Origin of the sequence: Aeromicrobium sp. 50.2.37, from assembly GCF_024655735.1 — a bacterium.
Taxonomy (GTDB): Bacteria; Actinomycetota; Actinomycetes; order Propionibacteriales; family Nocardioidaceae; genus Aeromicrobium.
Map to the genome: position 1 here is coordinate 56,014 of NZ_JANLGG010000006.1, position 57,009 is coordinate 113,022.

Below are 57,009 nucleotides of genomic sequence, written 5' to 3' on the forward strand. Positions count from 1 at the left end.
GGTCGTGGTGGCGAGTCCTGGGATCGCTTTGGACGTGCGGGAGCTGCGCGAGCGGATGTCGGACGACCTGCCGCGCTACGCGCTTCCGCGCTACGTCGACGTCGTGTCCGAGCTGCCGAAGACGCCGTCGGAACGCGTCGCCAAGGGCGCTGTGCGCGAGCGAGGTCTCAGCGCGGGAGCGGTCGACCTCGAGCCGCGGCGGACCTGACCGTCCGGCGGCTCAGCCGCGGCGTCGATCCAGTGCCTCGCGTGCAGGTCGGCTGAGCGGTGCCTTGCTCCGGGCCTCGCGGTCCCAGACGACGTACCGCATGGACGAGTAGGCGCAGCCGATGCCCTCGGAGTCGGCGATCACCGCATGGAGTCCGAACGACGTCCTCCCGACGAGCCAGGTAGCGACGCTGACGAGCACGGGCGACGTCTCCAGGACGATCTCGTGGCGATACGTCACGTGAGTCTCGGCCACGACGAAGTCAGGTGCCGCGGACCCCCACAGCGAGTCGAGGAAGGCCACCGCGGCCTCCTCGAAGGCCACGGGATAGTGGACCGCGGTCATGTGTCCGAGCTCGTCGATGCTCGACTCCGGCACGGTGTAGCTGCACGTCCACCACGACTCCACGTCGTCGGGGAAGGTGAAGCGGGTGGACGGTGTGGTGGGTGGCATGCGCGGATCGTAGGTGGGGTCCCGCAGGGCTCGCGATGCATCGCGACGAGTCGTGCCCACCTGGGTGATGGGGGACGATGCGGTCGCGATCCCCCAGACGGGCGTCAACGGGAACGGCGCGGGTCGCGCGGTCGCTCGTCGCGTTCTAATCGATCCCAGGGAGTGGATCACTCCCATCGATCGCACCGGAGGTGGACCGTGCAGTTCCTCGAGGATGCGCCCGTGCTGGTGGTCGGAGCCGGACTTGCCGGCCTGACCGCGGCATGGCGCTTGCGGCTGGCAGGCCGGGAGGTCGTCGTCCTGGAGGCGGCGGACAGGATCGGCGGCCGGACCATCCAGTCCACCGCGCAGTGGGCCGAAGGTCAGTACGCCGAGCTCGGCGGAGAGCTGGTCGACGCCGGCTACCACGCCTTCCGAGGTCTGTGCGCCGAGCTGGGCGTCGAGCTCTTCGAACCTCAGGTCTACGGCGTGCGCGAGCCGGAGGACCTGTCGGTCATGGAGGCGTACCTGCGCGTCGGCACCTTCGTCGTCGACGGCCGGGTCCTCGACGAGCGCGACCGCTCGGCGGTCGGTGCCGAGCTGCGCACCGCCGCCCGTGAGTCCGCTCCGCACGCGGGCGAGATCGTGGAGCAGTGGATACGACGCGCCTCGCTCTCGAGCGACGCCGCCGGCGTGACTAGGGCCGTCGCGCGGATGCTCACCCAGCTCGACCCTTGGGACTGCGACGTCCACTACGTCCTGGGTCCGCAGTCAGGCCAGTTCCAGCGGGTCCGCGGTGGAACGCAGTCGTTGACGAGCGCACTCGCCAAGGACCTCGACGTCCGACTCGGCGATGCAGTCGTCCGCATCGAGCGTGGCCGCACCGTCAGGGTGACGACGGCATCCGGCGTGGAGCACGTCGGCTCTGACGTCGTGTGTGCCGTCGGACCCTTCGCCGTGTCCACGATCGGCTTCGACCCGCCGCTCTCGGACGAGCGCGTCATGACGGCGACCTCCCTGCTTCCGGCGATGGGCGGCAAGGTCGTCGCTCAGTACGAGGAGGGAGACGCAGTTCGCGAGGCTTTCAGCAGGCTCGTGTACACCGACGGTGTCATCAACGCAGCGTGGGTGACCTCCCCTGAGGTGGCGAGCGGACCCGCCATCGTGACGTCCTTCTTCTCGGGCGCCGAGCGCAACCTGATGACCAGGCCCGACGCCGCGTTCGGCACGCTCGACGAGCTGGTCGAGCGCGTCTGCGGCGCCCAGCTCACCAGGACCCAGGGCGACATCAAGAACTGGTGGGCCGATCCGCTCCACCTCGGCGTGACCGTCGCTCCGGCCGAAGGAGCTCGGGGGACCGTCGCCGGGATCCTCGGCGGGGAGGAGCTCGTGTCGCACTTCGCCGGCGACTACACGGATGCGCCGATGTCAGGGACCTTGGAGGGCGCGGTCCGATCGGGGCTCCGTGTCGCCGAGGAGGTCCTGAGGGGCTCGCCCTCGTTCCACACCGACCACGTGACGGAAAGGCTGTCGATCTCATGACCACGGCGATCATCGGTGCTGGGCTCGCAGGAGTCTTCGCAGCGCGACGACTTCGCGAAGCCGGCGAGGACGTGTACGTCCTCGAGGCCACCGAGTACCTCGGCGGGCGCACACGCGGCGACCGGGAGGCGTTGAAGCACGGTGCCATCGGCGATCTTGGCGCCTCGTGGCTGGACCGGGGCCAGGACCGTCTGTTGAGCTTCTGCCTCGAGAACGACATCAAGCTCGGGGCGCAGGTGGCGATGTACCCGAAGGGACCCGGCCCTCGGTACAGCGGAGCATCGATCCTGCTCGGCAACGTCGTGGTCGGCGGTGCGCCTTTGGCCACCGACGCACGACAGCGCCTCGCCGCCCAGGTGCAGGACGCACTCGACTCGCAGCCGCCAGGCCTGGCCGAAACCGTCCTCGCCTGGGCGCGCCGCGTGGGGCTGCCGCCAGACGCCTTCGACGCCTACACGATGCAGACCGGCTTCAACCCGGTCCAGCGACCGGGGATGACCTCCTCCTGGCACGTGCACCCCGGCGACATCGGCCGAATCTGCTGGTTGCTGGACGGGAGCACCGACGTGCTGGCGCACCGGGCGGCGGAGGGTCTCGACATCTCCTACCGCGAGCCGGTGCGGCTGGTCTCCCGTGGCCCGGGTGGTTACCGACTCCTCACGGACCGCGGTGAGCACCGCGCGGACGACGTGATCATCACGTCCTCGGTCAACGCCACGCGGCGCATCGGGTTCGACCCGGTGCTGCCGTCCTGGAAGCTCGAGGCGCTCCTGCAGTCGCCCATGACGCAAGGTGGCAAGGTGATCGGCCAGTACGAGGACGGCCGCCGCATCATCGACGCCGCTGGGCCGTCTACCTTGACCGACACGGACGCCGCGATGTTCTGGTACAAGCCCACCGGGCAGGACACCGTCACCGTCCTCGGCTGCATGCCCGACTCCGGCAACGGTCTGCTGGACGACGAGGCGGCGGCGCTGACGCTGCTGGACTCGCAGGTCGAGGCCGCGGCTGGATTCACGCCGAAGCGCATCGCAGGACTGGTGCACAACTGGACGAGCCAGGAGTTCTTCGGGGGCGTGGTCAGCTCGCAGACCGGCGGCGCGGCGCGTCGGGAGGTCATGGCGGCCTCGGTCGGCGGCCTGCACTTCGCGGGAGAGGCGACCGGAACGCGTTGGGCCACGGCGATGGAGGGGGCGGTGCGGTCGGGTGAGCGCGCTGCGGACACCGTGCTGGGCAAGCGACGCGCCCTGCGAGGTGTCGTGGCTCCCGCCGTGGCCCTGGGCTGAGTCCCGGTCCGCCTCGTGCCGGTGATGCGGGTCGGCGTCGGCGCGCTGCTCGAGGCGACCCACCGATGACGGTGTGGTGCTCCGGGCTCCGGGAGGGCCGGCCACTCTCGGCGGCCCCGCCCGGAGGACGTCAGGCCCCGGGGGGAAGCACGTGCGCGAGTGCGTCGGCCGTGGCTTCGATGTCCGACCGCGTGTGTGCCGTGCTGAGGAAGACCTTTCCCGACGGCATGAAGAGGTTCGCCCGCCCGAGCATCCCCTCGAGGATCGACGGCCACGAGCCGCCCGTGCCATGCAAGCCGGTGCAGTCGGCCGCCGGGACGTACTGCAGCAACGACCCGATGCGACGGAAGGTCCCGGCACCGGGTCGAGCGCGCAGGACGCCGCCGACCAGGTCGTCGAAGCACCTGCCGTTGCGCTCCAGGGTCTTGTGGACCGTGCCGTCGGACAGCGCGTCCATCGTGGCCTCGACGGCGGCCAGGGCGACCGGGTTGCCGTTGAAGGTGCCGGCGTGCACCACTCCGCGCGAGACCTGGTCGACGAGCTCGGCCCTGCCCACCACGGCGCTCTGCGTGAAGCCACCGGCCATCGCCTTGCCGAACACCGAGAGGTCGGGGCTCACGCCGTATCGCTCCGCGGCCCCGCCGCGAGCGATGCGGAAGCCCGCGATGACCTCGTCGAAGACGAGCACGACACCGTGGCGGTCGCAGGACGTGCGCAGCGTGGTCAGGAACTCCTGCGACGGCGTCTGCACGCCGGCGTTGCTCATCACCGGATCGACGAGCACCGCGGCGATGTCGCGCTCGGCCGCCTCGGCGAGGAGCTGCTGCGTCAGTGCGACGTCGTTGAAGCGGCCGACCACCAGGTCGTCGAGCACGCTGCGTGACTGGCCTCTTCCACCGGGCAGCGCCGTTGCGCCCACCTCCTCCGACGACATGCCGGCGTACACCGTGTCGTGCCAGCCGTGGTAGCTCGTGGCGAACTTGAGCACGCGATGTCGTCCGGTGGCCGCTCGCGCGAGACGCAGCGCCACCTGGACCGCCTCGGTGCCGGTGTTGCTCCAGAGGAGGCGTTCGCCGTGGGGCACCGCGTCGAGAACCGCTTCCGCCGCGAGGTACTCCAGCGCATGACCCGTGCCGACGACCTGCATCCGCCGGCCGACGTCCACCGCTGGACCCAGGACTCGGGGGTCGCCATGGCCCAGGAGAAGGGGCCCCCACGCCATCACGTAGTCCGTGTACCGGTCGCCGTCCAGGTCCCACACGTAGGCTCCGCGTGCCTCCTGCACGTACAGCGGGTGCGGACGCATGGCTGCTCTCAGACCCGATGCGACGCCTCCTCCGACGCTCGCGCGAGAGCGCTCGAACGCGAGGCGTGATGACTCCAGGCCCATCGTCGTCCCTCGCCTCAGTACCGGATGACCGAGCGGATGCCGCGGCCACGCCGCATCTCGGCGAACCCCTCGTTGACGTCGTCGAGCGAGATCACGCCGGTCACGAGCGAGTCCAGGTCGATCCGGTCGTGCATGTAGTGATCCACGAGCAGTGGGAAGTCGACGTCGGGACGGCTGGAGCCGTAGTTCGAGCCGATGAGTGACAGCTCCTGGTCCGACATCACGAACGGATCGATCGTGATCGTCACGCCGTCGGGGACCTGCCCCGCGACGACGGCGGTGCCGCCGCGGGCGAGAGCGCCGTACGCCGCCTCGATCGTGCGAGGGAGGCCGATCGCCTCGATGGAGACGCTCACGCCCCGCCCGCCGGTGAGTCGGGCCACGGCACCGGGAAGGTCCTCATCGACACTGTTGACCGTGTCGGTCGCACCGAAGGTGCGAGCCTGGTCGAGCTTGGCTGCCGAGACGTCGACGGCGATGATCTGTCGGGCGCCGACGAGTCGTGCGCCCTGGATCGCGTTGAGCCCGACACCTCCGCAGCCGATCACCAGGACGGAGTCGTGGGGCTGGACGCGGGCGGTGTTGACGCTGGCTCCCACACCCGTGGCGACCGCGCAGCCGACCAAGGCGGCCTGCTCGAAGGGTGCGTCCTGGCGGACGGCAATGGCGGCCGACTCCGGCACCATCGTGTACTCGCCGAACGTGCCCAGTCCGGCGAAGCTCAACACGTCCTCCTCGCCGGCGGTCACCCGTGAGCGGCCGTCGAACGACAGGTGGTTGGCAGACGTCTCGCTGGCCTTGTCGCACAGCACCGGACGCCCGGTGATGCAGTAGGCGCACCGTCGACACGACGGCGTCCAGGACAGCACCACGTGGTCGCCCGGCTGCACCGACGTGACGCCTTCGCCCACGCGCTCGACGACACCGGCACCCTCGTGTCCCAGGATCATCGGCGCCGGCGCCTCCCACTCGCCCACCATCACGTGGAGGTCGCTGTGGCACAGGCCGCTCGAACGGAGCCGGACGAGGACGTCGCCGGGCGGAGGCGTCGACGGGAGGGTCACGGTCTCCACGACGAGCGGCTCGTTCGGAGCTCGGTAGACGGCGGCGCGGAAGTCGATGGTCATGAGTCCTCCTCGGACGTGGTCCGGGCGGCCCTGCTTCGAGCCGTGGCAGCGCCTTCCCCCGGGTGGAGGCTCACGCCGTCGTTCCCGTCCTGCGGACCGGGGCCTTCATCCCGGTCGTCGCCTCCTGGTGCGCGTGCAGGGCGCGGTACGCGCGGAAGTACACGAAGCCCTGTGTTCCCCACGTCGCGAGGGCGGCTGCATAGAAGTACGTACGGTCCTGGTCGTCGAACGGCAGGGGGAAGAAGTCGTACGTCAGGGCGATCGTCGTTGCAGCTGCGGTGACGACGACCGTCGAGACGGCCAGCGCCGTCGCGCCGATGCTCCAGAGCCGTCGTGCGAGGTACAGCAGGAAGACCGTGGTCAGCAGGTTCATGACCAGGAAGAACGTGGCCGGCCCGGCATGGAACGCGCCGTCGGCGAACTGGCGCAAGTAGAGGCCTCCCGCTGTCGCGAGCCCGAACGCGCCGATCTCGACCGCTCGCGGCGGCTTGTACCGGTGAGTGACGGCCATGAGACCCAGCACGAGGATCAACGTGATGCCGAACGACCGTGAGAACGCGTCGAGGAAGTACGCGAGCTTGTACAGGACGCTGTCGTCGCGCGCACCCAGCAGCGACCAGAGGAGGAAGTTCGTGCCGGACGTGGCCACGATCATCCACTCCAGGCCGAGCAGGTGGTTCCCGTAGGTGCGAAGGAACCGGAGTCCGTAGACGAACCCGACGCCGATCATCCAGACGTCGGCCAGGAGGAAGAGGACGACCTTCATCGCACGGCCTCCACGGGGGACTTCTGCGGGAGCAGGGCCGCGACGCGCTCGGCAGCACGCTGTCCCGTCAGCACGGCACCGTTCATGCAACCGGCCCATTCGCCCGCAGTCTCGGTCCCGGCCCAGTGGACGCGACCGTGCGTCTCGGTCAGTGCGGGTCCGTACGTGGTCGTTGCGTAGGGCGCGACAGCGGGGTTGGGCCCGCCTGGGGCGAACGACTCCGCCGACCAGCAGTGATCCACGTAGTCGATCGGGTTGCGGGCGCGCTCCCCGAAGAGGTCGACGAGCTGGTCGATCACACGGTCGTGACGGGTCCGCGCGTCGAGCGCGTCGAAGACTCGGGGGTCGCAGAACGCCATCAGGATCCCGGGACCGGACGCCTTCGGGGAGACGTCGAAGGTGATGAACACGGCACCGGTGTCGGTGACGGCTTCGCCGGAGCAGCCGTCGTGCCGCCAGAAGGGAGTGTCGTAGGCGACGAACGCCTTGCTGAGGTTGCCCAGCCGCCACGTCCGCGAGAGGCCCTCCATCCTCTCGGGGAGCGGCGGGTCGAACTCGATGGCGGCGCGGTGCGAGGGGGCCGTGGTCACGATCGCGTACGAGGCCCGGATCGTCTCCGACACCGAGGACACGCTGACCCCGTCCTGGTGCTGCGTGATCCGGTCGACCGGCCGCCCCAGCACGACGTCCGAGCCGAGGCGCTCGGCGACACGGAGGGCGATCTCCTGGGTGGTCTCGACGTAGCGGTGCTGCTGCTGACCGCCCTCGACGTCGAGCATGTGGTCGACGCCGCCGGCCGCACGGATGTACCGCAGGGCGTGCAGCATCGAGACGTCACCTGGGGGGCTGCCCCACTGGACCTTGCTGACGATGGCCATCAGGGCTCGCGTGGCCGACAAGGCGTGCTTCTTGTCGAGCCACTCGCCGAAGGAGACCGAGTCGAGCTCGCGAGCACGCGGCGAGGACCAGGCAGCCTCGACGTCGATCGAGTCGACCAGCGTGTTCAACGCCGCCTGGATGCGTGCCATGTCGAGCAGCGCGGCGGGAGAGACCTTGGGGATGGTGTTCCCGTAGGTGCGACGCCTGCCGCTCATCCAGAGCACGTTCTTGCCTTCGGCGAACTGCTCCGTGGTGGTGCATCCGACGCGTTCGGCAAGACTGCGGACTGCTGTGTGGCGCGGGGAGACCCAGGTGGCTCCGAAGTCGACCTTCACGCCGGCGACCTCGCCGGAGAGCGAGCGCCCCCCGACGCGGTCGCGACCCTCGAGCACGCGGACGGTCCGGCCCAGGGACACGAGGCGCTCGGCCGCGCTCAGGCCGGCGAACCCGGCACCGACGACGACGACGTCGACGTCGACGTCGTTGCTGCTGTCAGGCGATCTCGACATGGCTTCCTCCTTCGCCCACGCTGTTCGCGTGCTGCGCTATGTACTGCGTGATCGGGTCGGTGAGTGCCTCGGGGAGGTGATGTCCCATCCCGGGGATGACGACGTGCTGCGCGGTGCGGATCGCGGTGACGGTGGCGGTCCCTCCGCTGGGGGCGACCATGAGGTCCCGGTCTCCGTTGATGACCAACGTCGGAGCCTCGATCCGGGCGAGCCGCGCTGTCCGGTCGCCCGACGCGTGGATGGCCTGGATCTGCCGAGCAACGCCTGCGGCGGGGTCCCCAGCGGCGCGGTCCCACGCTTGGGCGGCGATCGCGGCCTCGACCGCGTCGTCGATGGGGTACCCGGTACCGGCGATGTGCCGGGTGATCCTCAAGTGGGCGCGAACCGCGTCCGTCCGGTTCCTCGCGGCGGGTCCGGCCAGGAGGCGCATCGTGGACAGAGCCGGCTGCCCGACCTTGCGGTCGCCGGTCGTCGAGTAGATGGAGGTCAGGGAGAGGACCCTCGTCGGGTTCGACGCCGCGACGGTCTGCGCGATCATGCCACCCATGGACCGGCCGACGACGTGAGCCGCCGGGATGCGGAGGTGGTTTAGCAGCGCGACGCAGTCGCGGGCCATCGCAACCAAGGAGTAGGCGTCGTCCCTCGGCTTCGCCAGGAGCTGGCGCCAGAGTGCCGGCGGGGGAGTGCGGTCGAACGTCGAGCGACCGACGTCCCGGTTGTCCATCCGGATGACGCGGAACCCGAGTGAGACGAGGGAGCGCACGAAGCCATCGCCCCAGGAGGTGAGGTCCTCGCCGAGTCCGGCGACGAGGAGAACGGCCGGGTCGTGCGCGTCGCCGCTGTCACGGAAGCAGATCTCGATGCCGGAGGAGAGCCGGGCGACCTGGTCCGGGTCGTGCTCACGCATGGTGGAGCCGGCCGGTCTGCTCGGAGGCGTCCCGGCGCGAGGTGCCGAAGTGCAGGTGCTCGTCCGCGACGGGGCCGCGCAGAGCCTTGGCGTCCTCGGTGTAGGCCATGGCCATGCGCCAGGGGGCGGTGACACCCTGCTGAGGCAGGATCCGTTCGGCACGCCTCGCGTACCCGGCCTGGAGATCCATGACGGGTCGGCGTTCCATGCCGTCCTCGGGGACGGGGACGACCTGGTCGGATCCGTGACGGTCCATGTGGCGCACCAGATCGATGAAGTAGCGACATATCAGGCTGACCTTCAACGTCCAGGACGACGTGGTGTAGCCGATGGCCATCGCCCAGTTGGGGATGCCGCTCAGGAGCATCCCTCGGTAGGCGACCGACTGGCCGACGTCGACCTTCGCGCCGTCGACGACGATCGGCATCCCGTCGAAGAGCCTCATGTTCAGACCGGTCGCCGTGACGATGACGTCGGCGGGGATCTCCTCGCCGGACTCGAGGACGACGCCCTCGGCGCTGAACCGATGGATGGCCCCGGTGGCGACGGACGCCGTGCCCTCCCTGATGGACGCGAAGAAGTCGCCGTCCGGCGCCAGGCACAGGCGCTGGTCCCAGGGGTCGTACGGGGGATTGAAGTGCTTGTCCACGTCGAAGTGCTTGGGAAGGCGCTTGACGTTCTCGTGGCGGATCAGTGCGCGGCCCGCCTTCGGGAACGTGCGCAGCCCCTTGACGACCGCTCGATCGATCCAGATGTTCTTGAAGCGCGTCGCCGCGTAGCCGCGTCGCGGGCCCAGCAGTCGGGTGAGCCGCAGGGCCATCGTGTCCGTGCGGGGGAGGGCCATCACGTAGGTCGGGGTCCGCTGCAGCATGGTGACGTGCGCGGCGGCGCCCGGACCGGAGACCAGCGAGGGAACGAGAGTGATGGCGGTCGCGCCGCTGCCGATGACGACGACCTTCTTGCCGGCGTAGTCGAGCGAATCGGGCCAGTGCTGCGGGTGGACGATCTCGCCCTGGAAGTCCTCCCGGCCCGCGAAGTCGGGGGCGAAGCCCTGGTCGTAGCGGTAGTACCCGGTCGCGGCGAAGACCCACCGCGTCCGGATCGTCGTGGTCCTGGTCCCGCCGTCTGCGTCGGTGGCCTCGACCGTCAGGGTCCACCGCGCGTCGTCGGAGGACCACTCCGCCTCGACGACACGGTGCCGCAGACGGATCGCGCGCGCGAGGTCGTTCTCGGCGACCGTCTCCCGGAGGTACTCACGGATCAGGGGCGCGTCGGCGATCGCCGCCTCGTGCCGCCAGGGCTTGAACTCGTACCCGAAGGTGTGCAGGTCGGAGTCGGAGCGGATGCCGGGGTAGCGGAAGAGGTCCCATGTGCCTCCGATGCTGTCGCGCGCCTCGAGGACGACCAGCGACTTGGCAGGAAGCTCTCGACCGAAGTAGGTCGCCGCACCGATGCCGGAGATCCCGGCGCCGATGATGACGATGTCGAATTCCTCCGTGGCTTCCAGCACCTGGGCAGTCATGATCGGCAGCTCCTGGTCGTCGTGGTGGGTGAGATCTCACCCTCGCCGGGGACGTGGACGTGGAACAACGACAGGAGGCACTGGCTTGGTCGCGCCGTGGTGCACGGTGCACCGTCTCGCCCTCGAGGTCGCGTCGGGGCGATCGGCGTGGGCGCACACTGTGTCCATGCAGGAGTTGTGGCCGGAGCCGAGCCCGCAGGTGGCCGAGGTGATCCGTGCGGTGTGCCAACGCCTCCTGCTCGAGTCGGACGCGCTGGTGGAGGCGCTGCACGGGCCGGCGTTGCTGGCACAGAACGACCCCGCGCTCCTCGCCGACCCCTCGCTGGTCGAGGAGGACAGGCTCATGGACCGGTCCGACCTCCTGCAGTGGTTGACCTCGAACGTCCAGCGTCCGGGACGGCGCGTGGAGCCCTACGTCGGTCCGAGGGCGGCGGCCTACATCAGCGATCTGGTCTCGCGGGGCATCGCGCCGGACTTCGTGGAGGGGTGGCGAGCCGGCCTGGGCATCGGCTGGCGCCGCTGGTTGGAGGAGTGCGCAGCTCACTGCGCAGACCGTGAGCTGCTCGTGGAGGTGCTCGACGTGTCCGGCACGTCCCTCGTGCAGTACGCGATGGACTCGATCTCCGCCCTGCGGGAGGCCAACCTCGGTGCGGCGAAGGGTCATGCGGATGCCGAGGCGATCTCTCTCATCCAGATGATCGCCAACGGCGCCCCGCTCGCCGACGACTTCGCGGAGTCGCGCCTCAACTACCGGATGGCGAGGTGGCACCTCGGATTGGTGATGTGGGTCGATGAGCAGGACCAGGTGGACACGTTGGAGGCGACCGTCACATCGTTGCGGTCCGGCCTCCAGCACCGCGGTTTCCTGGTGGCGAGGGCCAGCGCCACGTCGCGGTGGGTGTGGGTCTCGGAGACCGAGGCTCCCGACGTCCGCCGCGTGGCCACGCTCCTCCCGTCCTCCGGCCCGGTCCGCGTGTCCGCAGGCCGGACGGGGAGGAGTCTCGACGGCTTCCGGTCCAGCCACCTGGACGCGCTGGCCGGGCAGTCGCTCCTCATGCGTCTCGGGTCGCGGCAGGCCTTCACGGAGTACGCCGACGTCGAGCTGATCGACAGCCTCACCCGGGACCGTGACAGTGCACGCCGCTTCGTCAGGAACACGCTCGGGCCGCTCGCGGACGCCGACGACGAGCTCCAGCGTTCGCTCCTCGTCTACCTGCAGTCGGGGTTCAACACGACCCGAGCGGCGGCTCGGCTCTACGCCCACCGCAACACCGTGGAGCGCCGCGTGACCCGCGCGAACGAGCTGTCGCGGGTGAAGGTCGAGGACAATCCGACGTACGTGGCCGCGGCACTGATGGTTCTCGACCTCGCCCCGGACCTGCTCGGTACGTGACGGCGCGGGGCGCTCGGACACGCCGTCGATCGTGCGCCACGCGGAGGGGAGGCCCGGTCGGTAGGCCCCGTGGGACTCGAACCCACAACCCGCGGATTAAAAGTCCGCTGCTCTGCCAGTTGAGCTAGAGGCCCGGGACATGGGGACTTTAATCCGGAGAACCTTCCGGAGAATGGCCCATGTTCCTGCGGACCATCGTAGTCAGTGACCCTGTCGCTGCTGTCACTCCACGGGAGAACCCTCGGGAGAACGCGCGTGTGATTCACGGTCCGACCTGACAAGGTCGGACCGTGCTCGGTCGACCCTCGATGCGCAACCATGCACGGCGGAGCTCGGCCGGTGAGTCAGCCGGTCGTCGCCGGTGGGCTGATGGCCGCCTTCACCTCTGGCATCTCCGCGATCCGCAGGCTGCGGACGAACGACCTACGAGTCGGCTGGTGACCTCCCACGGAGCCGAGAGAACCTCCGCTGTCGAAGCCTGGGTCGTCCGGAGGTACTCGAGCGAGTCAGCGCCTACGACGACCTCGCCCATTCCCCAGCCGCGCCCGTGGAGGTGGGCGGGGAGTCCGGCGATCCCCTCGGCGAGGACTGCGAACCGCCATAGGCCGCCGTAAGAGGCGTGTTCGGAGATCTTGCCGGCGATGTCGACGGTCTGGCGGGTGATGGTGGTCAGGGCCGACTCCAGCAGCACCTCCTGGCCATCGCGGAGGTGGTCGCTGAGACGTCCCATGGCGATACGCAGGGTCCCCTCGTCGGACATCTCGACCTCGAGGAACTGCTCGTAGAGGCGACGTTCCGGGTCGATCGTGCGATCGGACCGGAGGTTGGTGGTCATCGCCGCACCGTCTTGACGACGTTGGAACTCGGCGGCGCCGCTAACCGATGGCGGGAACTCGCCCGGGAGCTGCGCGGCAGTCGCGCCGGCGCGGACAAGGCCGCTCAAGCTCGAGTGGGCCTCGGGTCCGTCCGTGACGTCAAGCAGCATCTCTCGGCGTGGAGTGACCGGCACCGCGAGGACGTAGAGGTGAGCGTTGCGACGGATGTCGGCGGGGACCGGGTCGCGACGCGCGTACGCTCTGACCGCGTCACGAACCTCGTCCTCACCGGCTGCGAGTTGGGCGTGCAAGCGCCGCACCTCGACGTCGGAGAGACGGACTCGCTTCTTGTCGCCGCGACCGAGGTAGGCGCCGTCGACCATGTGCGGTGCCGACGCGGATGCTGGTATGTGCACGAGCACGTAGCCGCGCGTGGGATCGCTGGACGACTGGATGACGGTGGTCGTCACGAAGAGCGGGGCGTCCACAGTCGAGCCGGCGACCTGTTCGATCCGCTCGGGCAGGCCTTCAAGGACGACCGGCGCCAGGACCGGCGGTCCATCGGGAACCTCGTCCACGCCGATGACGAGAGTGCCGGAGTCGATGGCGAACTGGGCCAGGTCGCGAGCGAGCTCTTTGTTTGCGGCACGTCCTGCTTCGACCTCGCGCTTGAGGTCGAGGTAGTGCGACTCTTCAAGACGACCATCGGCGATCGCGGTCGAGAGCTCATCCTCGGACGCGGGCACCCATCGGAGTCGGCCTGGGAGTTCAGTCATGGTGCCATCGTCCCGCAGACGTGCGTCAAGACGGCGGAACTGATCCGCGCTGCCGATGGCGAAGCCGCCGCACCCGGAGCGCGACGGAGTGTCGTCGTCCGGTGGGTGCGGCGGCTTCGGATCGTGGGTGCGTCAGAAGTCGAGATCCCGCGGCTTCCTCTTCTCGTTGCGCTCGCGCTGGCGAACGGGGTTGAGGCGCTGACGCGTGATCCCGTAGTGGTTCGCCACCGAGGAGCGGCCGGAAACTTGGAGCGCTTCCGTCACCCCGAAGTAGGTCTCGGTGTACGTGGACCTCCAGGTGCTAACGGAGGAGGCGGTGGTGTCCGGCTGCTTGAGGCCGAGAACTTCTCGCTGGCGGTCGAGGATGCCACTCGCGCTGGCAGCCTGCGCCGCGTAGGTCACGGACTTCCGAGGCCTGTAGGTGAGGGGTGCGGACGGGTCGTCGACTGGAAGATCGGTGACGAACTCGCGCAGGAGGTGTGCTTGGAAGTCGTCCAAGCGCAGGACGCGCTCGGCCACCCCGACCTCCAACCCTGGGGCCCAGAGCATCGGCTCCTCACCAAGTACTGCGTCGGAGCGTCGCATCATGGTGGTCTCCCCAGGGACCATGCCGGCGTCGCACTGGGAGTAGACGGCGGCGGCTCGGCGTCCGTGCTTGCCGCCGACCTCCGACAGGATGAGCGCCCACACGCGGTGCAGGACGATCTCGTCGTCGACGTTCGGGCGGCTGAGGCCAGCGCTTCGAGGCTTGAGGGCTGGCACTTCGGCGCACACCGACTCAGCGATCGCCTTGGTGAAGTCGCCGCGTGAGCCGACCAGCACGCTCGCGAGCAGAAGGTTGCGGGCGCGGTGGGCGACGTCAGCGTCTTCGCGGGCGAGGTACTGGTTGACCTGTGTTCGGGGCAGGTGCGCGACGGCACCGATGAGGGCGGAGGCGTTGTCGACGATCTGACGGTTCGTGATCCACCCGATCTCGACGGCCCGGCGCTTGAGCTGGTCGAGGGTGTCGTGCACGGTCTTGCGGGAGTGCTCCGGGATGATGCCGAGCTTCTGATCGAGGTCGAGCAGGTCGGTCACCGAGCTCTTGAAGTCGTAGGCGTTCAGGTCGGCCTTGGCGGGGGTCTTCTTCATGGTTCTCTTCCGTCCGGTTGGTGGCACCGGTGTTGATGCCGTGCGGGACGGTGAGTCGCGAAGAGGATTAAGCAATCGCGCACATGGTGAGAAACGAAAGACGCCCGCACTCGCCCTCGCGGGCGGGTGCGGGCGTCGATCTTGACGGGTCAGTCGTTGCGCCACGCGGCGAACGTGAGGGCGTTGCGAAGGCAAGCGGCACCGATGAAGTCGAACTCCTGAGAGTCCTTGCTCAGAGTCGCGGCGCGACCGTGCTTTGGAAGGCGTCGCTTGAACCAGGCGTTGTAGCTCTCGGCGTTGTTGCGGGCATTGGCGACGTCGGCGAACTCATTCGCCTGGGAGCGGCTGATGGGTCGCAGGTCGGTGAGCGCCGCAGCCATCAAGTCGCGTGGCCGGTCGGGCTTCTGGGCGGGGTGGGTCGGTTCCGGACTCCACTCGGTGGAGTACGTCAGGTCACCGTTCGGGCACGGCAGGATCCAGGTGTCCTCCGAGGCGTAGATCTTGCCTTCGCGGTCGGAACCGAGGTTCCGGCGGCGCGACGACAGGCAAGTCGCGGTCGCAACCTTGACCAGGTGCTGGCCGTCGGACTCGACCGAGTGGAGTGCGCCGTCGTCCGTGTAGAGGAGGTGGTCGCACCCGTCGGCGTGCGTCACCGAGCCGACAAAGCGCGGTGCAGACCGGATGACCTCGAAGTGCGGTCTGTGTCCCGCTGCGCGCGAACCGGTCACGTACTTGGCCGAGGTGCTGCGGTAGAGGCTGATGCCGAGGGGGAGCGCCTGGCGCTTGTCGAAGAGCTCCTTCAGCTCGCTCTGACGGATGTGCCGTCCGAAGGCCTTCTCGGCGGTGCCGAGGGTGATTCGTTGGTCTGGCGTCAGGTCGGCGATGCGGACCTGGGTGCGGTCCTCGCTCTCGAGGTTCGCGACGAAGACATCGGCGGCACGTCGAAGCTCCGCGTCGGTTGCACTCGAGACGGTCAGGATCGCTTCGGGAGCTGGTGCGGCGCTGGAGTCGCCGCGGTTGATGGCCACGGACTTGTTGATCACGCGGATCCCGTGTCGTCCGAGCATGTGGTCCAGGAGGCGCCCGGTGAACACGCGGTCGTACAGGAGCGTGTGCACGCCGGCGCCGGCCCGTGTCGCGACGGAGCCGACTAGGTCGAGCGCGGCCCACTGCTCGGCGCCGGCGGCGCATCCGGTGCCGAGCACGATCCAACCGTGCTCGGTTGCAGTGTGCAGAGAGACCATGTTGTAGCCGTGCCGGTGGCTCTTCTTGTCGTGCGCCAGGGCTGTTCCGCCGGAGATCCGAGGCTGAGAGACGGCGCGGCTACCTCGCGTGATGATCTCTCCCGTTGCGGGGTCGACCCACTGCTCGACGTCGCTCCAACGGGTGACGACGGTGCCGTCCCCGATGACCGTGTTCTCCGGCCGGGGATGCGTCCAGTCGACCTCGCTGTCGTCGAGCAGGTGACCCTGCGTCTTGGCCTGCGCGATGGCGATCTCCTGGAGCTTCGGCTGAAGGAACTCCTCCCAGCGTTGGACGGTCTCGAATCCGGGACGGCCGTAGTTGGGGTTCGCGATGACGGACCTCGTGAAGTGCCGCACCTGCTCCCGGTCGGGACACTTCGGCGGGAACCGGAGCCCCTTGGTCTCGGCCTCAGTCAGGTCCTGCCAGGTGTCTTCCAGGCGCCGCCACACGAGGTCGTCGTCGAGGGTGGCAATCGCGCTTGCGAGGCTGCCAGTGATGCGAGCTGCCCACGCAGTGAACAGCAGGATCGAGGTGGGGTACTTCTGGCGGACGCCAGCGTTGCCCTTGCGGAGCTTGCCGCGGTACTCGTCGATCGCGTCGGCGAGTCGGTACAGGCCGGGCCACTCGAGCAGGTCCTGGAGCTCGTTGAGCTCGGACTGCTTGCTGCTGCCGGTGATGGGGTTGGTGGACTGCGTGGTCATGACAGGTTCCTTCAGGTCTAGTGCCAGCCGGTCGGCTCGCACGCCTGTCCGTCCTCCTCGTGTCGCAGAACGCAATTGGTGCACAACTCGTTCGACCTCGATCCGCGTTCTGCGGTCGTTTCCCGGGCGTTCCCACGTGGTTGGAATCGTTGATCTGACCGGTGCAGCGGGTCTACGGTCCTGATCCACAGGAGGCTCCATGTGCTCTCACCAGACTGACCAAGCCCTCGACATGGCAATGGAGTCGCTGTGCGCGGCTGTCATCGAGGCGTGGACGGCGTCGGGCGACTTCGGGGAACAGACCGTGGCCCGCTGTGGTGAGAGCTGGCGTCGGTTCATCACGCGCCAGGTCCGCCTCGGACGGCGCGACCCGGCGTCGTTCACGGTCGTGGAGTGCAGGGAGTTCGTCCACGCATTCACCGCCGCAGGTAGACCGCCCGAGGTCCACACCATGCACGCGCGCCGCACTGCAGTCCGGATGGGATTCCGCACGCTGCGCCAACTTGGCTACGACGTTGCGGACCCGACCCTTGACCTCGCGCTGCCCCCGCGCAGCGCCACCGCAGCCCGGCCCCTGACCGACCTCGAGGTCGACCTGTGCCGCAGCGCCGCTCGTCTCGGCGAGGCCGGCGGATCCTCGCTGCAGAGGGCCACCGTCTGGGCGCTCGGAGAGACGACAGCAATCTCGAGCGAGATCTCCGCAGTCCGCATCCGCGACGTCGACGACCCGCACGACCCGAGATGGGTCCACCTGCCCGGCACCCGGCGCCACGACGCTCGCCAAGGCGAGTTGACCGACTGGGGAGCCACGATCATCCGGCGACAGCTGGAGCAGCACCGCCAAGCAGGAACGCCTTCATCCGCCCCGCTCGCCTACCGGGGCGCGGCGCAAGGAGGGACCCCGAAGGCGCAGGCCTCCATGGTGAATGCCATCGGCGCCGTCCTGAAGTTCGCCGGCCTCGCTGACGAGGCCGATGTCCGGCCCGCATCTCTGCGCAACTGGGCAGGCCGCCGAATGCACGACGGCGGCATGCCCATTGAACGCGTCGCCAGACGGATGGGAAGCCGCAGCCTCGACGCGGCCGCCGAGGACATCGGACTGAACTGGCGTCCAACGTGAGTCCGCGCGGCAGCGACATCAACACCATTGCAAGGGTGCGAGCCATCTGCGGCTCTCGAACCCTCGTTCAGCTCGGTGCCCGACTGGCCTGGACGAGCGAGGTCGGCCGACCGCCGGTGCACCCGCCCTACGTCGTCCTTGCCTTCGGGGTGATGGCGCGGCTGGCACGCTCAGCCGTCCGGGTCGAGCGCGACCTCGCAGAACCCGCCATCTGGGGCTTTGCGCGACACCTCCTCGCTGAGACTGCAGCCGGGTCGGGTCTCGACCTGCCTCCGCCGGCAACAGCGCCACCCCGGTGGGACCACTGGAGGTGGGCGCGTGACAAGCACTTCGCCACCGACGAAGGCCTCGGTCAGCTCGGCCGCGAGTTCCCAGCGGTGGCAGCGGACCTGGCTCGGGAGATCGGACTGTTCCGTCCGGGTACGCCAGGCTCCTTCACCCACCCCGACACCACACAGTGCATCTACGGTGACGGCACCCTGGTGCGACCGCTGTACGCACCCCCGATCAGTCACACCGTCACCGACGACGATGGCACCTCGCGCGTGCTCTACCCCGACCCCCGCACCGGCGAGCTCTACCCCGAGCCCACCCGCCGGTTCGACCCCGACCTCCAGCCCCACCACGGCCGACTCGGACCAGTCCTCACCCACGGCTACGTCGCCTGGCACGCGCGCGGCCCCGCGCCCTACCAACGGGTCGTCCTCGCAGCCGACCACATCGCCGCACCAGGACAGGAGGCGGCAACCTCGGTCAGGCTCGCCGGCGACGTCCACCGCCACCTCGGCAACGGCATCAAGGCCGCCGTCTACGACGGCGCCATGCATGGCGTCCACATCGAACAGATGATGCGCCGCTACGGGTGGCTCGTGCTCGCCAAGACGCCCAACGCCATCACGCAAGGACCGACCACGCTCGTCAACATCGGGGGTAAACGCATGCGGTCCTACCCGCTCGGCGTCGTCAGCCACGACACCCGAGCCGGTGCCTGCCACCACCAGCTCGCAGCAGTCGACGGCGCCGTCGTCGAGCTCGGCTTTGATGAGACTGGCGACCCCGTCGTCACCGCCGCCCTCGAACGAGGACCCGTCAAGCGGTCGCGGCGCGCCGGCGGCCAGTACTACTTCAACGTCGCCTACAAGGTCCCGTGTCCGCACGGCTCGTTCGTCACCTGGCAGTCGCCGCACGCCACCCGCTCCTCGGACACCACTCGTCCGCACAACCTGCGCATCATCCACGAGGGGGACCCGGACTTCGCGCGGCTCTACGGCCTACGCAACGACGCCGAGAGCTTCCACTCCAACCTCAAGCGCACCCTCATCGTCGACCGCCAGATGAGTCTCGGCTGGCGCCGGGGCCTACTCGACATCTACTGCTTCGCGCTACTCAATAACGCCCTCACCGAACAGAGATCCCGACAGGCGCGCACCGCGCCGACCGGTCGACACGGCCGCCGGTCCCGCCTGGGAGTGGGCCGATGACCACAGGTGGACCCGGCGACACGGGGTCGGACGCGCAGGGCGCCGACGGCCTTGGTCCAGCAAGGGACGAGGACGACGGAACCGCGCTTCTCGACCTCGTCCGTCCCGTCTGGTCGCAACGGCGCACTGCCGAAGCGCTCGGCCTGCAGAACCATGCCGTGCTCCGCTTCGCCGCCGAGGACCGGACGGTTCTGGGTCTGCCGCTATCCGACTCGGACGACTTGGTCTTCCCGGTCTGGCAGTTCCGCCGTCGGGCTGGGGCGGTCGCAGTCCTGCCAGGGCTGCTGCCGGTGCTCGACGAGCTCGGCGAGGTGGACCAGTGGGCGGTCGCGGTGTGGCTCCGGATCGAGTCGCCGGAGATCGGATGCACCGCGCTCGAGCTGGTGAAGTCAGACCCTGACAGCGAGGCGCTGTTGGCGCTAGCGCGGAGTGTGGCTAGCGAGTGGTCCGACGGTCGACCAAGCCAGACCCGGTCCATCCGGCGGGTCCTCGCTGGCCACCTGTCCTTCGACGACATCGACCCTGAGGTGCAAGCAGGGGTGCGTCGTGAGTGGACGCGACGCATGGACGCGCGTCGGAGCGGCCTCAACCTCGAGGCTGAGTTCCGAGCACAGGGTCGGGCGTGGACAGAGCTCGACGAGACCGGGCAACTCGTGCGGCGGGAACCTGGGCCAGACGCTTCGGACTGACGGTCCGAACGGATCTTGGGTCCGATGTCGACTCGAGCGTCCCGGCGCCGGCCGGCGGACCATGCTCCGGCGCGGACGACGGTCGCAGATCACAACCGGACGTAGGGCCGACGCATCGGCACGAGCCGAAGGTTGCGCTCGATGACCTTCTTCGGAGTGCCCAGACGCAGAGCGACCCAGACGCGGAACAGGAGACGCGTCTCGCGGAGGAGGTTCAGCAGGTCCAACGAGTCCACTTCGGGATGCTCGGGGTGCTTGACCATCCGGTACTTGTCGGCGACGTCGAGGCGCCAGGTGTTGAGGTCGAAGCCGAGGTCCACCTCGATCTCGTCGACGATGCGGCGCAAGTGTTCGCGGATCTGTTCCCCAGGCCGCACACCTCGCTCGACGGCGATGTTGTAGCCGACGTTCTCCATGGCGGCGGCTGCTTCGGAGAAGAGGGTCTCGAGGGCGGCGCCGGGGTTGCTGACCGAGTGGATCATGCCGGCGACGCCGCGGGTGTGACGCTCGCGCAGCTTGAACCAACGACGGACGCCGGCCTCGCCGATGTCGTCGAACTCGAACAGGTATTTGCTCCTCTGTACGTCGCCGGGTGCCTGTAGAGCGTGGGTGTACACCGGTGCCCATCGACCCCACACAGGATGGTCGTCGAGGGCTCGTTCCGGGTCGCGTCGACTCTGGACCTCGACGTGCTCGAAGCCGTAGGCCTGCCACCCGGCAACGGTGAGAAGCTGACGGATCGCGTCGTGCACATCAAGGTGCTCGGCCCACGGTCGAGGCCGGAGGACGTCGGTGGAGACCTGAACCCCATCAGCGATGGTGCTAACGCCGGCCTGACTCCTGTCGGCCAGGGACCACGAGTGCCAGCCTTCCAGCCTCGCGTTGAGTCGAGTCGAAATACTTACCGGCGGTGGGGCCTGGAGGTAGACCGCCGTCCGCCGTCCGCCGTCCCCTCGTGTGACCTCGTGGTCCACCGAGCCGAGGCGTGTCCATTCGTTCAACCCCTGGAGGCGCGTGTGCATCCCGTTGATGCGGGTGTAGTCGATGCCCTTGCGCCCGGCCGCCACGGCGAAGCGGAAGTAGGCGCTACCTTCTTCGAGGCCCCCGCCGAGCGTGGTGCGCGACCGGTAGGGGTCGAGCAGGCACAGGTGCCCGTGGGTGTCCGCGAACCAGACCACGTCAGGGACCGCGTACTCGTGGAGCGTGTAGTCGGGGTCGTCGCCGAAGTTGACGCCGCGGCCCGCGAACCGTCGACGGTGAACGTCGTCCTCGCGGAAGTGCGGCACGACGAGCTCGATCTCGCGGCCGGTGTTGCGAAGCATCGCCGGGTATCCGTCCGGCATGCCTCGGTCCCAGCAGTACCCGACTCGGGCGGTCTCGGCGTCAAGCTCGTTGGCCATGTTCCATCCTGCTGGTTGCCAGGGTCAGCGGCGCTGTTCTCCGATGGCGCGCGCAATGCTCTGGCCGAGCCGGTAGAACGCCAGCTTCTCGCCTGACAGGCGGGAGCCCGACGGACCAGCCTCCGGAATGGGCCACAGCCCCGAGTCGTCGATCATCACCTGGAAGTGGTCGCTGTAGGTCGGCGCTTCCGGGTCGGAACTTCGGTAGGCCAACGTGATGGTGCCGGACTTCCCAAGCCCGGCCTCAACGCTCCCATCCTCGAACCGGCTGTCAGGACCGGACTCAAGGCGCCACATCGCTCGGATGCTCGAGCCGGGTGCCAGTGTTCGTCGAGTTGTGAAGAGGGTTCGGACGGACTGCGCGACGTCATCCGGCGGCTCGGGCCAGTCCGAGAAGTCCAGGCGCAGGTCGAGGGCTGCGGACTTGCCGACGTTGGCCACGCGCACGTCCCAGTTCGGCGAGCCGGCAAGGCTCGGTACGACCTCGGCGTAGACGTAGGGGCGTGTCTGCTCGATGCTGTCCCTCTTCGTCTGGATGTTCGCGTCGCGGGAGGCGCGAAGTGCCTCCCGAGCGGTGCGCCACGTCGCGAACGCGATGAGGAGGACGAGGAACGAGAACGTCGCGCCAGCAAGTTCTGACCAGGCCGACACCTGGTCTGTGAAGGTGGGTTCGCGCATGGGGATGATCCAAGCACGGGCCATCGCTCCGACTGGGCTCGAGTAGCCGAGCACGTGTCTTCCGGGACGGACTGACCGGAGACCACGGACGTCAGGCTCAGAGCACGGGGTGGGGCGTCGGAGGGGGCCCGTCGGCGTCCCGCGACGCGTATGCGTCGTAGAGATCCTGATGAAGCCGTCCGCGGGTGCCGACGGCGTAGCCGTTGTCCCTGGCCCACTGCCGGACGACTGCAGGATCGGCGCGCTCAGCGAGCATCGGGCGATCCAGCTCCGCCTGCTCAGACGTTCGGGCGTGCTCTGCCGCGAGCACCTTCTTGCGCTCGCGAGCGATGGCGGGCTGGAGGTGCTGCAGGAGGGTCGCGAAGTCGTCGGGGTGGACGACGCGGCACCCGACACGGTCGGCGTCGGCGGCCTTGCCTCCCGAGAAGGTGCCGTCGGTGACGAGGAGGAAGGTCTTGGTCGACACGTTGTTCATGACTCGCACGCCGAGGGCTTCGGCGCGGCGCTCGAGCTGGTCGCGCAGCGCCTCGTCGCAGCCGGTGAAAGCGACCTTGTGGCCGACCCGAAGCGGGTCGCCGTGGGTCCAAGGGTTCGGGAGCGGTCCGAGACCGGCCGAGAGGCGTTCGTGCCGGGCGGCTTCCGCCTGGTCCAGGGTGTGGGTCAGGACGGTGGCGGGCAGGCCGAGCAGGGTGCTGACCTTGAGGAGCTCGGTTTTCTCAGCCCGGCTGACGACGCCGTCTTCAAGTGCGAGGTGGGACAGAGCCAGCAGCACCGACCGGTTGGCAGCCGTCCGCTCCTCCTCGGTGAGGGCCAGGGTGGTGGCGACGTCGTCGAGGGCCTGGGCCTCGGCCGTGGTGATCTCGCCGTCCTCGAGTGCCTCGGCCAGCGTCTCCAGGTAGGGAAGGGTCGTCGTCGGTGCTCCCTCGTCGAGTGCGTCGACGAGGGAGAAGTCGGCGAGGAGCCGCACCAGCGCAGGCGTGGACGCTGCCTTCTTCGCCTGGCTGGCCTGGATGCGGCTCTGGGTGTGGGTGATGGCCGTCGCTGGTCGCGGTGCTCGTGCCGCGGACCCGGGCCAGATGACGGCCGAGGCCTCTTCGGTGAGCGCGAGGTGCTCGGGGTGCGGGGCGGTGCCGTTGCGGGGGTCGAGGTAGTAGCTCAGCAAGCCTGCGGTGGCACGCGCGTCGCCCAGGGCCGAGTGTGCGCCGCGGAGTGGCACCTGGGCCATGGCGCAGCAGTCGGCGAGACGGCGGCGGTCCATGGACGGCAGGTAGTAGCTGCTGGCCTGCAACGTGCACAGCGTCGGCAGCCACGGAAGGTCCCACCCGGCGTTGGAGTACTCGGCTCGGATGAACGCGGCGTCGAAGCGGGCGTTGTGCGCTACCAGGACCGTTCCTCGCATCCACTCGTTCAGGTGCGGGATGAGGTCGCCGAACTTCGGAGCGCCGCGGACGTCGTCGGCTGTGATGCCGTGGATGTGGGTCGCACCCACGGGGCCTTCGGGGTCGACGCGGCGCGACCACTCGCCGGTGATTCGACCGGTCGCGTCGGTGCGCACCACGGCGATCTCCAGGACCCGGTGGTGGCGGGCGCTGAGGCCGGTGGTCTCGACATCGATGACGGTGTATCCGCCGGTGGTGACGGCCTCGGCCGTCGACGCACGGTGCTTGCCAGCGGACGCAGAGCTCCGCCACCTGTCGAACAGTCCCATCATCACTCCGGGTCATGGCCACGCTCCCTCGCGAGCCAGTCCGAGAACGCTACGCGACAGCGCGTTCGCGCACACCGGAATCGCGCTCCCTCGCGAAGTTCTCCCATGGGTTGGGGCACTCCTGCCGCGAGCGAGAGCAGGCGCCCAAACAGCGCGGTTCAGGTTCGAGAACGAACCGATGGGTCGATCCGGCCCATGCGCGGTCGAGGTGCGGGAACAGGAGGGGCCCTGCACCGGTCGGTGCAGGGCCCTTCCTCTTTCCTGGATCAGGCGTGCGGAGGCTTCGAGATGAAGTTGGTGAAGCCGCCGTGGCGCGCCGGCAGACCCTCATCGAGAGCCTCGTTGATCTCCTCGAGGGGGAAGACGTGGTGCTCGAGAACGGACAGGTCCAAAGCGCCGCTGCCGGCGAGGTCGGACATCTCCTGCGCCTCGCCGGTGGTGAACCACAGGCTGCCGAGTACGGATCGCTGGCTGCACATCATCGCGAACAGGTCCAGCGAGGGGTGCTCCATCATGCCGCCGATGTCGACCGCGACTCCGCCGCGGGCGAGGGCACCGATCGCCTCCTGGAAGGTCTCAGCGGGAGAGCCGGGGCCGAGGGCGTCGATCACGATGTCGACGCCGTACCCGTCGTTGTTCTCGCGCACCCACTCACCGAGGTCGCCGTCGCCGGTGGCGTGGACCTCGATGCGGTCCGGTGCGATCGCCTTCACGTCAGCGAGGAGATCCTTGTTGCGTCCGGTGCCGAAGATCTTGGTGGCTCCCATGGCAAGGGCGTTGAGGACGCCGCCGAGACCGAGCGTGCCGCTCGCGCCATCGATGAGGACCGTCTTGCCGGGACCGGCGCCGGCCTTCTTGAGAGCCGAGTACGACGTGCCGAGGTAGCCGAAGCGGGCTCCTTCTTCGAACGAGACCGAGTCGGGGAGCTTGACCATGTTCCTCTGGGGCGCGGTGAGGTACTCGCCGAGGCCTCCGTAGGGGTACGCGTCGAAGATCTTCTGGCCGTCGGGCCCGAACGAGAAGTACCCGATGAACGTGTACCGGTCGCAGTTCGGCTCCTCGCCGCGACGGCAGGCTCGGCAGGAACCGCACGAGACGCCCGGGTTCACGTAGACGCGGTCGCCAACCTTCACGTCGAAGACCTGCTCGCCGACCTCGGTGACGACGCCGGCGGAGTCGAGTCCGAAGATCGCGGGGAGCTTCGGGAGCGGCAGGTAGGGGAACCACTCGGCGTAGGTGGCGAGCACGTTCTTGAGGTTGGGGACGACGTTGCAGGCCTCGACCTTGACGACGACGTCGGTCGCGCCGGCGGTCGGGCGCGGGACGCGCTCGAGCTGCATGGAGCCGCCGATCTCGTGGAGGCGGGCGGCGAGCATGTCAGTCATTCGGTTCTCCTTGGGTGGGGGCGGGATGTCAGAGGGCGGCGAGGACGTCGTCGGCGGACGCGACCTCGCCGAGGAGGCCGAAGCTCTCGATGGTCGCCTGGTGGGCTTCGGGCGATGCGGCCGAGCAGGCGTCCTCGACCACGACGACGCGGTACCCGAGGTCGCCGGCGCTGCGGCCGCTGCTCTCGATGGTCACGTTGCTGGCGACGCCGAAGAGCACGACGGTGTCGATGCCTGCGTTCTTGAGTCGCTCGTCGAGATCGCTGCTGGCGAAGGCGCTGACCTTCGGGTTGGTGATGACCCAGTCCTCGGCCGTCGGCTTGAGCTCGTCGACGATGTCGGCGCCGGGGCTGCCGTCCAGGAGCGAGCCCTGCTGTGCGACCACGCCGAGCAGGGGGATGTTGGTGACCAGGTCGCTGTGTCCCTCCTTGAACGCCACGCGGGTGAAGGCCACCTGGACGCCCTTGTCGTGGGCGCCGTCGACGAGGCGGCGCGCGACCGCGAGCACGCCGCGTTCCTCGACCTGGGCGCGGAAGAACGGCGCGAAGGCTCCGTCCGCGCCGACGACATCGTTCTCGAAGTGGCAGGCGATGAACGCCGTGGTGGAGGCGTTGAGATCCATGGTTCCGTCCGATCTGGTGGGAGTGATCAGCCAGTGCGCGAATCGCGGGGGTTGGCGGCGCTGAGCCTGCTCCAACTGGCGTGCTAGTCACCGTAGAGCTTTGTGACCCGGCCCACAAGGGCTGATCGAAGAAACTTCACCTTTTGCGGTCTTTACCCCCATTGTTCAGCGCTATGTCAGCAGTTCCAAGCGAGCTAAGCGCCTGCGGCGCGGGTTGCATCTCGAGCAACTGGCATGCTAGAACAGCCAAGAGGTGACCACGGTCACCTTCCTGAGGACGAATCGATCCACTCAAGTCAGACGCGGAGCGCACACATGACTGACGAACTGCCGGCCCCGATCTTCGAGCCCTTCCCGGATGACGGGAGCGGCTACGACACCGACGTCGTCGTGGTCGGACTCGGCCCCGCGGGCGGCGTCGCCGCGGTCGCACTCGCCACCTACGGAGTGCGCGTCCACGCGGTCACGATGTTCCCGTGGGTCGCGAACTCACCCCGCGCCCACATCACGAACCAGCGCGCCGTCGAGGTGCTCCGCGACCTCGGCCTCGAGGACGAAGCTCGGCGCTTCGCGACCCCGTGGGAGCAGATGGGCGACACGCTCTTCACCACCAGCCTCGCCGGCGAGGAGGTCGTGAGACTGCAGACCTGGGGCACGGGAGATCCTCGCTACGGCGACTACCTGACCGGCAGTCCGTGCACCATGCTCGACGTTCCGCAGCCGCTGATGGAGCCGATCCTCATCAACAAGGCGGCCGAGCGCGGAGCCGTCCTCAGCTTCGACACCGAGTACATCGACCACGAGCAGGACGCTGACGGCGTGACGGTTCGGTTCCGGGACAACCGCACCGGACACGTCTTCACCCAGCGGGCCCGCTACCTGCTCGGGTTCGACGGAGCTCGTTCAGTCATCGCCGACCAGATCGAGCTGCCCTTCGAGGGAGAGCTGGCCCGGGCCGGCACCGCGTACATCCTGTTCGACGCCGATCTGTCGAAGTACGTCGCGCACCGACCGAGCATCCTGCACTGGATCATGAATTCCAACGCGGGGTTCGGTGAGATCGGCATGGGGCTGCTGCGTGCCATCAAGCCGTGGAACCAGTGGATCGCCGGATGGGGCTTCGACATGTCCGCCGGCGAGCCGAACCTGGACGACGACGTCGTCACGGCTCAGATCCGCACACTCGTCGGGGACCCCGACCTCGAGGTCGACATCCTCACCAAGTCGCTCTGGTACGTGAACCAGCAGCACACCACGCAGTACTCCCGAGGACGAGTCTTCTGCGGCGGCGACGCGGTCCACCGGCACCCTCCGAGCAGCGGACTCGGGTCCAACACCTCGATGCAGGACGCCTTCAACCTGGCCTGGAAGATCGCGTTCGCGGTCAAGGGCTACGCCGGTGACCAGCTCCTCGAGTCCTACAGCACCGAACGGGCCCCGGTCGGCAAGCAAATCGTCGCTCGGGCCAACCAGTCCCGGAAGGACTACGCCGGCCTTCGCGAGTTCTTCGACCGCGACGCGGGCGATCCCGTGACAGCGGGGTTGCAGAAGCTCAAGTCACCGACGCCCGAAGGCGCGGCGGCTCGCGAGCGTCTCTACGCGGCGCTGGAGCTGAAGAACACCGAGTTCAACGCACACGGCGTCGAGCTCAACCAGCGGTACGACTCCACCGCGGTGCGACCCGAGCCGGACGCGGAGCCTGAGGAGTGGCGGCGGGACCGCGAGCTGTACCTCCAAGCCACCACCCGACCCGGTGCCAAGCTGCCGCACGCGTGGCTCGTCGACACGGACGGAGTCCGCATCTCCACGCTCGACGTCGTCGGTCGCGGTCGCATGACCCTCCTCACCGGCATCTCCGGTGCGGCCTGGGTCACCGCCGCCGACAAGCTCGACCTGCCCATGCTTCGGACCGTCGTCGTGGGCGAACCCGGCGCCGCCGACCCGTACGGCTACTGGCGCAAGGTCAGCGAGATCGACGAGGCAGGTGCCCTGCTCGTCCGACCCGACGGATACGTCGCGTGGCGCCACGCCGATGCCGTGTGGGACGACACCGAGGCCCTCCACCACCTCGAGGACGCCGTCTGCGACGTCCTCGATCGCCCGCACCGCGAGGCGGCCACCGGGGATGCGGCCGACCAGCCCGACTTCAGCACGCGGCCACGCCCGATCGCCGTGCCGCAGACCACCCCCGACGCCCTCTGAGGAGACCATCACCATGAGCACCCGCCCCTACACCAGTGTCTGGAACGACCTGAACCAGGTCGAGTTCAGCCAAGGCTTCCTCCAGGCCGGGCAGTACCGCACGCGCTACCTCCACGCCGGCGACGAGTCCAAGCCGCTCCTGCTCTTCCTGCACGGGATCACCGGCCACGCCGAGGCGTACGTGCGAAACCTGCAGGCACACGCGGAGCACTTCAACGTCTACGCCATCGACTTCATCGGTCACGGCTACTCCTCCAAGCCCGATCATCCGCTGGAGATCCCGCACTACATCGACCAGGTCACCGCCGTGCTCGACACCCTCGGCGCCGACTCGGCACACTTCAGTGGCGAGTCCCTCGGCGGCTGGGTCACGGCACGTCTCGCCCAGACCCACCCCCACCGCGTCCAGCGCATCGTCCTCAACACGATGGGCGGCACGATGGCCAACCCGAAGGTCATGGAGCGCCTCTACACGCTGTCGATGGAGGCCGCGAAGGACCCGTCCTGGGACCGGGTGAAGGCCCGACTCGAATGGCTCATGGCCGACCCGACGATGGTCACCGACGACCTCATCCGCACCCGTCAGGCCATCTTCGAGCAGCCCGACTGGCTCAAGGCCGCCGAGTCCAACATGGCGCTGCAGGACCTGGAGACACGCAAGCGGAACATGATCTCCGACGACGACCTGCGCGCGATCGAAACCGAGGCGCTCGTCGTCTGGACCACGAAGGACCCGTCCGGGCCCGTGGACGAGGGTCGTCGGATCGCCGACCTCATCCCGAACGGACGCCTGGCAGTCATGGAGGAGTGTGGTCACTGGCCCCAGTACGAGGACACGCCGACCTTCAACAAGCTCCACCTCGACTTCCTCCTGAACGGCCACGGAGGCGAGACCTCGTGACGCTCGCGCTCCTGGCCACCAGCCACAGCCCCTTGCTCGAGTACGCCGACCTGGACCAGGAGGTCGCCGAGGAGCTCGAGCACAACTTCGACGTGGCCAGGACGTTCGTGGCGGACTTCGACCCGGACGTGATCGTCAACTTCGGCCCCGACCACTACAACGGCTTCTTCTACAACCTGATGCCGGCGTTCTGCATCGGCTACGCCGCCACCAGCATCGGCGACTACGGCAGCCAGGCCGGGGCACTCGACGTCCCCGAGGATCTCGCCCGAGGCCTGGCCGAGTCCGTCATCGGTGACGGCATCGACCTCGCGGTGTCCTTGCAGATGGACGTCGACCACGGCGCCGTCCAGCCCATGGAGATCGTCTACGGCGACATCACGGCCAAGCCGTTCATCCCCATCTTCATCAACTCCGTCGCGCCACCCTTCACGCCGGTCCAGCGCATCCGCCTCCTCGGCGAGGCCGTCGGTCGCTACCTCTCGACGTTGGACCAGAAGGTCCTGCTCATCTCCTCCGGGGGGCTCTCGCACGATCCACCGGTGCCGCGGATCGCGTCGGCCACACCTCAGCAGAAGTCCATGCTCATGGGCGAGAACCAGCCGCTCAGCCCCGACGCTCGCCAGGCGCGCCAGCAGCGGGTCATCCAGGCGGCCAAGGACTTCGCCGCAGGGACGGCGGACATCCAGGAACTGGCCCCTGAGTGGGACCGGACGTTCCTGGACATCACCGCCTCGGGCGACCTGACCCCGCTCGACACGTGGGACCCGGCCGAGATGACACGGGTGGCCGGCAACTCCTCGCACGAGGTCCGCACCTGGATCGCCGGCTACTCCGCCCTCTCGGCGGCAGGTGCCTACACCGTCACCCACTCGTACTACCGCCCCATCAAGGAACTCATCGCCGGGTTCGCCCTCACCACCGCCACGCTCGACTGAGCCCGGCACTCACCGAAAGAGCATCGCCATGACCGACATCAACGTCGAGCACAAGAAGACATCCCCTACCAAGGTCGCCGTCGCAAGCTTCATCGGCACGACCGTGGAGTACTACGACTTCTTCATCTACGGCACTGCGGCCGCACTGGTCTTCCCGGCGCTGTTCTTCCCTGACTCGAGCCCACTCGTCGGCACCCTCCTCTCGTTCGCCACCTTCGGCGTCGGCTTCCTGGCACGACCCGTGGGCGGCGTCGTGTTCGGACACTTCGGAGACCGGGTCGGCCGCAAGAAGATGCTCGTCATCTCCCTCGTCATGATGGGGACCGCGACCGTCCTCATGGGCCTGATGCCCACCTACGCCTCGATCGGCATCGCAGCTCCCATCCTCCTCACGCTTCTGCGTCTCCTGCAGGGGTTCGCCGTGGGTGGGGAGTGGGGAGGTGCCACGCTCATGGCGGTCGAGCACGCACCCGACGGACGCCGAGGCTTCTTCGGCGCCTTCCCGCAGATGGGCGCCCCCGCGGGTGTCGGCCTCGCGACGATCGCCTTCTTCTTCGCCTCGAAGCTCTCGCCAGATGCGTTCGAGTCGTGGGGATGGCGTCTGCCGTTCCTGGCGTCGGCGCTGTTGGTCATCGTCGGGCTCGTGATCCGCACCAGCATCGACGAGAGCCCCGAGTTCGAAGCGGCCCGCGAGCGCCAGGACCAGCCCATCAAGCTGCCCGTTGCCGAGGCGTTCCGCCGTCACCCGCGCGAGATCTTCCTCGTCGCCGGCACCTACCTCTCCCAGGGCGTCTTCGCCTACATCACCATGTCGTACCTGGTCGGCTACGGCAGCAACGGCTTGGGCATGGAACGATCCGACGTCCTCATGGGAGTGTTCGTCGCCGCAGTGGTGGCCACGATCCTGTATCCGGTCTTCGGCGGACTGTCCGACAGTTGGGGACGCAAGACGACCTACTTCATCGGCGCGGTCGCGATGCTCGTGGTGATCGCTCCGGCCTTCGCGCTCATCAACACCGGGGACCCGGTGAAGTTCGGCATCGCGCTGGTACTGGTCTTCGGGATCGCCATGGCCCCCGCCGGCGGAGTCACCGGCTCCCTCTTCTCCATGGTCTTCAGCCCGGAGGTCCGCTACAGCGGTGCCTCGGTGGGCTACACCATCTCCCAGGTCGCCGGGTCGGCGTTCGCGCCGACCATCGCCACGGCGCTGTTCGCGATCAACAACTCGACCAACCTCGTCGTCGCGTACCTGTTGGCGGTTGCCGCCATCTCGGTCGTGTCCGTGGCTCTCCTGCCCGGCCGCATCGGACGGGCCGACGCCCCGACCGTGGCCGCCGCGCCGAAGTCGGTCGCCACGTCACAATGAGCACATGACCACGAGCACCAACGGAACCGTCCGGGCAGGCGGCGGTCGGCTGTCGGTCGCCGTCCTCGACGTGCTCAAGGAGCGACTCCTCGACGGCGACTACCCGAGTGGGTCTCGCATCTCCATCGAGGAGGTGAAGACCGAGTTCGGCGTGAGCAAGCAGCCAGTGATGGAGGCCATGCGTCGGCTCGAGGCGATCGGGATCGTCCAGATCGTGCCCCAGAGCGGTTGCCGCGTCGCCGAGTACTCCGCACGAGAGGTCCGCGACTTCTTCAAGCTCTTCGGACGCTTCGAGGGCGAGATCGCCGCGGCGGCAGCAGCCCGCCGCACGGATCAGCAGCTGAGCGACCTCGACGCGGCCTGGGACGCCATCGCCGAGCTGCACGACGAGAGCGACGCCGAGCAACGGTCCCGCGACTACCGCTTCCGCAATCGCGAGTTCCATCTCGCGATCCACAGCATGGCCCACTCGCGCATCATGGCCGAGCTCAGTGAACGCATGTGGGACATGAGCGACTTCTTCATCAGCACCGTCGGCGGGAAGCGAGCCATCGGCGACGCGGTGGACCACCGCAACCACGACCACGATGTCATCCGTGGTGCCATCCGCACCGGCAACGCGGAGGTCGCGCGCGTCGCGATGCAGTCACACATCGAGGAGACCGTCGCCATCTTCGGTGCGGACGACGGCCATGGCGGGGCCTGAGGCGGACAGCCGCCACACGGTCCTCGGCAAGGCCATGGCGGTGCTGCTCAGCTTCACGGTCGAGCGGACCACGCTGAGCTTCACCGACCTGCAGCAGAGCACCAACCTGCCGAAGGCCACGCTGCACCGACACCTGGTGGACCTCCAGGCTGCCGGTCTGCTCGACCGTGTCTCGGACCGCTACCGACTGTCCATGCTCGTCTTCGAGCTCGGCATGCGCGCATCGGTCGAGCGCAACCTCATCGAGGTCTCCACCCCGTTCCTCGAAGACCTCTACGAACGGACGCACGAGACCGTCCACCTGGGAGTCCGAGACGGCCACGAGGTCGTGTACGTCTCGAAGATGGGTGGACACAAGCAAGCCGCCGCTCCGTCACGACTCGGCGGACGCATGCCGCTCCACGCAACAGCGATCGGGAAGGCGCTGCTCGCCCACGCCCCCGACGAGCTCCGCGCCGAGGTGCTTTCCGCCCCGCTCCCGCGACTGGCGTCCCGCACGATCACCTCGCCGACCGTGCTGAACGACCAGCTCGAAGAGTGCCACCGCACAGGCACGACGTTCGAGTTCGAGGAGTCAGCCGTCGGCATCGTGTGCGTGGGTGCACCAGTCCTGGACGGTGACGACAGGGTCATCGCCGCCATCAGTGTCACCGGTCCGGTCACCCGGTTCCGTCCGGCTCAGCACGGCGCGGCGGTGAAGTCAGCCGCGCACGGCATCGGTGCGACGTTCGGCCGTCGCGCGACACGCCACGTCTGAGCAGATCTCAGCTCGCGGCTCTCGCCAGGTCGAGGGCGATGTCGACGATCATGTCCTCCTGCCCGCCGACGAGCTTGCGGGCTCCGACCTCGGTGAGGATGTCGCGGACGTCGACGTCGTAGCGGCGTGAGGCGTTCTCTGCGTGCCGCAGGAAGCTGGAGTAGACGCCCGCGTACCCGAGGGTGAGCGTCTCGCGGTCGACCTGGACGGCGCGGTCCATCAGTGGTCGGACGATGTCGTCGGCCGCGTCCTGGAGCGCAGCGAGGTCGCAAGCGTGCTCCCAGCCCTCCAGGTTCGCCACGGCCACGAACGGCTCGATCGGGCAGTTGCCGGCGCCGGCCCCCAAGCCTGCGAGAGAGGCGTCGACGCGTGTGACGCCGTTCTCGACGGCCACGACGCTGTTGGCGACCGAGAGGCTCAGGTTCTCGTGGGCGTGGATGCCGATCTCGGTGTCGTCGTCGAGCACGTCGCGGTAGGCCTGGACCCTCTCGGCGACGCCCTTCATGGTCAGGTGCCCGCCGGAGTCGGTGACGTAGACGCAGTGCGCGCCGTAGGACTCCATCAAGGCGGCCTGCTCGGCGAGCTTCGCGGCGTCGGCCATGTGACTCATCATTAGGAACCCAGAGACGTCCATGCCGAGCCCACGGGCGAAGTCGATGTGCTGGGCGGCGACGTCGGCCTCCGTGCAGTGGGTGGCGATGCGGACCGAGCGGACACCGATGTCGTAGGCGCGCCTCAGCTCGTGGATGGTCCCGATGCCGGGCAGGAGCAGCGTCGTCAGACGCGCGTGCTGAAGCTCTTCGGCCGCAGCCTCGAGCCAATCCCAGTCGGTGTGGCTGCCGGGGCCGTAGTTCAGTGAACCGCCGGCGAGTCCGTCGCCGTGCGCCACCTCGAGAGCGTCGACGCCGGCGGCGTCGAGCGCGCGGACCACGCGACGGACTTCGCTCGGGTCGATGCGGTGCCGGATGGCGTGCATGCCGTCTCGCAGTGTCACGTCCTGGATGAAGACCTTGGTCATCGCGATGCCTCTCGCTGGGCCGCCTTCTTCTCCCCGACTCGCAGGGCGGCGGACGTCATGATGTCGAGGTTGCCGGCGTAGGCCGGGAGGTAGTGCGCGGCGCCCTCGACCTCGAGGAACACGGTCACCTGAGTGGTGACCGGCGCAGCACCTTCGGGCAGGAGGGTGTGCACGGGTTCGTCGCCCTCGAGCTTGCGGAACTGCACCTCCTGCTTGAGGCGGTAGCCGGGCACGTACTGGGCGACCTGGTCGACCATGGCGCGGATGGAGTCGCGGACGGCGTTCTCGTCGGCGTCGCCGATGAGAGCGAGGACGGTGTCGCGCATGATGAGCGGCGGCTCGGCGGGGTTCAGGATGATGATCGCCTTGCCACGGCCGGCGCCACCGACGGCCTCGATGGCTGCTGAGGTGGTCTCGGTGAACTCGTCGATGTTCGCGCGGGTGCCGGGGCCGGCGGACCGCGAGGCGATGGAGGCGACGATCTCGGCGTACGCGACGGGCGCGACCTGGGAGATGGCAGCGACGACTGGGATCGTGGCCTGGCCGCCGCAGGTCACCATGTTGACGTTGTCGGCGTCGAGGTGCTCCTCGAGGTTCACCGGCGGCACGACGTAGGGTCCGATGGCTGCCGGGGTCAGATCGATGAGCTGTTTGCCGAACGGAGCGAGCTTGGCCGCGTTCGCCTCATGGGCCTTGGCAGAGGTCGCGTCGAAGACGATGTCGATGTCGTCGAAGCCGTCCATCGCGATCAGGCCGTCGACGCCGTCGTGCGTGGTGCGCACGCCCTTCTTCGCTGCACGAGCGAGTCCGTCAGAGTCGGGATCGATGCCGACCATGACGTCCATCTCGAGCGAGTCGGAGAGCCGAAGGATCTTCAGCATGAGGTCGGTGCCGATGTTGCCCGACCCGATCACTGCAACCTTGGTCCTGCTCATGCGGGTGCCTCCTGCTGGAAGTGGATGGTGACCGATCCCAGACCCGTGATGTCGGCGTGCACGGTGGTCCCGGGACTCGCCGGGACCATGGGCCCGAGCGCGCCCGACAGGATGACCTGCCCCTTACGGAGCGGCTCGCCGAAGTCCTGAGCGGTGCGCGCGAGCCACAGCAACGCCTCGAGCGGATCTCCCAGGCATGCGGCGCCGTTGCCGGTCGAGGCGACCTCGCCGTCGACGGTGAGGGTCATCTCGACGTCCCGTGGTTCGACGTCGGTCAGTGCCTTCGCCTCCGTGCCGAGGACGTAGGCGGCGCTCGAGCCGTTGTCGGCGACGGTGTCGACGATGGTGATGTCCCAGTCGGCGACACGGCTGTCGACGATCTCCAGCGCGGGGATGGCGTGGGTGACCGCGGATCGGACCGTGTCCAGGTCGAGAGGCCCGTCGAGGTCAGCACCGAGCAGGAAGGCGACCTCCGCCTCGACCTTGGGCGCGACGAGATCGTCGATCGCGACCTTCGCGTCGTTGGTGAACGCCATGTCCTCGAACAGGACGCCGAAGTCGGGCTGGTCGACACCGAGCTGCTTCTGCACGGCGGGCGACGTCAGCCCGATCTTTCGGCCCACGACGGTCGCTCCCGCCTCGACGCGCCTGCGGGTCAGCTCGGCCTGGACCGCGTACGCGCCGGCCACGTCGGTCGAGCCGAGCATGTCGCGCACTGGCGGAGTCGCGGTGGCCTCGACCCGCGCTTGGTTCAGGAGATCTGCTGCGAGGCGTTGTTCTGCGGTCAGGCTCACGGTTTTCCCTTCGGTCGGCATCGCCAGTCTCGGCGTTGCTCTTTCCTGGCGAAACCGGTTGGTTCCGTTGATCGGAACTAGACTGCGTCGGGCTTGGTAGAAGGGTCATCACTGGTGCGCGGCTGACAAAGGAGTACGGGGCGCACCATGACGGTCCGTCCGGCGAACTGGTCGTGTGGCTGGTCGCAGGGAGAGGCGCCGGTAGGGGGTGCCGACCCGCGTCACCGGCGTCGGCGAGATGAGCCGACGCCGACTTGTGACCGACGCTGGCCGCTGAGACAGTCCTCGTACGCTAGGCGTGAGCCAGGAGGACCCTGTGACCGAAACCACGAGCCGCGCCACGGCTGACGCCTTGGCGCCCGAGGCGTTCCTCTCCTACTCCTGGGACGACGAGGACCACATCGCCTGGGTCACCTCGCTCGCCGAGCAGCTTCGTGGCCAGGGCATCGACGTCGTCCTCGATAGGTTCGACACCTCCCTCGGCTCCGACATGGCGTTGTTCATGGAGAAGTCCGGAGACGAGAACAGCCGCGTGCTAGCCGTCGTCAGCGACCAGTACCGGATCAAGTCCGATGACCCCGCCGGTGGTGTCGGGTATGAGCGCCGCATCATCGCTGCCAGTGTCATGGCCGACCTGAACAGTGACCGGATCGTTCCCGTACTCAGGAACAACACCGAGCGCAAGCTCCCGAGGTACATGGGCGCCGCGAAGTACATCGACTTCACCGACAATTCGAAGTTCGAGGAGCGGTTCATGGAGTTGGTCCACGAGCTCCACGGCCGCCCAGTGCTACCGAAGCCGCCCCTGGGCCCAAGCCCGTTCGCAAGCGGTGCCACAGAGGCGCAGGCGCGGGCGGCTGTCCGGCATCGTGCCGAGCGATACATCAGTCGCGAGCTGACCGGCCGCGCCGAGTACGACCACTCCAACAACAACGGCCGGTTCACGATCGGCGCGGATGATCACGAGTTCACGGTGGCCGTATCAGAGGCGGGACCCACGGTTGTTTACGTGTACAACGACGCCCCGAACGTTTCGACGGTTGCTCTCGCGCCTGGCGTCACGGAGTTCTCGGAAGTGGGGGATGGGACGGACTACGACAGTTCGTCACGCGTTCGGACCGTCCGCGTCGGCGATGCCGCAGTGCTGCAGAACATGAACGGGTACTGGGCCGCCCTGCTGGTTGACGAGGTTCAGACTCGCGAGTCCAGCGAGTCAGGAGCGCCGCTGTTGCGCTTCCGCTACATCATCCTGCCGTCGAAGTCGGCCGACTTCAGCCGCGTCGAGTAGGCCCCGCGCAACATCCGGCTTCAGTCCGCCCCCGGGCGGGCGCCGCGGGCTATGTCGCGTCTCGGGATGATGTGTTCGCCGAGAAGCCGGTCGTTGCACGTCCTCTTCGACCTCATGCCCTAACGAACAGGTCACACAGCGGACGTTGCTCGCGCCAGCTGGTGGCGTTCCCGATCTGCGCTCGTTGCGTTCTCGCTCTTGAAGGTCTCACGCGTTCCGATCATGAGAGCACAGCATCCTCGCCAGGCGCTGGGGCTGCAGACTACAGCGTCGTGTTTCCGCAGCACTGAACTAAAGTCCCCATGTCCCAGAGGCCCGCGGCGGGGCGGGCCCCGCGCGTCGATCCATCCTCGCAGACGTCCACGGTCGACGGACTGCGTCGTGAGGGACCCGGTGACATGCTTGCAGCATGCAACGACTTTCGGTGGTCCGGTCCTGATGAGGTGGCGTGAGGCGGGAGTCGCGCGCTTCCTGCTCCTGGCGGTCCTCGGCGTCCTCGTCCTGCTCACGCTGGTCGCCGCGGTCCTCGGGTCCGCGGCCTGGTGGGTGCTGCTCGGCGTGCTGGTGGCGCTCGTGGCCCTCGGCGTCTGGGACCTGGTGCAGCCGCGTCACTCGATCCTGCGCAACTACCCCGTCCTGGGGCACATGCGCTTCCTGCTCGAGTCGATCCGGCCGGAGATCCAGCAGTACTTCATCGAGCGCAACGTCGACGGCCGGCCGTTCGACCGCGACACGCGCTCCGTCATCTACGAGCGCGCCAAGGGCGTGCACGGGGAGAAGGCGTTCGGCACCGAGCTCGACGTCAACGAGGTCGGCTACGAGTACCTCGTCCACTCCACGGCCCCCGTCGAGCCGCCTGCGGACCCGCCGACCGTCACGATCGGCGGCCCCGACTGTCGCCAGCCGTACGAGATGTCCCTGCTCAACGTCTCCGCGATGAGCTTCGGCGCGCTGTCGGCCAACGCGCTGCGGGCCCTCAACTGGGGTGCGAAGCAGGGCGGCTTCGCCCACGACACCGGCGAGGGCGGCATCAGCCCCTACCACCTCGAGCACGGGGGAGACCTCGTCTGGGAGATCGGCAGCGGGTACTTCGGCGCCCGCACGAAGGACGGCCGGCTCGACCAGGCGCAGTTCGCCGAGAAGGCCGCACTGCCCTCGGTGAAGTGCCTGTCGGTCAAGCTCAGCCAGGGCGCCAAGCCCGGCATCGGCGGGGTGCTGCCCGGTGAGAAGGTCAGCCAGGAGATCGCGGACACGCGAGGTGTGCCGGTGGGGGAGAAGTGCATCAGCCCCGCCGCCCACCGCGAGTTCTCCACACCGCGTGAGCTCGTCCACTTCCTGGCCCGCATGCGCGAGCTCGGCGACGGCAAGCCGGTCGGCTTCAAGCTCTGCGTGTCCAGCCGCGTCGAGGTGCTGTCGCTGTGCAAGGCGATGCTCGCCGAGTCGATCACGCCGGACTTCATCATCGTCGACGGCGGAGAGGGCGGCACGGGGGCGGCGCCGCTCGAGTTCGAGAACCGCATGGGGTCCTCGCTCACCGAGGGGCTCCTGACGGTCCACAACGCCCTCGTCGGCACCGGTCTGCGCGACCGCATCAGGATCGGCGCGTCAGGCAAGGTCGCCACCGGCGCCGACATCGTGCGCCGCATGATCCAGGGCGCCGACTACACCAACGCCGCCCGCGCGATGATGATGGCCACCGGCTGCATCCAGTCGCAGCGCTGCCACACCAACAAGTGCCCGGTCGGCGTCGCCACCCAGGACCCGCGCCGGGCCCGAGCCCTCGACGTCGACGACAAGTACCAGCGCGTCCGGCGCTACCAGCAGGCCACCGTCGAGGAGGCGCTGCGCATGATCGCCTCGATGGGCGTGGAGGACCACGCGGACCTGCGCCCGGAGATGCTCCGCCGCGTGGTCGCACCGATGGTCGTCCGCTCCTACGCCGAGCTGTGGGACTGGACCGAGCCCGGCGAGCTGCTGGCGGAGCCCTCCGCCGCCTGGGCGGGCGACTGGTCGCTCGCCGACCCCGACCACTTCGGCCTGGCCCGTCGCCCCGCCGCCTGAGCACGAGGAGAACATCATGAGCCGTACCGTCGCCCAGCTGATCACCGACACCATCGCCGACCTCGGCGTGACCGACGTGTGGGGCGTCGTCGGCGACGCCCTCAACCCGATCACCGACGCCGTCCGCACCGACGAGAGGCTGCGCTGGATCGGCGTCCGCCACGAGGAGGCCGGCGCCTTCGCCGCAGGCGCGCAGGCCCAGGTGGGGCCGGCCGGTCTCGGCGTCTGCATGGGCACCGTCGGCCCCGGGTCCATCCACCTGCTCAACGGCCTCTACGACGCCAAGAAGTCCGGCGCCCCGGTGCTCGCGATCTGCGGCCAGGTGCCTACCACCGAGCTCGGCAGCGACTACTTCCAGGAGGTCGACAACGACGCCCTCTTCTCCGACGTCGCCGTCTACTCCCGCACCATCACCTCCGCGGCGCAGGCAGCGCCGATGCTGGAGCAGGCGCTCAACGCCGCACTGCAGCGTCGCGGGGTCGCCGTGCTGACCGTCCCCGGCGACGTCGGCAGCCTCGACCTGCCGAAGGGCACCCGGGTGCCGCACGTCGTCCGGCGTCGTCCGGCACCGGTCGCCGCCTCCGAGGACGTCGCGACCGCCGCGCGTCTGCTCGCGGACGGCCCGGTGACCCTGCTCGTCGGGCAGGGCGCCCGTGGCGCCCGCGACCAGGTGCTCGCGCTCGCCGAACGGCTGCAGGCGCCGATGGTGCTCACGCTCAAGGCCAAGCCCGGCCTCGAGCACGACAACGCCTACCAGGTCGGCCAGTCCGGGCTCATCGGCAACCCGGCCGCCCAGCAGGCGTTCGAGGACTGCCGCACCCTCTTCCTCGTCGGCACCGACTTCCCGTACCGCGACTGGTACCCCGACGGCAAGACGGTCCTGCAGCTCGACCTCGCGGGCGACCGCATCGGCCGTCGCGTGCCCGTCGAGCTCGGCCTGGTCGGCGACGCCGCGCGCACGCTGGACGCGCTGCTGCCGCAGCTCGCGGCCCACGACGACGCAGGCCACCTGACCGCCTGCCGCGACCACTACCTGTCATGGCACGAGCGCCAGCAGCACCTCGCCGACCCCGGCTACGACCACGAGCGGCTCGGGGTCATCCGCAAGGCCTTCGACAACCCCGAGCACGCCATCCGCCCCGAGGCGTTGGCCGCGGCGGTCGACCGGCACGCCGCCCAGGACGCGATCTTCACCAGCGACACCGGCATGGCGACCACGTGGATGGCGCGCTTCATCACGATGTCGGGCACGCGCGAGCTGCTCGGCTCCTTCAACCTCGGCTCGATGGCCAACGCCATGCCCCAGGCGCTCGGCGTGGCCGCGGCCCACCCGGACCGGCAGGTCGTGGGCCTGTGCGGCGACGGCGGGCTGACGATGCTGCTGGGTGACCTGATCACGGCCGTCTCGCACGGCCTGGCGCCGAAGCTCGTGGTGTTCGACAACGGCTCCCTCGGGATGGTCAGGCTGGAGCAGGAGCAAGGTGGTCTGCCCACGTTCGGCACCGAGCTGGCCAACCCCGACCTCGCTGCGGTCGCTCGCGCGATCGGCTGGAGCGCCACCCGGGTGGAGGACCCGCACGAGCTCGACGACGCGGTCGCCCGGTTCCTCGCCGAGCCCGGACCTGCCCTCCTCGACGTCGTCACGAACCCCGACGAGATCTCCGTCCCCGGCCGCATCACGCCGGCTCAGGTGTGGGGATTCGCGATCGCCAAGTCGACCGAGGTCATCGAGTCCGCGCGCTCGCGCTGACGTTCGTCCCGCAGACCACGGAACAGGGGACAGGGTGGGGTGCGTCCGGCTATCCTGAGGCGGCCGCCGCGTGCGGTTCCCCCACCCCCTTGCACCATCGGAGCACCTCATGCTCGAGCCCCTCGACGATCGTCTGCGCGACGACGACGTGCTCGACGAGATCGAGCTCACGAGCCGGTTGATCATCGCCGCGTCGAACCGCGAGACGCCCATGTCGCAGGCCGAGGTCGACGCGTTCCTCGGCCTCGACATCCGCTGAGCGGACCCTCGTGGTCCGGCCGATTGACACCTGGTGAACGTCAGCACCTACAGTTGTCTCGGCCCGAACCGAATCGACAGGAGCTTGGCGTGCGATTTCGCATCCGTCCGGTGGAGACGTCCTTCTACGACCTCTTCGCAGAAGCCGCATCCCACCTCGTGCACGGTGCCGATCTCCTGGCACAAGTCCTCGACCCCGACGTCGACCGTGCCGCCCTCGGCGAGCAGATGCGCGACGCCGAGCACCAGGCCGACGAGACGACCCACAAGATCGTCAAGCGGGTCAACTCCACGTTCGTGACGCCGTTCGACCGCGAGGACATCTACCGCCTCGCCAGCAGCCTCGACGACGTCATGGACTACATGGAGGAGACGGTCGACCTGATCGGCCTCTACGAGATCGGCGAGCTGCCCAGCCAGTTCGCCGCCCAGGTCGAGGTCCTGCAGCGTGCCTGCCAGCTGACCGCCGAGGCCATGCCCCGTCTGCGCACCATGAAGGACCTCGAGGAGTACTGGATCGAGATCAACCGTCTCGAGAACCAGGGCGACCGGTCCTACCGGCGCATCCTCGCTGACCTGTTCAGCGGCAGCTACAAGTCCCTGGAGGTCCTGAAGCTGAAGGACGTCGTCGACTCCCTCGAGCACGCGATCGACGCCCTGGAGTCCGTGGCCAACACGGTGGAGCAGATCGCCGTCAAGGAGTCCTGACCCATGGACCTCGTCCTGACGATGGTGATCGCCGTCGTCGTGATCGCGCTCGTCTTCGACTACACGAACGGGTTCCACGACGCGGCCAACGCGATCGCGACCTCGATCTCGACGCGTGCCCTCACCCCGCGCATCGCCCTGGCGATGGCGGCGGTCCTCAACTTCGTGGGAGCCCTGCTCGGTGTGGGGGTGGCCCAGACCATCCAAGGCATCATCGACATCGACTCACGGGTGTCGTCCGGCATCGACATGGACCGTGCCCACGGTCTGACGATCGTGCTGGCAGCCCTGATCGGCGCCATCACCTGGAACCTCATCACCTGGTACTTCGGCATCCCCTCGTCGTCGTCGCACGCCCTCATCGGCGGCATCGTCGGCGCCGGCGCCGCCTCGGCCACGGCCGTCGACTGGGCGACCCTCGTCGAGAAGGTCGCCATCCCGATGGTGCTCTCGCCGCTGCTGGGCTTCGCCGGTGCCTTCGCCCTGATGACCGCCATCATGTGGATCTTCCGCAAGGCCAATCCGGGGAAGGTCGCCCGCGGCTTCCGTCACGCACAGACCGTCTCGGCGGCCGGCATGTCGCTCGGCCACGGCCTGCAGGACGCGCAGAAGACGATGGGCGTCATCGTGCTCGCGCTCGTGGCCGGTGGCTTCGAGGACGGTTCCGACGTCCCGCTCTGGGTCATCATCGCCGCCGCCTCCGCCATCGCCGCTGGCACCTACTCGGGCGGATGGCGCATCATGCGCACCCTCGGGCGCCGCATCATCGACCTCGACCCGCCCCGTGGCTTCGCGGCCGAGGGCGTGGCCGCCACGGTGCTCTACGTGATGGCGATCGGTCTGCACGCCCCGGTCTCGACGACCCACACGATCACCTCGGCCATCATGGGCTCCGGTGCCACCAAGCGCTTCAGCGCGGTGCGCTGGGGCGTGGCCAAGGGAATCGTCACCGCCTGGATCGTCACCATCCCCGCGGCTGCCGCGGTCGCGGCGGGGTTCTACGGCGTCGCCCAGTTCTTCCTGCCGTAGCCGCGGTGGGGTCACCGCTGGTCGAGTAGTTCTCGCCGCGAGGCACGAGCTGGCGGGGACGTATCGAGACCACCCGGCAGCGGATCAGCGCCGGCACGCACGAACGCCCGCTCCTCGTGGAGCGGGCGTTCGTCGTCGTGCGGGGGTCTGGACCCTTACCGGGTCTCGATACAGCGGGGCGCCTTCGGCGCGAACCACTCGACCAGGCCGACCCGCTCGGGCGCTGAGCGCCCATCGGGGTCAGCCTCAGCCGAACCGGCCCTGGATGTAGGCCTCGGTGGCCGACTCCTCGGGGTTGGAGAAGATCTTCTCCGTGCGGCCGAACTCGACGAGCTTGCCGGGCTTCCCCACCCCCGCCAGGTTGAAGAACGCGGTGTCGTCGGACACGCGCGCCGCCTGCTGCATGTTGTGGGTGACGATGACGATCGTGTACTTCTCCTTGAGCTCGTGGATCAGGTCCTCGATGACGCTCGTGGAGATCGGGTCGAGGGCCGAGCACGGCTCGTCCATGAGCAGCACCTCGGGCTCAACCGAGATCGCGCGGGCGATGCAGAGGCGCTGCTGCTGACCACCCGAGAGGCCGGAGCCCGGGCGGGAGAGACGGTCCTTGACCTCGGCCCACAGACCGGCGCTGCGCAGCGAGCGCTCGACGATCTCGTCGGACTCGGACTTCTTCATCCGCTTGCTGTTGAGCTTCTGGCCCGCCAGCACGTTGTCGTAGATCGACATCGTCGGGAACGGGTTGGGGCGCTGGAAGACCATGCCCACCATGCGGCGCACGTTCACCGGGTCCATCTCGTCGGCGTACAGGTCCTCGCCGTCGATGAGGACCTTGCCCTGCACGTAGGCGCCGGGGATGACCTCGTGCATGCGGTTCAGCGACCGCAGGAAGGTGGACTTGCCGCAGCCCGAGGGGCCGATGAACGCGGTCACGGACCGCGCCGGGATGGCGATGTTGACGCCCTCCACGGCGAGGAAGTCGCCGTAGTAGATGTTCAGGTCGGAGACGTCGATGCTCTTGGCCATCGGGGTTTACCTTTCGCCCTTCGGAGAGAAGAAGTGGGACACGAGCCGGGCGACGAGGTTCAGCAGCATCACGATGACGAGCAGCGCGAGCGCCGCGCCCCAGGCGCGGTCGATGCTGAACTCCGGGGGGACGCCCGGGTAGCGGATGGAGGAGTAGGCGAACACCGGCAGCGTAGCCATGCGTCCGTCGAAGAGGTTGAAGTTCGTGGAGTCGGTGGCGCCGGCGATGATGAGCAGCGGGGCCGTCTCGCCGATCACGCGCGCGATGGCGAGCGTGATGCCGGTGACGATGCCGGCGAGCGCGGTCGGCACCACGACCTTGGCGATGGTGCGCCACTTCGGCACGCCGAGGGCGAACGCGGCCTCGCGCAGCTCGTTCGGCACGAGCTTCAGCATCTCCTCGCTGGAGCGGACGACCACCGGGATCATCAGCACCGAGAGGGCCACCGCGCCACCGATGCCCATGCGCACGCCCTCGCCGAAGAAGATGACGAACAGGGCGTAGGCGAACAGGCCGGCGACGATCGAGGGGATGCCGGTCATGACGTCCACGAGGAAGCGGATCCAGGCCGAGATCTTCTTGCCCTCGCCGTACTCGACGACGTAGATCGCGGTGAACAGGCCGATCGGCACGCTGATGACGGTCGCGGCGCCCGTGATCAGCACCGTGCCCATGATGGCGTGGTAGATGCCGCCGCCCTCGCCGATCACGTTGCGCATCGAGGAGTTGAGGAACTCCCCGGACATGACCGGCAGACCGCGCGAGACGACGGTCCAGACGATGCTGACCAACGGGATCAGCGCGAGGCCGAACGCGGAGTAGACGAGCAGCGTGACGAGCCGGTCGGTCGCCTTGCGGCCGCCCTCGACGATCCGCGACCAGACCGGCAGGGCGAAGGTCACGAGCCAGCCGAGCAGGACGGCGCGCACGGGTCCGAGGCCGCTGAACGTTCCCAGCACGGCGAGGGTGGCGGCGATGCCGACGACGACGCGCGGCGCCCACAGGGGCAGCGTGTCGCCGCGCAGGGAGTCGAGCAGCTCGTCGGCGTCGCGGTCGCGCTGCGGGCGAGGATCGGTGGCGGTCATCAGTTGGCTCCTGAGAAGTCCTTGCGCCGGTCGACGACCGCGCGGGCGGCGAAGTTGACGGCGAAGGTGATGACGAACAGGACGAGCCCGGTGGCGATCAGCGAGTTGACGGTGAGCCCGCTGGCCTCGGGGAAGCTGAGGGCGATGTTGGCGGCGATCGTGCTCGGGTTCGTCGAGCTGATGAGGTTGGACGTGACCACGAGCGCGGGGGAGAGGACCATCGCGACGGCCATGGTCTCGCCGAGCGCGCGGCCGAGGCCGAGCATCGCGGCCGAGACGATGCCGGAGCGGGCGTAGGGGAAGACCGCCATGCGGACCATCTCCCAGCGGGTCGCGCCGAGCGCGAGCGCCGCCTCCTGGTGCAGGCGCGGCGTCTGCAGGAAGATCTCGCGGCAGATGGCCGTCATGATCGGCAGGATCATGATCGCGAGCACGATGCCGGCGGTGAGGATGGTGCGCCCGGTCGCCGAGGGCGGGCCGGCGAACAGCGGGATGAATCCGAGGTTCTCGAACAGCCAGCGGTAGAACGGCGTGATCTGCGGGGCCAGGAAGATGATGCCCCAGGCGCCGTAGACGACGCTCGGCACGGCGGCAAGCAGGTCGACGACGTAGCCGAAGGCCGCGCTCAGGCGGCGGGGGGCGAAGTGGGAGATGAACAGCGCCACGCCGATCGAGACGGGCACGGACAGGACCAGCGCGATGAGCGCGGCCAGGAGCGTGCCGAAGACCAGCGGTCCGACGTAGGAGGGGAACGACAGGCCGCTCTTGACCTCGTCGGGCGAGGCGGTGATGCCGGGGATGCCCTCGACGGTGAGGAAGATGGCGACGCCGGCCAGCGTCAGCAGGATGACGAGCGCGGCGCCGAAGGAGATCCCGAAGAACACGCGGTCGCCCGGGCGCGTCGGGGTGCGGCGTCCCTGGGCCGGCTCGGGGGCGAGCTTCGAGGTCACGAGGGTCCTTCCGGGAGGGGAGAGGGAGCGGGACCGGTCCCCGGCCCGCCCCGGGAGGGGCGCGACCGGGGACCGGAGCGGGTCAGCTCTTGGCGGAGATGGCGCCGACGGCCTCGGCGACCTTGCTGGAGAAGTCCGAGCTCAGCGGCGCGGAACCCGCCTGGTCGGCGGCCTCCTTCTGGCCCTGCTCGCTGCTGACGTACTCGAGCCAGCCCTTGACGAGGTCGGCCTTCGCGGCGTCGTCGTAGGACTCGCACGCCATCATGTAGGACACGAGGACGATCGGGTAGACGCCCGACTCGGTGGTCGTGCGGTCGATGTCGACCGCGATGTCGGTGGCGTCGCGACCCTCGACCTGCGTGGCGGTGTCGAGCACCTTGGCGGCGGCCTCGGGGGTCACCTCGACGAACTCGTCGCCGACCTTGACCTTGGCCTTGCCGAGGTCACCGGCCTGGGACTCGTCGGCGTAGCCGATGGTGCCCTGGCCGTTGCTGACGGCCTCGATGACGCCGGACGTGCCCTGGGCGGCCTCGCCACCCTTGATCGGCCAGGTCTCGACCTCGCCACCGCTCCAGGCCCCGTCGGAGGCGGCCTCGAGGTACGCGGTGAAGTTCTTCGTGGTGCCCGAGTCGTCGGAGCGGTGCACCGGCGTGATCCTGCTGTCGGGCAGGTCGGCGTCCGGGTTGTCCTCGGCGATGGCCGCGTCGTTCCACGTCGTGATCTTGCCCTCGAAGATGCCGCCGATCGTGGCGGGCGAGAGCTGCAGGTCGTCGACGCCGTCGAGGTTGTAGACGACGGCGATGGGGCTGACGTACGTGGGGACCTCCACGACGTTGCTGCCGCACTGCTCCTTGGCCTGGGCGAGCTCGTCGTCGTCGAGGTAGGCGTCGGAGCCGGCGAAGTCGACGCCGCCGGCGATGAACTGCTCACGGCCCGCGCCGGAACCGGCGGGGTCGTAGTTGACGGTGACGTCGGGGTTCGCGGACTGGAAGCCGGCCTGCCAGGCGCCGACAGCGGCCTCCTGGGCGCTCGAGCCGGCACCGTTGAGCGTGCCGGAGAGGTCGGAGTCGCTCGAGCCGGAGCTGCCACCCTCGTTGGAGGCGCCACAGGCGGAGAGTCCGAGAGCGAGGGTGAGAGCGAGTGCCGCGGGGGCGGCTGCACGCAGCGTGGTGCGGTTCACGGGGGGTGTCCCTTCGATGATCACATGCTTCTGTCGTCGTGGACGCTAGGGAAGCCAGGTGTATCGGGACCCGTAGGACGGTGAACGGCCGGTGAACGATGGGCGAAGGAAGCGGACTCGCCGCTGGTCAGCGGCGTGACGCAGGTCTCCCCAGCGGCTCGGAGGTGAGCACCTTCCCGCGGCGGTGGTGCAGCACGACCCCCTCGCCGGGGGCGAGGTCGGGGGCCTCGACCCCCAGCGCCTCGAACACCCACGGCAGCGTCGGGCGGTGCCCACAGATCACCGCAGGGGGCTTGGCGTCGAGGACGGCGTCGACGCAGCGGCGCACGTCGGAGCGGCGGGTGTCCTCGGTGAGCCGGTCGTCGAGCTTGAGGAACGCACCGATGGACCGGGCGAAGGGCTCCACGGTGGCCGCGCAGCGCTCGGCCGGGCTGGTGATGACGCGCCGCACCCCGTACGCCTGCAGGATCGGCACGAGCGCCTCGGCGCGGCGCTCGCCGACGAGCGTCAGCGGACGGAGCGCGTCCTCGCCGGACCAGCCCTCGCGCGCCTTCGCCTTGCCGTGGCGGACCACGACGAGGGTGCGGGTGCGGTGGGCCTTGTCGTCCCGGAGATCCAGGAACGCCTCGAGCAGGTCGTGGTCGTGGTCGTAGCTGAGCAGCTTGCGGGCGTGTCCCGGCCGCACCCAGCGCACCTCGTCGACCTCGCGGTTCGGCACGAAGGGCGTCTCGGTGCGGCCGACCACCCGGGCGGCCCAGTAGCTGACCCGCTTGGGCCCGCCGGCCACGCGGTACTGCGTGTCGGGCAGCGGGTGGCCGAGCCTGATCCGCTGCCCGGTCTCCTCGGCGACCTCGCGGACCGCAGTCGTCGCGAGGTCCTCGTCGGGGTCGGGCTTGCCCTTCGGGAACGTCCAGTCGTCGTAGCGCGGACGGTGCACGAGGAGGAGCTCGACGGGCCGACGACTCGTGTCGTCCGGACGAGGGGTGGCGCGTCTCCAGGTGACGGCGCCGGCGGCGGTCAGCGGACGTTCACGTGACATGCCTCGTATTGTTCACGTCCAAGGTGTCCAGACGGTGACGAACCGACCTGGTGAGACGACGAGGAGGTGGTCCGGTGGTGCGCAGGAGCCCGTCGGCCGTGGTGCTCGTCGTCGTCCCGCTCGTGGTGCTCGCGCTCGCCGCCGGGGTCGCGTGGGCCGTCACCGGCCCGGGTCAGCAGGTCATCGGGCGGGCCGACGTCCGCGGGCCGCTGGCGTCGGCGCTGGCGGTCGCCCCGGCCGACACGACGGTGCTGGGCTTCACCGACTGGGACCGCATCGGCGACTCCGGGGTCACCGATCCGGCCACGCGCGACCTGGCCACGCGATCGGCGCTCTCCGACATCGGCGAGGCCGTGCCCCAGGCGCTCGGCTGGTCGACCGACGACGTCCGTTGGGAGGCGTTCGTGCAGGACCTCGGTGCCGGGGTCCTGGTGGTCGCACCCGGTGACGCGTTGTCCTGGAACGAGGTAGAGGCAGGCTTCCGGGAGGCCGGGTTCGACCGGGACGGTGACGGCTGGAGCGCCACGCCCCAGGTCCTGGGCGAGACCGGTCTCGGTGACCAGTTCACCGCCGTGCGGATCGTGCGCTCGGCCGGCGTGCTGGTGGCGGCCACCGCGCCCGACGCTGCCGACCAGGTCGTGCGAGCGGCCACGGGCCGGGACCCGTCGCTCGCAGCGGTGCGCCAGGCGGCCGACACCGCCCAGGCCCTGGCCGGCGCCGACACGGTGCTGCTGCAGGCGGGCTCGTTGGGGTGCGACGCCGCCGCGGTGCCCGACACCGACCGCGCCGCGGCCGACGCCGCCGAGGCGCGGGAGGGCCGTCTGCAGCCCTACTCGTTCGCGGGGCGGTCCCTCGTCGACCGAGGTGGCGTCGGTGCCAGCGCGCAGACCGCGACCTTCGCGATGACCTTCGACGAGGTCGCGACCGCCCGGGAGCAGGCGCCGATCCGCGAGCGGCTCGCGACCGGTCCCTTCATCGGGCGCACCGGTCAGGTGGAGGACGAGCTGCGCGACCCGTCCGTCACGGTGGACCAGGCCACGGTGGCGCTGTCGTTCGACCGGTCCGCCGACGGCACCGTGCTCATGCTCGGCACGGGCGCCCTGCTGTTCGCCGCCTGCTGAGCGGGCTCGGACGGGCGGGCTCAGGAGGTCGCGCGGCTGCGGCGACGCTTGGCGCGGGCGATCAGCTCGGTCTGCACGTCGTGCTCCGTCGCGTGCCGGGTCCACGTGCCGTCGGCGCCGAGGTGCCAGGAGCTCGTGGCGTCGTCGGCCATCCTGGCGAGCAGGTCACCGAGCGTCTGCACGTGCTCGGCACTGGGCACCCGCACCAGCACCTCGACACGTCGATCGAGGTTGCGGTGCATGAGGTCGGCCGACCCGATCCAGGCCTCTGGGCTCCCGCCCCCGGCGAACCAGTAGACCCGGCTGTGCTCCAGGTAGCGCCCGAGCACGCTGCGCACCTCGATGTTGTCGCTCAACCCCGGCACGCCCGGTCGGAGCGTGCAGATGCCGCGCACGACCAGCCGCACGGGGACGCCGGCGCGCGACGCCTCGTACAGACCGTCGATGACGCCCTCGTCGACGAGGGAGTTCACCTTGAACGAGATCCCGGCGGGCCGTCCGGCCCGGTGGTGCTCGATCTCGCGACCGATGTGCTCCAGCAGGCCCTCGCGCAGGCCCGACGGGGCCACCATGAGGCTGCGGTACTCGCTCTGGTGGGCGAAGCCCGAGAGGGCGTTGAACAGCTCGAGCAGGTCGTTGGTGATGTCGGGGTCGCTCGTCAGCAGCCCGAGGTCCTCGTAGAGGCGGGCGGTCTTGGGGTTGTAGTTGCCCGTGCCGAGGTGGGCGTAACGGCGCAGGCCGTCGGGCTCGTCGCGCACCACGAGGGCCAGCTTGCAGTGCGTCTTCAGCCCCACCAGGCCGTAGACGACGTGGCAGCCCGCGCGCTCCAGCTTGCGGGCCCAGCGGATGTTGGCCTGCTCGTCGAAGCGGGCCTTGATCTCCACGAGCACGAGCACCTGCTTGCCGGCGCGGGCGGCGTCGACGAGCGAGTCGATGATGGGGGAGTCGCCCGACGTGCGGTAGAGCGTCTGCTTGATGGCGAGCACGTGCGGATCGGCAGCGGCCTGCTCGATGAAGCGCTGCACGCTCGTCGCGAACGAGTCGTACGGGTGGTGCACGAGCACGTCGCGACGACGCAGCGTGCCGAAGAGGTCGGCGGGGCTCGCGGTCTCGACCTCCGCCAGGTGCTCGTGGGTGCCCGGGACGAACGGGTCGAACTTCAGCTCGGGACGGTCGAGGTCGGCGATCTCGCCGAGGCTGCGCAGGTCGAGCGGACCCTGCAGGCGGAACACCTCGTCCTGCCTGATGCCCAGCTCGGAGACGAGCAGGTCGAGCACCTCGGCGTCGATCGTCTCCTCGACCTCGAGCCGCACGGGCGGGCCGAAACGACGCCGCAGCAGCTCCTTCTCGAGCGCCTTGAGCAGGTTCTCGGCGTCGTCCTCCTCGACCTCCAGGTCCTCGTTGCGGGTCACGCGGAACGCGTGGTGGGCCACGATCTCCATGCCGGGGAACAGCAGGTCCAGGTGGGCGGCGATGACGTCCTCGAGGGGGACGTGGCGACCGTCGCTCGTCGGCATCCAGCGGTCGATGATCGGCGGGACCTTGACGCGCGCGAAGTGCTGCTTGCCGGTCTCGGGGTTGCGCAGCACCAGGGCGAGGTTCAGCGAGAGGCCGGAGATGTAGGGGAAGGGGTGCGCCGGGTCGACCGCGAGCGGCGTGAGCACCGGGAAGACACGGTCGCGGTAGGTGGCGCTCACGTCGGCGCGCTCGCTCGGCGTCAGGTCGTCCCAGCGGACGAGCGCGATGCCCGCCTCGGCGAGCGCCGGCACGACGTCGGACGCGAAGGCGCGCGCCTGCTCGATCATGAGGCCGTGGCTGGCCTCGAGGCTGCTGGCGAGCACGTCCTTGGGGTGGAAGCCGCTGGCCGAGGGCACGGCCACGCCGGCGGCGATGCGGCGCTTGAGTCCGGCGATGCGCACCATGAAGAACTCGTCGAGGTTGCTGGCGAAGATCGACAGGAAGCGCACGCGCTCGAGCAGGGGCAGCGAGGCGTCGTCGGCGAGCTCGAGCACCCGGGCGTTGAACGCGATCCACGACAGCTCCCGGTCGAGGAAGCGGTCCGCGGGCAGCTCGCCGTCGGCGGGGTCGAACGGCGGGTCGACGTCGAACTCGTCGGGCGATGCGGGTGTCTCGACCGCGGGGAGGTCCAGATCGGTGGTGTCCACACGTCGAGTGTCGCAAGCCCAGGTGAACAGTGCTTGAACGACGACATGTGTCTAGTCAGTGCAGCAGTCCGTCGCGCCAGCGACCGGCGACGTGCGACTCGATGCGGGCGGCGAGATCACTGACGAACCTCGCATGGTCGTCGTCGGCGAGATCGGCGGCGACCTGCTCGAACGCTGCCGGTGAGCGCTCGGCGAGGTCGCGGAAGCGCTCGACGCCCTCGTCCGCGCCCAGCGCGAGCGTGCGGGCGCACTGGGCGATGTCACGCGCTCCGATGGAGGGCAGGTCGTAGGTGGACCCGATCCTCAGAGCACTGCGAGGGAGCTCGGTGCGCAGACCGTCGGAGGCGATGCGGCCCGTGAGGTACGGCAGGTACGACGCGACGTCGTACAGCGGCGCCAGCCGCGACGCCGATCCCACGTGCAGGATCGAGAAGTTCTTCGCGTGGGCGTCGGTGGCTCCGATGATCACGTTGAAGCACAGGTAGTCGAAGAACGTGCGGCGCGCGTCCTCCCGGCGCTGAGAACCGCGGATCTGCTGGAGCACGGTCCCGAGCCGAGCGACGCTGGGTCCCCCGTCGCTCTGGTACTTCGAGGTCGGTGCGAGACCGAGCGCCTGGCAGAGGTCCTCCTGGTGGACGCGGAGCCAGGCGCGGGTGCGAGTATCGCGAAACCGGTCGTAGCGGACCGAGACGACGGCGCGCTCCTCCTGGTGGGTGAGGAGGTCGGTGGTGGCAGCGGCGAGTCCCAGTGACCTGGCCGCCCTCTGGCACGCGTACTCGTTGACGTCGTGCAGGTCGTACCCGCCGATGGAGGCCTTCAGGATGTGGGTGGTCGGTGTGGAGTCACGGGGGATCCCCCACCGATCCCCGTCCCGGTGCAACGCGATCTTGTTCTGGGCTCCCGCCAGGCTCCAGCGACCGTGCTGGATCTCTCGGCCCCAGTCGTCTCGGCCGGTCCGCAGGCCGTGGAGCAGGGTCGCCACGTCGTCGTCGGTCAGCCACTCGACGTCACCGGTCCTCGCCGCTGCGTCGTCGGCGGCTTCGTCGTGCGGGACGACCTGGACGGCGCCAGCCGCGTCGCGCCCGACGTGACGGAGCAGGGCCAACGGGTTGCGGGCCGAGACCTGGTGCTCACGGGCCCACTGCTCGCGAACGCCGGCGTTGTCCGGGAGGAGGCCGTCGAACCAGTTCTTCACGTGGCTGGGCTTCTGCCGGATGGCTCCGAGTCCGATGGCGAGCGACAGCGGAGTGGGATCCCCGCCGGATCGGTACGCGTCGGTGTAGGCGAAGTCGACGCGGCCGTTGCCGTCCTGGCGCAGGTGCCCGGCGAGGAGACCGTCGAGGTAGACGTCGAGAAGCTCGGGCACGGTCATTCCTCCTGTGTCAGGTTCTCGAAGACCTGGTCCAGGAGAGCGTCAGAGCTCCCGTCCGCGGCGGGCGAGCCCCCGTCATCGGTCGTGCCGAGGGTGATGCCCAGCGCCTCCACGACGGCCAGGGCCTTCCCGAGCTCGACGCGGGGGTGGCCCTGCTCGATACGGATGAGGGAGTCGCGGGAGATCGCTGCGCGGCGCGCCACGGCGACCTGTGTCTCGCCGCGCTCGAGGCGTCCGTTCCGCACGAGTGTGCCGAGATCTGCGGGAGTGATGATGATCATGGGCGACCTTAGATGTTGGAGTACTCCGACACGGTCAAATGTAGCAGTACGCCGACTTCAAAGGAAGTAGCAGTACGCCGACATGTGGTCAGGGCGGGGTTCCTCGATGCGATCAGGACGTCGGCGGGAACTGCGCTATGTTGCGCGCATGGTGTCGACGACGAAGCTGCTGGCGCTGGTGCAGGCCAAGGGCGCCCAGGGCCTCTTCTCCCTCCCCACGCCGGTGATCAGGCGGCTCGCCGGTCGGCCCCGCACCGTCGACGGGCGCACGCTCGACCCCGAGATGCAGCTCCTCCTGCGGATCATGGGCCTGCAGGGGCCCGCCGTGGAGACCCTGTCGATCACCCGCGGCCGTCGCATGTACACCGAGGCCTTCCAGATGCTCGGGGGCGCCCAGCCGATCGGCGCGGTCACCGACCGCACCATCGACGGCCCCGGCGGACCGCTGGCCCTGCGCTTCTACACGCCCCGAGGACTCAGCGGCCGGTCGCCGGCGCTCGTGTACCTGCACGGCGGCGGATGGGTCTACGGCGACCTCGACGCCTACGACGCCGTCTGCCGGTTCCTGGCCGAGGAGGCGCAGGTGCGGGTCGTCTCCGTCGACTACCGCCTCGCACCGGAGGCGCAGTTCCCGGCCGGGTTCGAGGACGCGTGGGCGGCATGGCGCTGGGTCACCGAGCACGCCACCGGCCTCGGGATCGAGCCGTCCGCCATCGCCGTGGGTGGCGACAGCGCCGGCGGCAACCTCTCGGCCCTCGTCGCGCAGCACGCCGCCCGCACCGACGACGTGGTCGCCCCGGCCTTCCAGCTGCTGATCTACCCGGCCACCGACTTCGTGGAGGAGCTCCCCAGCCGGACGGCGCTCGGCGAGGGGTACCTGCTCACGAAGGCCTTCATGGACCTGTGCTCCGACAGCTACCTCGCCGGCGACGAGGACCGCGCCGACGCGCGTCTGTCCCCGCTGCGCCAGGACGCCACCGGAGCGGCGCCCGCGTACGTCGTGACGGCGGGCTTCGACCCGCTGCGCGACGAGGGCACCGCCTACGTGGAGCACCTGCGGGCGGCCGGCGTGACGGTGGAGCACGTGGAGGAGCGCGGGCTCATCCACGGCTTCGCGAACATGGTGGGCATCGGGCGTTCCGCGCCGCGGGCCATGCGTCGGGCCGCCGCCGCGCTGCAGCGCGGTCTCAGCTGACGTCGGCGCGGCTCACGCGAGGGCGTAGAGCGTGTCGCGCGCGTGCTCGACGAACCCGAGCCGACGGTAGACGGTGAGGGCGGCGGCGTTGTCGCCCTCGACGTACAGGTCGACCGTCCGCAGACCACGTTCGTGCAGGTGGCGCAGGCCGTGCGCGGTGAGGGCGGTGCCGAGCCCGCGACCGTGCGCGGTCGGGTCGACCCCCACGACGTAGACCTCACCGATGTCCCCCTCGACCTTGGTCCAGTGGAAGCCGACGATCTTGCCCTGCTCGTCCTCCGCGACGAACAGGCCCGCGGGGTCGAACCACGGCTCGGCGGCGCGCCGCTCGAAGTCGGCGCGGTCCATCGCACCCTGCTCGGGGTGGTGGGCGAACGCGCGCCCGTTCACCGCGACGACCGCGTCGGTGTCCTCCGGGCGGAAGGTCCGCAGCGTGAGGCCCTCCACCGCCTGCTCCTGCGGGGCGTGCTCGCCGAGCTCGAGACGCAGGACCAGCAGCGTGCGCTCGGGCGTGAACCCGGCCGCCGCGGCCAGTGCCTGCGCCGCGGGCAGGTCACCGTGCGCCCAGAGCCGACGTTCCCCGAGGTCGACCAGCTCGTCGAGGAGCGCCCGGCCGACGCCCTGGCGGCGGTGGTCGGGGTGCACGACCAGCTCGGCGGGGGCGTCGGAGAAGGCGACTGCGGCCGCCACCGCGTCGCGCTCCAGGAGCACGCGCGGCTCGTCGTCCTCGCGCAGCGCGATGCGGGTCGCCTCGTTGAGCGGCTCCACGCCGTCGACGGCGGTGGCGGCACGGGCGAGGTCGGACAGGCTCATGCCTCCATGATGACGTGCGGTGCGGGACCCGGCGGCGCGCCGGGTCCCGTGCGCGTCGGGGGTCAGCCGTGGTGCAGGTCGGCGAGCCGGCGCAGCTGGTGGCCCACCTCGGCCGCCACCGCGCTCGCGAGCGCCTCCGGGGTGTCGCCGACCGGCTCCGGCACCACGTGGTGCACGGTGCCGAGCTCGTGCAGGTCGAGCGCCGAGACCCGCTGCTGCTCGGCCATCTCGGGCGCGTGGTCGACGTCGCCGTGCACGATCGCGCTCGCACCCTCGGGCGGCAGGGGCGACAACCACGCGTTCTCGGTGGCCACCACGACGTCGGCCGGCAGCAGCGCGAGCGCGCCGCCACCGCAGCCCTGGCCCAGCAGCACCGACACCGACGGGACGGTGAGGGTCGACATCGAGGCGATGCAGCGGGCGATCTCGCCGGCGATCGCCCCTTCCTCGGCCTCGGGGGAGAGCTCGGCGCCCGGCGTGTCGATGACGGACACGAGCGGCAGGCCCAGCTCCTGGGCCAGCCGCATGCCGCGCCGCGCCTCGCGCAGTGCCGCCGGCCCCATGGGGTTGGCGGGTGTCTGGGTGGTGCGGTCCTGGCCGACCACGACGCACGGGACCCCGTCCAGGCGCGCCAGGGACACGAGCATCGCGCTGTCGCGCTCGCCCTCGTCCGTGCCCTGCAGCCGGACGGTGGCGTCGCTGCCGTGCCGGAGCAGGTGGCGCACCCCGGCGCGTCCCTCGCCGCGGGTGAGCTCGATGGACTCCCACGTGCTCAGGCGACGTCCGGCGCCGGGCTCACGACCCGGGCGGCGGTCCCGCGTGGACTCCGTCGGCGCGTCCACCAGGATGCCGAGAGCGCGGTCGACGACCATCGGCAGCTCGTCGTGCAGCACCACCTCGTCGATGATGCCCCGCTCGGCGAGGTTCTCGCTGACCTGGACGCCGGCCGGGAACGGCCGACCCTCCAGCAGCTCGTAGACCTTCGGCCCGAGGAACCCGACCAGGGCGCCGGACTCGGCCACCGTGACGTGCCCGAGGGAGCCCCACGAGGCGAACACGCCGCCGGTGGTGGGGTGCCGCAGGTGCACCAGGTAGGGCAGACCCGCCGCGCGGTGGTCCATGATCGCGCGGGAGATGTCGACCATGTGCACGAACGCGGGCGTGCCCTCCTGCATGCGGGTCCCGCCCGAGGCCGTGGAGGCGAGCAGGGGCAGGCCCTCGGCCGTGGCCCGGCGGACGGCACTCGTGATGCGCTGCGCGGCGGCCCGGCCGATCGACCCGGCGAGGAAGCCGAACTCGTTCAGCACGAAGGCCACGGGCCGTCCCTTGACGAGACCACGCCCGGTGATCACGGACTCGTCGGTCCCGGCCCGTGCTGCGGCCTTCTCGACCGCGGCGCGGTACTCGGGGGAGTAGTCCGAGACGTCGATCGGCTCGTCCCAGGACTCGTGCGACCCGGGGTCGAGGACGAGCTCGACCAGGTCGCGGGCGCCGATGCGCTCGGTCATCGAGCTACCCCCTCGACGCGTGCGGAGGACGCATCAGGCGCGTGCGCCCGGTCCCGGCACCCTGGTGGCCGCCGACGCCGGTCGCTCGTCGGTCTCCGGCGTCGTGGCGACGAAGCGGTAGCCGACGTTGCGCACGGTGCCGATGAGCGTCTCGTGCTCGGTGCCCAGCTTGGCGCGGAGTCGACGCACGTGGACGTCGACCGTGCGCGTGCCGCCGAAGTAGTCGTAGCCCCACACCTCCTGCAGCAGCTGCTGGCGGGTGAACACCCGCCCGGGGTGCTGGGCGAGGAACTTGAGCAGCTCGAACTCCTTGAAGGTGAGGTCGAGCGTGCGGTTCTCGAGCTTGGCGGTGTAGGTGGCCTCGTCGACGACCAGGCCGCTGGAGGCGATGAGGTGGGAGTCGTCGTCGCCGTCCTGGCCGGCTGCCACGCGCCCCATGGCGAGCCGGAGGCGCGCCTCCAGCTCGGCGGGCCCCGCCGTGGTGAGGATGACGTCGTCCATGCCCCAGTCCGAGGCCGCGACCGCGAGGCCGCCCTCGGTGAGGATCAGCACGAGCGGGCACTCGATGCCGGTCGTGCGGATGACCCGGGTGAGGCTGCGCACCTGGGCGAGGTCGTGGCGACCGTCGACGAGGACCGCGTCGGAGGGTGGCGCGTCGATGAGGGCGCTCGCCTCGGCGGGCAGGATCTTGACGTGGTGGGGCAGCAGCGCGAGCGCGGGCAGCACCTCCACCGAGGACTGGGTGCTCTTGGTCAGGAGCAAGAGGTGCGACACGAGGTCCCTCCGTCGTTCCGCCGCGGGCGCGGTGCCCGCCGCTCGCAAGTGGTACCGGTCCGGAGCGTCACCCCGA

50 protein-coding genes and 1 tRNA gene (1 of these 51 only partly in view) are annotated in these 57,009 nt (G+C 69.5%); 21 read left to right on the forward strand and 30 right to left on the reverse strand.

The features are described 5' to 3' along the window. On the forward strand, positions 1 to 208 hold the 3' portion of the coding sequence (locus NUV38_RS04820; RefSeq protein ID WP_257728024.1) for an AMP-binding protein. Its footprint begins 1,370 nt before the window's first position; 208 of the gene's 1,578 nt are visible here — the last part of the coding sequence; its start codon lies beyond the left edge, outside the window; it ends in the stop codon at positions 206 to 208. A gap of 12 nt (positions 209 to 220) precedes the next feature. On the opposite strand, the gene NUV38_RS04825 is transcribed toward NUV38_RS04820, so the two are convergent. After that, positions 221 to 661 carry a thioesterase family protein gene (locus NUV38_RS04825; protein WP_257728025.1) on the reverse strand — a complete coding sequence of 147 codons (441 nt, stop codon included), beginning with the start codon at positions 659 to 661 and terminating at the stop codon, positions 221 to 223. 222 nt (positions 662 to 883) lie between these two features. Here NUV38_RS04825 and NUV38_RS04830 point away from each other — a divergent pair, with 222 nt between their 5' ends. Both NUV38_RS04830 and NUV38_RS04835 read left to right on the forward strand, forming a co-directional pair. Beyond that, a complete protein-coding gene (locus tag NUV38_RS04830; RefSeq protein WP_257728026.1) occupies positions 884 to 2,182 on the forward strand; it encodes an NAD(P)/FAD-dependent oxidoreductase in 1,299 nt (432 codons plus the stop codon). Next, entirely contained in the window at positions 2,179 to 3,468 is a 1,290-nt protein-coding gene (locus NUV38_RS04835) for an NAD(P)/FAD-dependent oxidoreductase (RefSeq protein ID WP_257728027.1), read from the forward strand. Before NUV38_RS04830 ends, NUV38_RS04835 begins: the two co-directional genes overlap by 4 nt. 130 nt (positions 3,469 to 3,598) lie before the next feature. Here the strand turns inward: NUV38_RS04835 and NUV38_RS04840 are convergent, their stop codons facing one another. From NUV38_RS04840 to NUV38_RS04865, 6 genes are all read right to left on the reverse strand, one after another. After that, complete coding sequence (locus tag NUV38_RS04840; RefSeq protein WP_257728028.1) at positions 3,599 to 4,774, reverse strand: aspartate aminotransferase family protein; 1,176 nt, start codon at positions 4,772 to 4,774, stop codon at positions 3,599 to 3,601. Between the two features lie 98 nt (positions 4,775 to 4,872). Continuing rightward, the gene (locus NUV38_RS04845; protein WP_257728029.1) at positions 4,873 to 5,985 is read right to left on the reverse strand and encodes a Zn-dependent alcohol dehydrogenase; all 1,113 of its coding nucleotides are present in this window, start codon (positions 5,983 to 5,985) and stop codon (positions 4,873 to 4,875) included. Between the two features lie 70 nt (positions 5,986 to 6,055). Continuing rightward, the gene (locus NUV38_RS04850; protein WP_257728030.1) at positions 6,056 to 6,751 is read right to left on the reverse strand and encodes a hypothetical protein; all 696 of its coding nucleotides are present in this window, start codon (positions 6,749 to 6,751) and stop codon (positions 6,056 to 6,058) included. Further along, entirely contained in the window at positions 6,748 to 8,139 is a 1,392-nt protein-coding gene (locus NUV38_RS04855; RefSeq protein ID WP_257728031.1) for a flavin monoamine oxidase family protein, read from the reverse strand. The genes NUV38_RS04850 and NUV38_RS04855 overlap by 4 nt, the downstream gene beginning before the upstream one ends. After that, positions 8,123 to 9,046 carry an alpha/beta fold hydrolase gene (locus NUV38_RS04860; RefSeq protein WP_257728032.1) on the reverse strand — a complete coding sequence of 308 codons (924 nt, stop codon included), beginning with the start codon at positions 9,044 to 9,046 and terminating at the stop codon, positions 8,123 to 8,125. Before NUV38_RS04860 ends, NUV38_RS04855 begins: the two co-directional genes overlap by 17 nt. Next, positions 9,039 to 10,568: an NAD(P)/FAD-dependent oxidoreductase gene (locus tag NUV38_RS04865; protein WP_257728033.1), complete on the reverse strand. Its 1,530-nt coding sequence runs from the start codon at positions 10,566 to 10,568 to the stop codon at positions 9,039 to 9,041. The genes NUV38_RS04860 and NUV38_RS04865 overlap by 8 nt, the downstream gene beginning before the upstream one ends. Positions 10,569 to 10,734: 166 nt before the next feature. Between NUV38_RS04865 and NUV38_RS04870 the strand changes: the two genes are divergently transcribed. Beyond that, positions 10,735 to 11,961, forward strand: coding sequence for a CdaR family transcriptional regulator (locus NUV38_RS04870; RefSeq protein ID WP_257728034.1), 1,227 nt, complete (start codon positions 10,735 to 10,737; stop codon positions 11,959 to 11,961). A gap of 61 nt (positions 11,962 to 12,022) precedes the next feature. Here the strand turns inward: NUV38_RS04870 and NUV38_RS04875 are convergent. From NUV38_RS04875 to NUV38_RS04890, 4 genes are all read right to left on the reverse strand, one after another. Next, positions 12,023 to 12,095, reverse strand: a tRNA-Lys gene (locus NUV38_RS04875). A gap of 245 nt (positions 12,096 to 12,340) precedes the next feature. Continuing rightward, positions 12,341 to 13,522 carry a helix-turn-helix domain-containing protein gene (locus NUV38_RS04880; protein ID WP_257728035.1) on the reverse strand — a complete coding sequence of 394 codons (1,182 nt, stop codon included), beginning with the start codon at positions 13,520 to 13,522 and terminating at the stop codon, positions 12,341 to 12,343. 162 nt (positions 13,523 to 13,684) lie between these two features. Continuing rightward, the gene (locus NUV38_RS04885; RefSeq protein WP_257728036.1) at positions 13,685 to 14,683 is read right to left on the reverse strand and encodes a hypothetical protein; all 999 of its coding nucleotides are present in this window, start codon (positions 14,681 to 14,683) and stop codon (positions 13,685 to 13,687) included. A 149-nt stretch (positions 14,684 to 14,832) separates the two neighbouring features. Then, positions 14,833 to 16,629 (reverse strand): hypothetical protein, encoded by a 1,797-nt coding sequence (locus tag NUV38_RS04890; RefSeq protein ID WP_257728037.1) that lies wholly within the window; start codon positions 16,627 to 16,629, stop codon positions 14,833 to 14,835. Between the two features lie 451 nt (positions 16,630 to 17,080). Here NUV38_RS04890 and NUV38_RS04895 point away from each other — a divergent pair, with 451 nt between their 5' ends. The 3 genes from NUV38_RS04895 (at position 17,081) to NUV38_RS04905 (ending at position 19,919) form a co-directional block, all read left to right on the forward strand. Next, entirely contained in the window at positions 17,081 to 17,749 is a 669-nt protein-coding gene (locus NUV38_RS04895; RefSeq protein ID WP_257728038.1) for a hypothetical protein, read from the forward strand. A gap of 482 nt (positions 17,750 to 18,231) precedes the next feature. Beyond that, positions 18,232 to 19,230, forward strand: coding sequence for a hypothetical protein (locus NUV38_RS04900; protein WP_257728039.1), 999 nt, complete (start codon positions 18,232 to 18,234; stop codon positions 19,228 to 19,230). Further along, positions 19,227 to 19,919 (forward strand): hypothetical protein, encoded by a 693-nt coding sequence (locus NUV38_RS04905; protein WP_257728040.1) that lies wholly within the window; start codon positions 19,227 to 19,229, stop codon positions 19,917 to 19,919. The genes NUV38_RS04900 and NUV38_RS04905 overlap by 4 nt, the downstream gene beginning before the upstream one ends. An 89-nt stretch (positions 19,920 to 20,008) precedes the next feature. Here NUV38_RS04905 and NUV38_RS04910 read toward each other — a convergent pair whose 3' ends face one another. The 5 genes from NUV38_RS04910 to NUV38_RS04930 all read right to left on the reverse strand — a co-directional run bounded on the left by NUV38_RS04910 (position 20,009) and on the right by NUV38_RS04930 (position 25,712). Next, positions 20,009 to 21,319 carry a HEPN domain-containing protein gene (locus NUV38_RS04910; RefSeq protein ID WP_257728041.1) on the reverse strand — a complete coding sequence of 437 codons (1,311 nt, stop codon included), beginning with the start codon at positions 21,317 to 21,319 and terminating at the stop codon, positions 20,009 to 20,011. A gap of 24 nt (positions 21,320 to 21,343) precedes the next feature. Then, a complete protein-coding gene (locus NUV38_RS04915) occupies positions 21,344 to 21,997 on the reverse strand; it encodes a hypothetical protein (RefSeq protein WP_257728042.1) in 654 nt (217 codons plus the stop codon). A gap of 97 nt (positions 21,998 to 22,094) precedes the next feature. Then, entirely contained in the window at positions 22,095 to 23,708 is a 1,614-nt protein-coding gene (locus tag NUV38_RS04920) for a histone-like nucleoid-structuring protein Lsr2 (protein WP_257728043.1), read from the reverse strand. Positions 23,709 to 23,971: 263 nt separating this feature from the next. Further along, positions 23,972 to 25,090 carry an alcohol dehydrogenase catalytic domain-containing protein gene (locus tag NUV38_RS04925; RefSeq protein ID WP_257728044.1) on the reverse strand — a complete coding sequence of 373 codons (1,119 nt, stop codon included), beginning with the start codon at positions 25,088 to 25,090 and terminating at the stop codon, positions 23,972 to 23,974. Between the two features lie 28 nt (positions 25,091 to 25,118). After that, complete coding sequence (locus tag NUV38_RS04930; RefSeq protein ID WP_257728045.1) at positions 25,119 to 25,712, reverse strand: cysteine hydrolase family protein; 594 nt, start codon at positions 25,710 to 25,712, stop codon at positions 25,119 to 25,121. Between the two features lie 315 nt (positions 25,713 to 26,027). Between NUV38_RS04930 and NUV38_RS04935 the strand changes: the two genes are divergently transcribed. From NUV38_RS04935 to NUV38_RS04960, 6 genes are read left to right on the forward strand one after another with little or no spacing between them, the layout of a single operon-like run. Next, positions 26,028 to 27,914 (forward strand): FAD-dependent monooxygenase, encoded by a 1,887-nt coding sequence (locus NUV38_RS04935; protein ID WP_257728046.1) that lies wholly within the window; start codon positions 26,028 to 26,030, stop codon positions 27,912 to 27,914. A gap of 13 nt (positions 27,915 to 27,927) precedes the next feature. Beyond that, positions 27,928 to 28,815, forward strand: a complete 888-nt coding sequence (locus tag NUV38_RS04940; protein WP_257728047.1) for an alpha/beta fold hydrolase — start codon at positions 27,928 to 27,930, stop codon at positions 28,813 to 28,815. Continuing rightward, positions 28,812 to 29,753 carry a 3-carboxyethylcatechol 2,3-dioxygenase gene (locus tag NUV38_RS04945; RefSeq protein WP_257728048.1) on the forward strand — a complete coding sequence of 314 codons (942 nt, stop codon included), beginning with the start codon at positions 28,812 to 28,814 and terminating at the stop codon, positions 29,751 to 29,753. Before NUV38_RS04940 ends, NUV38_RS04945 begins: the two co-directional genes overlap by 4 nt. A gap of 28 nt (positions 29,754 to 29,781) precedes the next feature. After that, positions 29,782 to 31,119 carry an MFS transporter gene (locus tag NUV38_RS04950; protein ID WP_257728049.1) on the forward strand — a complete coding sequence of 446 codons (1,338 nt, stop codon included), beginning with the start codon at positions 29,782 to 29,784 and terminating at the stop codon, positions 31,117 to 31,119. Between the two features lie 4 nt (positions 31,120 to 31,123). After that, complete coding sequence (locus tag NUV38_RS04955) at positions 31,124 to 31,825, forward strand: GntR family transcriptional regulator (RefSeq protein ID WP_257728050.1); 702 nt, start codon at positions 31,124 to 31,126, stop codon at positions 31,823 to 31,825. After that, positions 31,812 to 32,582 carry an IclR family transcriptional regulator gene (locus NUV38_RS04960; RefSeq protein ID WP_257728051.1) on the forward strand — a complete coding sequence of 257 codons (771 nt, stop codon included), beginning with the start codon at positions 31,812 to 31,814 and terminating at the stop codon, positions 32,580 to 32,582. The genes NUV38_RS04955 and NUV38_RS04960 overlap by 14 nt, the downstream gene beginning before the upstream one ends. 7 nt (positions 32,583 to 32,589) lie before the next feature. Here the strand turns inward: NUV38_RS04960 and dmpG are convergent, their stop codons facing one another. From dmpG to NUV38_RS04975, 3 genes are read right to left on the reverse strand one after another with little or no spacing between them, the layout of a single operon-like run. Beyond that, the gene (dmpG, locus tag NUV38_RS04965) at positions 32,590 to 33,600 is read right to left on the reverse strand and encodes a 4-hydroxy-2-oxovalerate aldolase (RefSeq protein WP_257728052.1); all 1,011 of its coding nucleotides are present in this window, start codon (positions 33,598 to 33,600) and stop codon (positions 32,590 to 32,592) included. Continuing rightward, positions 33,597 to 34,535 carry an acetaldehyde dehydrogenase (acetylating) gene (locus NUV38_RS04970; protein WP_257728053.1) on the reverse strand — a complete coding sequence of 313 codons (939 nt, stop codon included), beginning with the start codon at positions 34,533 to 34,535 and terminating at the stop codon, positions 33,597 to 33,599. The genes dmpG and NUV38_RS04970 overlap by 4 nt, the downstream gene beginning before the upstream one ends. Next, positions 34,532 to 35,329, reverse strand: a complete 798-nt coding sequence (locus tag NUV38_RS04975; RefSeq protein WP_257728054.1) for a 2-keto-4-pentenoate hydratase — start codon at positions 35,327 to 35,329, stop codon at positions 34,532 to 34,534. The genes NUV38_RS04970 and NUV38_RS04975 overlap by 4 nt, the downstream gene beginning before the upstream one ends. Positions 35,330 to 35,627: 298 nt before the next feature. On the opposite strand from NUV38_RS04975, the gene NUV38_RS04980 reads away from it, so the two are divergent. The 6 genes from NUV38_RS04980 (at position 35,628) to NUV38_RS05005 (ending at position 42,423) form a co-directional block, all read left to right on the forward strand. Next, positions 35,628 to 36,617, forward strand: a complete 990-nt coding sequence (locus NUV38_RS04980; RefSeq protein ID WP_257728055.1) for a toll/interleukin-1 receptor domain-containing protein — start codon at positions 35,628 to 35,630, stop codon at positions 36,615 to 36,617. A gap of 438 nt (positions 36,618 to 37,055) precedes the next feature. Continuing rightward, positions 37,056 to 38,678 (forward strand): FMN-binding glutamate synthase family protein, encoded by a 1,623-nt coding sequence (locus tag NUV38_RS04985; protein ID WP_257728056.1) that lies wholly within the window; start codon positions 37,056 to 37,058, stop codon positions 38,676 to 38,678. Between the two features lie 16 nt (positions 38,679 to 38,694). Then, entirely contained in the window at positions 38,695 to 40,428 is a 1,734-nt protein-coding gene (locus tag NUV38_RS04990) for a thiamine pyrophosphate-dependent enzyme (RefSeq protein WP_257728057.1), read from the forward strand. A gap of 109 nt (positions 40,429 to 40,537) precedes the next feature. Beyond that, positions 40,538 to 40,687, forward strand: coding sequence for a hypothetical protein (locus NUV38_RS04995; RefSeq protein ID WP_257728058.1), 150 nt, complete (start codon positions 40,538 to 40,540; stop codon positions 40,685 to 40,687). Positions 40,688 to 40,776: 89 nt separating this feature from the next. Beyond that, entirely contained in the window at positions 40,777 to 41,394 is a 618-nt protein-coding gene (locus NUV38_RS05000) for a DUF47 domain-containing protein (protein WP_257728059.1), read from the forward strand. A gap of 3 nt (positions 41,395 to 41,397) precedes the next feature. Then, a complete protein-coding gene (locus tag NUV38_RS05005) occupies positions 41,398 to 42,423 on the forward strand; it encodes an inorganic phosphate transporter (protein WP_257728060.1) in 1,026 nt (341 codons plus the stop codon). A gap of 246 nt (positions 42,424 to 42,669) precedes the next feature. Here the strand turns inward: NUV38_RS05005 and pstB are convergent, their stop codons facing one another. The 5 genes from pstB to NUV38_RS05030 all read right to left on the reverse strand — a co-directional run bounded on the left by pstB (position 42,670) and on the right by NUV38_RS05030 (position 47,704). Continuing rightward, positions 42,670 to 43,449: a phosphate ABC transporter ATP-binding protein PstB gene (pstB, locus tag NUV38_RS05010; RefSeq protein ID WP_257728061.1), complete on the reverse strand. Its 780-nt coding sequence runs from the start codon at positions 43,447 to 43,449 to the stop codon at positions 42,670 to 42,672. A gap of 6 nt (positions 43,450 to 43,455) precedes the next feature. Continuing rightward, positions 43,456 to 44,535, reverse strand: coding sequence for a phosphate ABC transporter permease PstA (pstA, locus tag NUV38_RS05015; protein ID WP_257728062.1), 1,080 nt, complete (start codon positions 44,533 to 44,535; stop codon positions 43,456 to 43,458). Next, positions 44,535 to 45,485, reverse strand: a complete 951-nt coding sequence (gene pstC / locus NUV38_RS05020; protein WP_257728063.1) for a phosphate ABC transporter permease subunit PstC — start codon at positions 45,483 to 45,485, stop codon at positions 44,535 to 44,537. The genes pstA and pstC overlap by 1 nt, the downstream gene beginning before the upstream one ends. 82 nt (positions 45,486 to 45,567) lie before the next feature. After that, positions 45,568 to 46,665, reverse strand: coding sequence for a phosphate ABC transporter substrate-binding protein PstS (pstS, locus tag NUV38_RS05025; protein ID WP_257728064.1), 1,098 nt, complete (start codon positions 46,663 to 46,665; stop codon positions 45,568 to 45,570). 127 nt (positions 46,666 to 46,792) lie between these two features. Beyond that, positions 46,793 to 47,704 (reverse strand): NUDIX hydrolase, encoded by a 912-nt coding sequence (locus NUV38_RS05030; protein WP_257728065.1) that lies wholly within the window; start codon positions 47,702 to 47,704, stop codon positions 46,793 to 46,795. A 74-nt stretch (positions 47,705 to 47,778) separates the two neighbouring features. Between NUV38_RS05030 and NUV38_RS05035 the strand changes: the two genes are divergently transcribed. After that, entirely contained in the window at positions 47,779 to 48,825 is a 1,047-nt protein-coding gene (locus NUV38_RS05035) for a hypothetical protein (RefSeq protein ID WP_257728066.1), read from the forward strand. Between the two features lie 20 nt (positions 48,826 to 48,845). On the opposite strand, the gene NUV38_RS05040 is transcribed toward NUV38_RS05035, so the two are convergent. Genes NUV38_RS05040 through NUV38_RS05050 form a run of 3 tightly spaced genes read right to left on the reverse strand, consistent with a single transcriptional unit; the run spans position 48,846 to position 52,643 of the window. Further along, positions 48,846 to 50,990, reverse strand: a complete 2,145-nt coding sequence (locus NUV38_RS05040; RefSeq protein WP_257728067.1) for an RNA degradosome polyphosphate kinase — start codon at positions 50,988 to 50,990, stop codon at positions 48,846 to 48,848. 55 nt (positions 50,991 to 51,045) lie between these two features. Further along, positions 51,046 to 52,356, reverse strand: coding sequence for a HipA domain-containing protein (locus tag NUV38_RS05045; RefSeq protein ID WP_257728068.1), 1,311 nt, complete (start codon positions 52,354 to 52,356; stop codon positions 51,046 to 51,048). 2 nt (positions 52,357 to 52,358) lie between these two features. Continuing rightward, complete coding sequence (locus NUV38_RS05050) at positions 52,359 to 52,643, reverse strand: helix-turn-helix transcriptional regulator (protein ID WP_257728069.1); 285 nt, start codon at positions 52,641 to 52,643, stop codon at positions 52,359 to 52,361. Between the two features lie 148 nt (positions 52,644 to 52,791). Between NUV38_RS05050 and NUV38_RS05055 the strand changes: the two genes are divergently transcribed. Continuing rightward, on the forward strand, positions 52,792 to 53,838 hold the full coding sequence (locus NUV38_RS05055) for an alpha/beta hydrolase (protein WP_257728070.1): 1,047 nt from the start codon (positions 52,792 to 52,794) through the stop codon (positions 53,836 to 53,838). A 12-nt stretch (positions 53,839 to 53,850) separates the two neighbouring features. On the opposite strand, the gene mshD is transcribed toward NUV38_RS05055, so the two are convergent. The 3 genes from mshD to NUV38_RS05070 all read right to left on the reverse strand — a co-directional run bounded on the left by mshD (position 53,851) and on the right by NUV38_RS05070 (position 56,933). Further along, on the reverse strand, positions 53,851 to 54,651 hold the full coding sequence (mshD, locus tag NUV38_RS05060; protein WP_257728071.1) for a mycothiol synthase: 801 nt from the start codon (positions 54,649 to 54,651) through the stop codon (positions 53,851 to 53,853). A 62-nt stretch (positions 54,652 to 54,713) separates the two neighbouring features. Continuing rightward, entirely contained in the window at positions 54,714 to 56,159 is a 1,446-nt protein-coding gene (locus tag NUV38_RS05065) for an acetyl-CoA carboxylase carboxyltransferase subunit alpha/beta (protein ID WP_257728072.1), read from the reverse strand. A 33-nt stretch (positions 56,160 to 56,192) separates the two neighbouring features. Continuing rightward, the gene (locus tag NUV38_RS05070; protein WP_257728073.1) at positions 56,193 to 56,933 is read right to left on the reverse strand and encodes a response regulator transcription factor; all 741 of its coding nucleotides are present in this window, start codon (positions 56,931 to 56,933) and stop codon (positions 56,193 to 56,195) included. Between the last annotated feature and the right edge of the window lie 76 nt (positions 56,934 to 57,009).

Coding starts and splice junctions, on each gene's coding strand:
- NUV38_RS04825 (WP_257728025.1), bottom strand. CDS start 661: ATGCCACCCACCACACCGTCCACCCGCTTCACCTTCCCCGACGACGTG.
- NUV38_RS04835 (WP_257728027.1), top strand. CDS start 2,179: ATGACCACGGCGATCATCGGTGCTGGGCTCGCAGGAGTCTTCGCAGCG.
- NUV38_RS04840 (WP_257728028.1), bottom strand. CDS start 4,774: ATGCGTCCGCACCCGCTGTACGTGCAGGAGGCACGCGGAGCCTACGTG.
- NUV38_RS04845 (WP_257728029.1), bottom strand. CDS start 5,985: ATGACCATCGACTTCCGCGCCGCCGTCTACCGAGCTCCGAACGAGCCG.
- NUV38_RS04850 (WP_257728030.1), bottom strand. CDS start 6,751: ATGAAGGTCGTCCTCTTCCTCCTGGCCGACGTCTGGATGATCGGCGTC.
- NUV38_RS04855 (WP_257728031.1), bottom strand. CDS start 8,139: ATGTCGAGATCGCCTGACAGCAGCAACGACGTCGACGTCGACGTCGTC.
- NUV38_RS04860 (WP_257728032.1), bottom strand. CDS start 9,046: ATGCGTGAGCACGACCCGGACCAGGTCGCCCGGCTCTCCTCCGGCATC.
- NUV38_RS04865 (WP_257728033.1), bottom strand. CDS start 10,568: ATGACTGCCCAGGTGCTGGAAGCCACGGAGGAATTCGACATCGTCATC.
- NUV38_RS04870 (WP_257728034.1), top strand. CDS start 10,735: ATGCAGGAGTTGTGGCCGGAGCCGAGCCCGCAGGTGGCCGAGGTGATC.
- NUV38_RS04885 (WP_257728036.1), bottom strand. CDS start 14,683: ATGAAGAAGACCCCCGCCAAGGCCGACCTGAACGCCTACGACTTCAAG.
- NUV38_RS04890 (WP_257728037.1), bottom strand. CDS start 16,629: ATGACCACGCAGTCCACCAACCCCATCACCGGCAGCAGCAAGCAGTCC.
- NUV38_RS04895 (WP_257728038.1), top strand. CDS start 17,081: ATGCACGCGCGCCGCACTGCAGTCCGGATGGGATTCCGCACGCTGCGC.
- NUV38_RS04905 (WP_257728040.1), top strand. CDS start 19,227: ATGACCACAGGTGGACCCGGCGACACGGGGTCGGACGCGCAGGGCGCC.
- NUV38_RS04910 (WP_257728041.1), bottom strand. CDS start 21,319: ATGGCCAACGAGCTTGACGCCGAGACCGCCCGAGTCGGGTACTGCTGG.
- NUV38_RS04915 (WP_257728042.1), bottom strand. CDS start 21,997: ATGCGCGAACCCACCTTCACAGACCAGGTGTCGGCCTGGTCAGAACTT.
- NUV38_RS04920 (WP_257728043.1), bottom strand. CDS start 23,708: ATGATGGGACTGTTCGACAGGTGGCGGAGCTCTGCGTCCGCTGGCAAG.
- NUV38_RS04925 (WP_257728044.1), bottom strand. CDS start 25,090: ATGACTGACATGCTCGCCGCCCGCCTCCACGAGATCGGCGGCTCCATG.
- NUV38_RS04930 (WP_257728045.1), bottom strand. CDS start 25,712: ATGGATCTCAACGCCTCCACCACGGCGTTCATCGCCTGCCACTTCGAG.
- NUV38_RS04935 (WP_257728046.1), top strand. CDS start 26,028: ATGACTGACGAACTGCCGGCCCCGATCTTCGAGCCCTTCCCGGATGAC.
- NUV38_RS04940 (WP_257728047.1), top strand. CDS start 27,928: ATGAGCACCCGCCCCTACACCAGTGTCTGGAACGACCTGAACCAGGTC.
- NUV38_RS04950 (WP_257728049.1), top strand. CDS start 29,782: ATGACCGACATCAACGTCGAGCACAAGAAGACATCCCCTACCAAGGTC.
- NUV38_RS04955 (WP_257728050.1), top strand. CDS start 31,124: ATGACCACGAGCACCAACGGAACCGTCCGGGCAGGCGGCGGTCGGCTG.
- NUV38_RS04960 (WP_257728051.1), top strand. CDS start 31,812: ATGGCGGGGCCTGAGGCGGACAGCCGCCACACGGTCCTCGGCAAGGCC.
- dmpG (WP_257728052.1), bottom strand. CDS start 33,600: ATGACCAAGGTCTTCATCCAGGACGTGACACTGCGAGACGGCATGCAC.
- NUV38_RS04970 (WP_257728053.1), bottom strand. CDS start 34,535: ATGAGCAGGACCAAGGTTGCAGTGATCGGGTCGGGCAACATCGGCACC.
- NUV38_RS04985 (WP_257728056.1), top strand. CDS start 37,056: ATGAGGTGGCGTGAGGCGGGAGTCGCGCGCTTCCTGCTCCTGGCGGTC.
- NUV38_RS04990 (WP_257728057.1), top strand. CDS start 38,695: ATGAGCCGTACCGTCGCCCAGCTGATCACCGACACCATCGCCGACCTC.
- NUV38_RS04995 (WP_257728058.1), top strand. CDS start 40,538: ATGCTCGAGCCCCTCGACGATCGTCTGCGCGACGACGACGTGCTCGAC.
- NUV38_RS05005 (WP_257728060.1), top strand. CDS start 41,398: ATGGACCTCGTCCTGACGATGGTGATCGCCGTCGTCGTGATCGCGCTC.
- pstB (WP_257728061.1), bottom strand. CDS start 43,449: ATGGCCAAGAGCATCGACGTCTCCGACCTGAACATCTACTACGGCGAC.
- pstA (WP_257728062.1), bottom strand. CDS start 44,535: ATGACCGCCACCGATCCTCGCCCGCAGCGCGACCGCGACGCCGACGAG.
- NUV38_RS05030 (WP_257728065.1), bottom strand. CDS start 47,704: ATGTCACGTGAACGTCCGCTGACCGCCGCCGGCGCCGTCACCTGGAGA.
- NUV38_RS05050 (WP_257728069.1), bottom strand. CDS start 52,643: ATGATCATCATCACTCCCGCAGATCTCGGCACACTCGTGCGGAACGGA.
- NUV38_RS05055 (WP_257728070.1), top strand. CDS start 52,792: ATGGTGTCGACGACGAAGCTGCTGGCGCTGGTGCAGGCCAAGGGCGCC.
- mshD (WP_257728071.1), bottom strand. CDS start 54,651: ATGAGCCTGTCCGACCTCGCCCGTGCCGCCACCGCCGTCGACGGCGTG.
- NUV38_RS05065 (WP_257728072.1), bottom strand. CDS start 56,159: ATGACCGAGCGCATCGGCGCCCGCGACCTGGTCGAGCTCGTCCTCGAC.